General features: G+C 60.2%; 60 protein-coding genes, 2 tRNA genes and 1 pseudogene (2 of these 63 only partly in view). 18 read left to right on the top strand and 45 right to left on the bottom strand.

The annotated features are described in order from the left end of the window. The 5 genes in view from brxC to MED193_RS12220 are tightly spaced (at most 54 nt apart) and all read left to right on the top strand, a layout consistent with a single transcriptional unit that may run on beyond the window. A protein-coding gene (brxC, locus tag MED193_RS12240) for a BREX system P-loop protein BrxC (protein ID WP_009810044.1) crosses the window boundary here: on the top strand, window positions 1-3,144 show its 3' portion. The gene continues 375 nt to the left of window position 1, outside the view; only the last 3,144 of its 3,519 coding nucleotides appear in the window; the start codon falls outside the window, past its left edge; the stop codon is at window positions 3,142-3,144. Then, on the top strand, window positions 3,144-6,629 hold the full coding sequence (gene pglX / locus MED193_RS12235) for a BREX-1 system adenine-specific DNA-methyltransferase PglX (protein ID WP_009810043.1): 3,486 nt from the start codon (window positions 3,144-3,146) through the stop codon (window positions 6,627-6,629). Before brxC ends, pglX begins: the two co-directional genes overlap by 1 nt. Next, a complete protein-coding gene (gene pglZ, locus MED193_RS12230) occupies window positions 6,629-9,130 on the top strand; it encodes a BREX-1 system phosphatase PglZ type A (RefSeq protein ID WP_009810042.1) in 2,502 nt (833 codons plus the stop codon). Before pglX ends, pglZ begins: the two co-directional genes overlap by 1 nt. Window positions 9,131-9,141: 11 nt before the next feature. Beyond that, on the top strand, window positions 9,142-11,250 hold the full coding sequence (brxL, locus tag MED193_RS12225) for a BREX system Lon protease-like protein BrxL (RefSeq protein WP_009810041.1): 2,109 nt from the start codon (window positions 9,142-9,144) through the stop codon (window positions 11,248-11,250). A 54-nt stretch (window positions 11,251-11,304) separates the two neighbouring features. Further along, the gene (locus MED193_RS12220) at window positions 11,305-12,258 is read left to right on the top strand and encodes a COG2958 family protein (protein ID WP_009810040.1); all 954 of its coding nucleotides are present in this window, start codon (window positions 11,305-11,307) and stop codon (window positions 12,256-12,258) included. Here MED193_RS12220 and MED193_RS12215 read toward each other — a convergent pair. From MED193_RS12215 to MED193_RS12165, 10 genes are all read right to left on the bottom strand, one after another. Next, entirely contained in the window at window positions 12,255-12,551 is a 297-nt protein-coding gene (locus MED193_RS12215) for a hypothetical protein (RefSeq protein ID WP_009810039.1), read from the bottom strand. The two genes, MED193_RS12220 and MED193_RS12215, sit on opposite strands and share 4 nt — an antisense overlap. A 177-nt stretch (window positions 12,552-12,728) precedes the next feature. Further along, window positions 12,729-13,235 (bottom strand): hypothetical protein, encoded by a 507-nt coding sequence (locus MED193_RS12210; protein WP_009810038.1) that lies wholly within the window; start codon window positions 13,233-13,235, stop codon window positions 12,729-12,731. 3 nt (window positions 13,236-13,238) lie between these two features. After that, window positions 13,239-13,670 (bottom strand): hypothetical protein, encoded by a 432-nt coding sequence (locus MED193_RS12205; RefSeq protein ID WP_009810037.1) that lies wholly within the window; start codon window positions 13,668-13,670, stop codon window positions 13,239-13,241. Beyond that, window positions 13,671-14,432, bottom strand: a complete 762-nt coding sequence (locus MED193_RS12200; RefSeq protein ID WP_009810036.1) for a hypothetical protein — start codon at window positions 14,430-14,432, stop codon at window positions 13,671-13,673. Between the two features lie 158 nt (window positions 14,433-14,590). Continuing rightward, the gene (locus tag MED193_RS12195; RefSeq protein WP_009810035.1) at window positions 14,591-15,850 is read right to left on the bottom strand and encodes a head decoration protein; all 1,260 of its coding nucleotides are present in this window, start codon (window positions 15,848-15,850) and stop codon (window positions 14,591-14,593) included. Beyond that, window positions 15,850-16,077: a hypothetical protein gene (locus MED193_RS12190; RefSeq protein WP_009810034.1), complete on the bottom strand. Its 228-nt coding sequence runs from the start codon at window positions 16,075-16,077 to the stop codon at window positions 15,850-15,852. The genes MED193_RS12195 and MED193_RS12190 overlap by 1 nt, the downstream gene beginning before the upstream one ends. A 1-nt stretch (window position 16,078) precedes the next feature. Further along, window positions 16,079-16,423 (bottom strand): hypothetical protein, encoded by a 345-nt coding sequence (locus MED193_RS12185; protein WP_009810033.1) that lies wholly within the window; start codon window positions 16,421-16,423, stop codon window positions 16,079-16,081. Between the two features lie 126 nt (window positions 16,424-16,549). Further along, window positions 16,550-16,804: a hypothetical protein gene (locus MED193_RS12175; RefSeq protein WP_009810032.1), complete on the bottom strand. Its 255-nt coding sequence runs from the start codon at window positions 16,802-16,804 to the stop codon at window positions 16,550-16,552. Then, a complete protein-coding gene (locus MED193_RS22310; protein WP_050757589.1) occupies window positions 16,801-17,445 on the bottom strand; it encodes a TIGR02594 family protein in 645 nt (214 codons plus the stop codon). Before MED193_RS22310 ends, MED193_RS12175 begins: the two co-directional genes overlap by 4 nt. A gap of 77 nt (window positions 17,446-17,522) precedes the next feature. After that, a complete protein-coding gene (locus MED193_RS12165) occupies window positions 17,523-17,834 on the bottom strand; it encodes a phage holin family protein (protein ID WP_039966858.1) in 312 nt (103 codons plus the stop codon). 119 nt (window positions 17,835-17,953) lie between these two features. Between MED193_RS12165 and MED193_RS12160 the strand changes: the two genes are divergently transcribed. Then, entirely contained in the window at window positions 17,954-18,199 is a 246-nt protein-coding gene (locus MED193_RS12160; protein WP_009810029.1) for a type II toxin-antitoxin system Phd/YefM family antitoxin, read from the top strand. After that, window positions 18,189-18,482: a type II toxin-antitoxin system RelE/ParE family toxin gene (locus tag MED193_RS12155; RefSeq protein WP_009810028.1), complete on the top strand. Its 294-nt coding sequence runs from the start codon at window positions 18,189-18,191 to the stop codon at window positions 18,480-18,482. The genes MED193_RS12160 and MED193_RS12155 overlap by 11 nt, the downstream gene beginning before the upstream one ends. On the opposite strand, the gene MED193_RS12150 is transcribed toward MED193_RS12155, so the two are convergent. From MED193_RS12150 to MED193_RS12125, 6 genes are read right to left on the bottom strand one after another with little or no spacing between them, the layout of a single operon-like run. Then, complete coding sequence (locus tag MED193_RS12150; protein WP_009810027.1) at window positions 18,476-18,706, bottom strand: hypothetical protein; 231 nt, start codon at window positions 18,704-18,706, stop codon at window positions 18,476-18,478. The two genes, MED193_RS12155 and MED193_RS12150, sit on opposite strands and share 7 nt — an antisense overlap. Then, the gene (locus MED193_RS12145; protein ID WP_009810026.1) at window positions 18,706-21,363 is read right to left on the bottom strand and encodes a phage tail protein; all 2,658 of its coding nucleotides are present in this window, start codon (window positions 21,361-21,363) and stop codon (window positions 18,706-18,708) included. The genes MED193_RS12150 and MED193_RS12145 overlap by 1 nt, the downstream gene beginning before the upstream one ends. Before the next feature lie 3 nt (window positions 21,364-21,366). Continuing rightward, complete coding sequence (locus MED193_RS12140) at window positions 21,367-21,771, bottom strand: hypothetical protein (RefSeq protein ID WP_039966857.1); 405 nt, start codon at window positions 21,769-21,771, stop codon at window positions 21,367-21,369. Next, complete coding sequence (locus tag MED193_RS12135) at window positions 21,771-22,331, bottom strand: hypothetical protein (RefSeq protein ID WP_009810024.1); 561 nt, start codon at window positions 22,329-22,331, stop codon at window positions 21,771-21,773. Before MED193_RS12135 ends, MED193_RS12140 begins: the two co-directional genes overlap by 1 nt. Next, entirely contained in the window at window positions 22,331-22,924 is a 594-nt protein-coding gene (locus MED193_RS12130) for a hypothetical protein (RefSeq protein WP_009810023.1), read from the bottom strand. Before MED193_RS12130 ends, MED193_RS12135 begins: the two co-directional genes overlap by 1 nt. After that, on the bottom strand, window positions 22,921-25,332 hold the full coding sequence (locus MED193_RS12125; protein ID WP_009810022.1) for a phage tail tape measure C-terminal domain-containing protein: 2,412 nt from the start codon (window positions 25,330-25,332) through the stop codon (window positions 22,921-22,923). Before MED193_RS12125 ends, MED193_RS12130 begins: the two co-directional genes overlap by 4 nt. A gap of 47 nt (window positions 25,333-25,379) precedes the next feature. Between MED193_RS12125 and MED193_RS23340 the strand changes: the two genes are divergently transcribed. Together MED193_RS23340 and MED193_RS12115 are read left to right on the top strand one after the other, a co-directional pair. Then, a complete protein-coding gene (locus tag MED193_RS23340; protein ID WP_009810021.1) occupies window positions 25,380-25,661 on the top strand; it encodes a type II toxin-antitoxin system RelE/ParE family toxin in 282 nt (93 codons plus the stop codon). Window positions 25,662-25,671: 10 nt separating this feature from the next. Beyond that, a complete protein-coding gene (locus MED193_RS12115; protein ID WP_009810020.1) occupies window positions 25,672-25,962 on the top strand; it encodes a HigA family addiction module antitoxin in 291 nt (96 codons plus the stop codon). On the opposite strand, the gene MED193_RS12110 is transcribed toward MED193_RS12115, so the two are convergent. From MED193_RS12110 to MED193_RS12100, 3 genes are all read right to left on the bottom strand, one after another. Continuing rightward, window positions 25,933-26,190 carry a hypothetical protein gene (locus MED193_RS12110; protein ID WP_254655454.1) on the bottom strand — a complete coding sequence of 86 codons (258 nt, stop codon included), beginning with the start codon at window positions 26,188-26,190 and terminating at the stop codon, window positions 25,933-25,935. The two genes, MED193_RS12115 and MED193_RS12110, sit on opposite strands and share 30 nt — an antisense overlap. A gap of 83 nt (window positions 26,191-26,273) precedes the next feature. Beyond that, a complete protein-coding gene (locus MED193_RS12105) occupies window positions 26,274-26,648 on the bottom strand; it encodes a hypothetical protein (protein ID WP_009810018.1) in 375 nt (124 codons plus the stop codon). A gap of 195 nt (window positions 26,649-26,843) precedes the next feature. Beyond that, entirely contained in the window at window positions 26,844-27,785 is a 942-nt protein-coding gene (locus MED193_RS12100) for a phage tail tube protein (protein ID WP_039966154.1), read from the bottom strand. Between the two features lie 145 nt (window positions 27,786-27,930). Between MED193_RS12100 and MED193_RS12095 the strand changes: the two genes are divergently transcribed. After that, window positions 27,931-28,152: a hypothetical protein gene (locus MED193_RS12095; protein ID WP_009810016.1), complete on the top strand. Its 222-nt coding sequence runs from the start codon at window positions 27,931-27,933 to the stop codon at window positions 28,150-28,152. A 4-nt stretch (window positions 28,153-28,156) separates the two neighbouring features. Here MED193_RS12095 and MED193_RS12090 read toward each other — a convergent pair whose 3' ends face one another. Then, window positions 28,157-28,579, bottom strand: coding sequence for a hypothetical protein (locus MED193_RS12090; RefSeq protein ID WP_009810015.1), 423 nt, complete (start codon window positions 28,577-28,579; stop codon window positions 28,157-28,159). 42 nt (window positions 28,580-28,621) lie between these two features. On the opposite strand from MED193_RS12090, the gene MED193_RS12085 reads away from it, so the two are divergent. Next, a tRNA-Ile gene (locus MED193_RS12085) sits at window positions 28,622-28,698 on the top strand. A gap of 2 nt (window positions 28,699-28,700) precedes the next feature. Continuing rightward, window positions 28,701-28,787: transfer RNA gene (locus tag MED193_RS12080), tRNA-Leu, on the top strand. 9 nt (window positions 28,788-28,796) lie between these two features. Here the strand turns inward: MED193_RS12080 and MED193_RS12075 are convergent. From MED193_RS12075 to MED193_RS12020, 12 genes are all read right to left on the bottom strand, one after another. Next, on the bottom strand, window positions 28,797-29,216 hold the full coding sequence (locus MED193_RS12075; protein WP_009810014.1) for a hypothetical protein: 420 nt from the start codon (window positions 29,214-29,216) through the stop codon (window positions 28,797-28,799). A gap of 248 nt (window positions 29,217-29,464) precedes the next feature. After that, window positions 29,465-30,109 carry a DUF6441 family protein gene (locus tag MED193_RS12070; protein WP_009810013.1) on the bottom strand — a complete coding sequence of 215 codons (645 nt, stop codon included), beginning with the start codon at window positions 30,107-30,109 and terminating at the stop codon, window positions 29,465-29,467. After that, window positions 30,106-30,417 (bottom strand): hypothetical protein, encoded by a 312-nt coding sequence (locus MED193_RS12065; protein ID WP_009810012.1) that lies wholly within the window; start codon window positions 30,415-30,417, stop codon window positions 30,106-30,108. The genes MED193_RS12070 and MED193_RS12065 overlap by 4 nt, the downstream gene beginning before the upstream one ends. 11 nt (window positions 30,418-30,428) lie before the next feature. Further along, complete coding sequence (locus tag MED193_RS12060) at window positions 30,429-31,451, bottom strand: major capsid protein (protein WP_009810011.1); 1,023 nt, start codon at window positions 31,449-31,451, stop codon at window positions 30,429-30,431. Between the two features lie 68 nt (window positions 31,452-31,519). Further along, entirely contained in the window at window positions 31,520-31,900 is a 381-nt protein-coding gene (locus MED193_RS12055; protein ID WP_039966152.1) for a head decoration protein, read from the bottom strand. 87 nt (window positions 31,901-31,987) lie between these two features. Then, window positions 31,988-33,406: a S49 family peptidase gene (locus tag MED193_RS12050; protein WP_009810009.1), complete on the bottom strand. Its 1,419-nt coding sequence runs from the start codon at window positions 33,404-33,406 to the stop codon at window positions 31,988-31,990. Continuing rightward, window positions 33,406-34,917 (bottom strand): phage portal protein, encoded by a 1,512-nt coding sequence (locus tag MED193_RS12045; RefSeq protein ID WP_009810008.1) that lies wholly within the window; start codon window positions 34,915-34,917, stop codon window positions 33,406-33,408. Before MED193_RS12045 ends, MED193_RS12050 begins: the two co-directional genes overlap by 1 nt. Beyond that, window positions 34,917-35,126 (bottom strand): phage head-tail joining protein, encoded by a 210-nt coding sequence (locus tag MED193_RS12040; RefSeq protein WP_009810007.1) that lies wholly within the window; start codon window positions 35,124-35,126, stop codon window positions 34,917-34,919. The genes MED193_RS12045 and MED193_RS12040 overlap by 1 nt, the downstream gene beginning before the upstream one ends. 2 nt (window positions 35,127-35,128) lie before the next feature. Beyond that, window positions 35,129-37,114 carry a phage terminase large subunit family protein gene (locus tag MED193_RS12035; RefSeq protein WP_009810006.1) on the bottom strand — a complete coding sequence of 662 codons (1,986 nt, stop codon included), beginning with the start codon at window positions 37,112-37,114 and terminating at the stop codon, window positions 35,129-35,131. A gap of 49 nt (window positions 37,115-37,163) precedes the next feature. Beyond that, window positions 37,164-37,565: a type II toxin-antitoxin system VapC family toxin gene (locus MED193_RS12030; protein ID WP_009810005.1), complete on the bottom strand. Its 402-nt coding sequence runs from the start codon at window positions 37,563-37,565 to the stop codon at window positions 37,164-37,166. Then, window positions 37,565-37,807 carry a type II toxin-antitoxin system Phd/YefM family antitoxin gene (locus MED193_RS12025; RefSeq protein WP_009810004.1) on the bottom strand — a complete coding sequence of 81 codons (243 nt, stop codon included), beginning with the start codon at window positions 37,805-37,807 and terminating at the stop codon, window positions 37,565-37,567. Before MED193_RS12025 ends, MED193_RS12030 begins: the two co-directional genes overlap by 1 nt. 64 nt (window positions 37,808-37,871) lie before the next feature. Next, on the bottom strand, window positions 37,872-38,432 hold the full coding sequence (locus tag MED193_RS12020; RefSeq protein WP_009810003.1) for a hypothetical protein: 561 nt from the start codon (window positions 38,430-38,432) through the stop codon (window positions 37,872-37,874). 120 nt (window positions 38,433-38,552) lie between these two features. Between MED193_RS12020 and MED193_RS12015 the strand changes: the two genes are divergently transcribed. Genes MED193_RS12015 through MED193_RS12005 form a run of 3 tightly spaced genes read left to right on the top strand, consistent with a single transcriptional unit; the run spans window position 38,553 to window position 39,861 of the window. Next, the gene (locus MED193_RS12015) at window positions 38,553-38,771 is read left to right on the top strand and encodes a hypothetical protein (RefSeq protein WP_009810002.1); all 219 of its coding nucleotides are present in this window, start codon (window positions 38,553-38,555) and stop codon (window positions 38,769-38,771) included. Window positions 38,772-38,785: 14 nt separating this feature from the next. Next, window positions 38,786-39,253, top strand: coding sequence for a hypothetical protein (locus MED193_RS12010; RefSeq protein WP_254655453.1), 468 nt, complete (start codon window positions 38,786-38,788; stop codon window positions 39,251-39,253). 35 nt (window positions 39,254-39,288) lie between these two features. Further along, on the top strand, window positions 39,289-39,861 hold the full coding sequence (locus MED193_RS12005) for a DUF3489 domain-containing protein (RefSeq protein WP_009810000.1): 573 nt from the start codon (window positions 39,289-39,291) through the stop codon (window positions 39,859-39,861). A 215-nt stretch (window positions 39,862-40,076) separates the two neighbouring features. Here MED193_RS12005 and MED193_RS12000 read toward each other — a convergent pair whose 3' ends face one another. Next, on the bottom strand, window positions 40,077-41,339 hold the full coding sequence (locus MED193_RS12000) for a site-specific DNA-methyltransferase (protein ID WP_009809999.1): 1,263 nt from the start codon (window positions 41,337-41,339) through the stop codon (window positions 40,077-40,079). A gap of 291 nt (window positions 41,340-41,630) precedes the next feature. Between MED193_RS12000 and MED193_RS11995 the strand changes: the two are divergent. Continuing rightward, window positions 41,631-42,017, top strand: a pseudogene (locus tag MED193_RS11995) (LexA family protein); the annotation flags it as partial. A gap of 4 nt (window positions 42,018-42,021) precedes the next feature. Next, the gene (locus MED193_RS11990; protein WP_009809997.1) at window positions 42,022-43,323 is read left to right on the top strand and encodes a Y-family DNA polymerase; all 1,302 of its coding nucleotides are present in this window, start codon (window positions 42,022-42,024) and stop codon (window positions 43,321-43,323) included. A 235-nt stretch (window positions 43,324-43,558) separates the two neighbouring features. On the opposite strand, the gene MED193_RS11985 is transcribed toward MED193_RS11990, so the two are convergent. The 10 genes from MED193_RS11985 to MED193_RS11935 form a co-directional block, all read right to left on the bottom strand. Beyond that, entirely contained in the window at window positions 43,559-43,948 is a 390-nt protein-coding gene (locus MED193_RS11985) for a type II toxin-antitoxin system HigA family antitoxin (protein WP_009809996.1), read from the bottom strand. A 19-nt stretch (window positions 43,949-43,967) separates the two neighbouring features. Further along, window positions 43,968-44,267: a type II toxin-antitoxin system HigB family toxin gene (locus MED193_RS11980; protein WP_009809995.1), complete on the bottom strand. Its 300-nt coding sequence runs from the start codon at window positions 44,265-44,267 to the stop codon at window positions 43,968-43,970. Between the two features lie 133 nt (window positions 44,268-44,400). Next, window positions 44,401-45,666 carry a Y-family DNA polymerase gene (locus MED193_RS11975; RefSeq protein ID WP_009809994.1) on the bottom strand — a complete coding sequence of 422 codons (1,266 nt, stop codon included), beginning with the start codon at window positions 45,664-45,666 and terminating at the stop codon, window positions 44,401-44,403. Beyond that, window positions 45,666-46,100, bottom strand: a complete 435-nt coding sequence (locus tag MED193_RS11970; RefSeq protein ID WP_009809993.1) for a LexA family transcriptional regulator — start codon at window positions 46,098-46,100, stop codon at window positions 45,666-45,668. Before MED193_RS11970 ends, MED193_RS11975 begins: the two co-directional genes overlap by 1 nt. 139 nt (window positions 46,101-46,239) lie before the next feature. Continuing rightward, window positions 46,240-46,623 carry a dihydroneopterin aldolase gene (locus tag MED193_RS11965; RefSeq protein WP_009809992.1) on the bottom strand — a complete coding sequence of 128 codons (384 nt, stop codon included), beginning with the start codon at window positions 46,621-46,623 and terminating at the stop codon, window positions 46,240-46,242. Between the two features lie 76 nt (window positions 46,624-46,699). Next, window positions 46,700-47,329, bottom strand: coding sequence for a hypothetical protein (locus MED193_RS11960; protein WP_050757636.1), 630 nt, complete (start codon window positions 47,327-47,329; stop codon window positions 46,700-46,702). Window positions 47,330-47,418: 89 nt separating this feature from the next. Next, a complete protein-coding gene (locus MED193_RS11955; protein WP_009809990.1) occupies window positions 47,419-48,534 on the bottom strand; it encodes a helix-turn-helix domain-containing protein in 1,116 nt (371 codons plus the stop codon). Then, window positions 48,531-48,926, bottom strand: a complete 396-nt coding sequence (locus tag MED193_RS11950) for a VRR-NUC domain-containing protein (RefSeq protein WP_009809989.1) — start codon at window positions 48,924-48,926, stop codon at window positions 48,531-48,533. The genes MED193_RS11955 and MED193_RS11950 overlap by 4 nt, the downstream gene beginning before the upstream one ends. Then, window positions 48,923-49,192 (bottom strand): hypothetical protein, encoded by a 270-nt coding sequence (locus tag MED193_RS11945; RefSeq protein WP_009809988.1) that lies wholly within the window; start codon window positions 49,190-49,192, stop codon window positions 48,923-48,925. Before MED193_RS11945 ends, MED193_RS11950 begins: the two co-directional genes overlap by 4 nt. Window positions 49,193-49,691: 499 nt before the next feature. Beyond that, window positions 49,692-50,678: a YafY family protein gene (locus MED193_RS11935; protein ID WP_009809986.1), complete on the bottom strand. Its 987-nt coding sequence runs from the start codon at window positions 50,676-50,678 to the stop codon at window positions 49,692-49,694. 260 nt (window positions 50,679-50,938) lie between these two features. Between MED193_RS11935 and MED193_RS11930 the strand changes: the two genes are divergently transcribed. Then, a complete protein-coding gene (locus tag MED193_RS11930; protein ID WP_009809985.1) occupies window positions 50,939-51,547 on the top strand; it encodes a hypothetical protein in 609 nt (202 codons plus the stop codon). Window positions 51,548-51,552: 5 nt separating this feature from the next. On the opposite strand, the gene MED193_RS11925 is transcribed toward MED193_RS11930, so the two are convergent. Both MED193_RS11925 and MED193_RS11920 read right to left on the bottom strand, forming a co-directional pair. Continuing rightward, window positions 51,553-52,812, bottom strand: a complete 1,260-nt coding sequence (locus MED193_RS11925; protein ID WP_009809984.1) for a site-specific integrase — start codon at window positions 52,810-52,812, stop codon at window positions 51,553-51,555. A gap of 543 nt (window positions 52,813-53,355) precedes the next feature. Next, on the bottom strand, window positions 53,356-53,956 hold the final stretch of the coding sequence (locus MED193_RS11920) for an NAD(P)/FAD-dependent oxidoreductase (protein WP_009809983.1). Its footprint extends 629 nt past the window's final position; the window shows 601 of its 1,230 coding nt (coding positions 630-1,230); its start codon lies beyond the right edge, outside the window; its stop codon occupies window positions 53,356-53,358.

Below are 53,956 nucleotides of genomic sequence, written 5' to 3'. Positions count from 1 at the left end.
ATCGACCAGAAGGCTGACGTCATCTCGAAGACCGATGTGGATGCGCTGCTTTCCGTGTTCCAGAAGGTCTTTGACGAGGCCTGCGGCTACTACGGCAAGCTGCCCCATATCGCGCAGTTTGAGCGCGACCTCGATGATCGCGGCCAGCTGGCAGCGTTTAAGGACGCCTATGCTGCTGCCGCAGGCAAGCCTTGGGAGCGCGGCCGCGAACAGGCAGCGCTCGAGCGCAAAAACATCGCCACCGCCTTCGCATCCGTGACAGGCGGCGACCCAGCAGATGCGGCGGACATTTTGGGACAGTACCGCGCCGACACCCGCGTTTCGATTGAGGACTTCGCCAACAAGGTGAAGGCTTGGATCGACAAGCAGGCGCCGAAGTTCCGACTGAACTTCTTCGTGGACGAGGTAGGCCAGTACATCGCTGAAAACGTCAAGCTGATGACGAACCTGCAGACGATCGCCGAAAGCCTGAACACGAAGTGTAAAGGCCAGGCCTGGGTCATCGTGACCTCGCAGCAGGACATGGAAGCCATCATCGGGGACGGGAAGGCGTTTCAGTCGCAAGACTTCTCGAAGATCATGGCGCGCTTCGGTGTGAAGATGCCCCTGAACTCGGCTGATGTGGCCGAAGTCATCCAGCGCCGCCTTCTGTCGAAGACCGACGAAGGCCAGGTGCGACTTGGCAACCTGCACGATCGTGAAGAGAACAACCTCAAGACCCTGTTTGATTTCACGGACGGGTCGATCAAGCTGAAGAACTTTGATGGGCGTGCCCATTTCGTCTCGAGCTACCCGTTCCCGCCTTATCAATACATGCTGTTCCAGATGGCGATCACGTCGCTCTCGCAGCACAACGCCTTTGAGGGAAAGCACAGCTCGGTCGGTGAGCGCTCGATGTTGGGCGTGTTCCAAGAGGTCGCCAAGAAGATGGCAGACCAACCAGTAGGCGGCCTCGCCACCTTTGATCTCATGTTCGAGGGCATCCGCACGGCCCTCAAATCCGCCGTCCAGCAGTCGATCCAGATTGCCGAGAAGGAAATCCAGGACATCGACCCCTTCGCGGTTCGTGTGCTGAAGGCGCTCTTCCTCGTGAAATATGTCAAGGAGTTCAAGCCGACGGTTCGCAACATCAGCGTGCTGCTGCTCTCCGAGTTCGACACCGATCAGGTCAAGCAGCGGCGCAAGATCGAGGAGGCGCTGTCTTTCCTCGAGCGCAACACGCTTATTCAGCGCAACGGCGAGGTCTATGAGTTCCTGACGAACGAAGAGAAGGACGTCGAAGCGGAAATCAAGGCCCTGGATGTCGACCCCTCAGAGCTTTCCAAGGAAATGGAGACGCTGGCGTTCGATACAATCCTGCGTCACCGCAAGATCAAGCATCTGACCACTGGCAATGAATACAGCTTTAGCCGCAAGCTCGACGATCACCTGCTGGGCCGGGAGTACGAGCTTTCCATCAACGTGATCAGTCCGTTCAATGATGATGTTGCATCACCCGAAGCGGTGCGCATGCGGAACATGAGCCGGGAAGAATTGGCGGTCGTGCTGCAACCCGATGTGCGGTTCATCCGCGACCTGACGCTCTTCAAGCAGACCGACAAGTTCATCCGCCAAGCCCGTGCGGGTTCCCAGCAGCCAGGCCGTGATCGCATCGTGGCCGAGAAGGGGGATCAAAACAGCCGTCGCTACAAGGACCTCGAACTGCGCCTACGCAAGCTGATGGCAGAGACGCGGATGTTTGTGCGGGGCGATGAGCTCGATATCGGGGGCGAGGAGCCCCAGGACCGGATCGTGAAAGGCTTCCAGGGCCTTGTCGACAAGGTCTATGTCAACCTGCCGATGCTGCGAGGCGTAACCTATGCCGAAGCCGACATCCTGAAAGCGGCAACGCCCGAGAGTGGGCTCTTCGGCAACAATGGCGAGGGGCTTACTGAGGCCGAGCAGGATGTGCTGAACTACGTCCAGTCGCAGGCCCGCAACGGCGTGAAGGTCTCGGTGAAATATCTCACCGAACGCTTTGGTGGCAAACCCTACGGTTGGCCGACAACAGCTATTCTGTGCCTCGCGGCCAGTCTCTCGGGCAAAGGCAAGCTGGAAGCCCGCTCGGACGGCACCGTGCTTGAGCGCGCAGAACTCGCCAAGGCGCTGAACAACAGCCATGCCCTGGCCAATATCTTGCTCACCCCACAGACCGAATTTACTTCGGCTCAGATCCGGAAGGCGAAAGAGCTCTACAAGGAGCTGTTTGACCTTCCCTCAGATGGCACTGACGCGCGGACGATCGGCGCGGAATGGCTGGAGAGCACGCGCACGCTCTCTGAAGACCTGGGCAAAATGCTGGCGCAGAAAGCGCAGTACCCGTTTGTGGTGGCGCTCGAGCCATTGGCGACAAAGATTGCTGCAATGGTGGGGAAGCCCGCGACTTGGTACATCACCGAGCCCGCGGCGCAGGAAGATGACCTTCTCGACGCCAAGGAAGAAGTCCTCGACAAAATCCGCAGCTTCATGGGCGGTTCCCAGCGCGAAATCTATGACGATGCGCGCGAATTTCTACGTGATCAGGAAGCCAATATTTCCTACGTGGATGCGGCGGCTGGCGAAGCACTGGCCCGCGCTTTGGCTGATCCTGCTTGCTACAAGGGCACCGCCATTCAGGCGCTTAAATCCGATCTCTATGGGCTGAAAGACCGTGTGGAGTTGACGGTGCTTGAGGAGCGCAAAGCCGTCATCGCGGCGGTCGAGGATTGCGCAGCCAAGGTCACGCAGACGCCAGAGTTCCAGGCGCTTTCTGCAGATGATCAAGCGCACATCAAACGCAACATCGATAGCCACAAATCTGGGCTCGATAGCGTCAAGATGATCCCGATCCTGCGCGATCGGGCGAATGGAGCGAAGCTCGACCTGTTGCCACGCATTTTGGCGGAGGTTGAGCGACTGAACCGACCGGTTGTCGATCCAAAACTCGTCCCGCCCGGGCCGCCACAGCCGGAGCCACCGCAGACCACTTACGTTAACGCCTCAGAAATCAAGGTGGGTTTCGCCAAGCCCTACCTGACTGAAGAGGCTGACGTCGAACAATACGTCGAAGAAATGAAAAAGACCCTGCTGGAGCAGATCCGCGCGGGCAAGAAGGTGATTGTCTGATGGACACGAACGCGCTGAAGAAGTTTGCCCAATCCGCCCGTAATCTGTTGATCGAACAGGTCCGCTCCAAGCTTGATCTTTTGCTTGATCCGGCCTCGCCTGCGCGGCGGGAGCATCCGCAGGCAATGAAGGAGCTCGACGCCGCGATCGCGCGGGATGGTAAGGCGCAGTTGATCGAGCAGGTGGCTTATACCTGGTTCAACCGCTTCACCGCGCTGCGCTTCATGGATGCCAATGGCTACACGACTGTTGGGGTTGTATCCCCAGCGGAAGGGCAGACACGGCCCGAGATATTGGCTGAGGCGATGGCGGGGAACCTGCCCGAGGACGCGCCGGGGAGCATCGCGGCGCTTCTCGATGGCCGCACCCCGTCTTCTGATCCGCAGGCCGAGGCCTACCGCCTGCTGTTGGTACATGCCTGCAATCAGTGGCACGGGCCGATGCCGTTCCTGTTCGAGGAGCTGGATGACTACACCGAACTCCTGATGCCCGAGGATATGCTGTCGCAATCCTCGATCCTTGCCGAGCTGCGCAAGGTCATGACCGAAGACGCCTGTCAGGACGTCGAGATCATCGGCTGGCTCTACCAGTTCTACATCTCGGAGAAGAAGGATCAGGTCTTCGCGGGGCTCAAGAAGAACCAGAAAATCACGGCCGAGAACATCCCGGCCGCGACGCAGCTCTTCACCCCGCACTGGATCGTCCGCTACCTGGTGGAGAACTCGCTGGGGCGGCTGTGGCTGCTGAACCGGCCGGGCTCAAAACTGGCCGAGCGGATGGACTACTACATCGCGCCGGAAGAACCCGAGATGGATTTCCTGAAGATCGCCAAGCCCGAGGAGATCAAGGTCTGCGATCCGGCATGCGGGTCGGGCCACATGCTGACCTATGCCTTCGACCTGCTCTACGCCATCTACGAGGAAGAGGGCTATGACGCGACAGAGATCCCCGCGCTGATCCTGACGCACAACCTGACTGGGACGGAGATTGACGACCGCGCTGGGGCGCTGGCAGCGTTTGCGTTGGCGATGAAAGCCGCTGAAAAGCTTGGTCGCCGCCGTTTCCTGCGGATGGAGACGAAGCCCGATATCTGCGTTCTGAAGAAAGTCAGCTTCGAGCCAGCAGAACTCCAAGACATAGAAGCCATGGTTGGACGCAGCCTGTTCACGGCAGATTTGCGGGCAACCCTTACCCAGTTTGAGCAAGCCAAGAACTTTGGTTCTCTCATCATCCCGAAACTAAAAGACCCTCAGGAATGCCTGCGAGTGGTTGAGGAACAGGATCTTGGTGGCGACATGTTCCGTGCCAAGTTGCGGGAACGGTTGCTGACAGTCCTTCGGATGTCTGAGGCACTCTCCTCCAAATATCATGTTGTAGTGGCGAACCCGCCTTACATGGGCGGAAAAGGGATGAACGGGCCTCTTGGGGACTACGCCAAGAAGGAATATCCCGACAGCAAGTCAGATATGTTTGCTGCATTCATTGAGAGAGGTTTCGATTTTATCCAGCGCAATGGATACTCTGCGATGGTCACGATGCAATCATGGATGTTTCTTTCTTCCTACGAGAAACTCCGCATCAAACTTAATGAGCAAAGCCATATCGTGAACATGGCCCATATGGGCAACATGGTTATGGGGATTGCTTTTGGCACGAGCGCTACGGTTTGGAAGCAAGGGCAAAACACCTCCCAGCCAGGCAACTTTTTCTATGTAGACTACGAAGACTTATCTGAGGAAAAAATCCCTGTCACTTTCCCTCCTCAAAACGAGCGAAACTCAAAACAACGAGATCGTGGCTGGTTCTATCGGGCCTCTGCAAATGATTTTGAGAAAATTCAAGGGATTCCAATTGCTTATTGGGCCTCCGCCCGCGTGCGAAATGTCTTTGCCAAAAATAAAAATATCAGCGAAGGTTTTGATGCACGCCAAGGGATGGCCACTGGTGATAATGATCGCTTCATTAGAATTTGGTCTGAAGTATCTATAGGCAATTTTGAAGAATTTTCAGGTTCAATGGAATCTGCATTTCAGTCAGGAAGCCGTTGGTTTCCTTACAATAAAGGTGGAGACTATAGGAAGTGGTATGGCAATAGAATATTTGCCATAAACTTCAATAGAGCGGATTTTGAGGTGCTGGCTAAGATGGGCAATCATTGCCCATCACGTCAATTTTATTTTAGAGAAGCGATTAGTTGGTCAAGAATTGGCAGCTCATTAAATTCTTATCGATACTATGATCGAGGATTTCTGTTTGATCAGGCGGGGCATTCAATTTTTCATGAGGATGGGAGCGCGCTTGAGAATATTTGCTTAATGCTGAACAGTAAGATGTTTTCCGCCGTTGCAAAAATCGTAAATCCAACACTTAATCTTGAAGTGGGAAATATTGGTCGTTTTCCAGACCTATCAAATACAGCCAAGCAAAACCGCCATATTTTCAAAGATCTGATTGCGCTCTCTCGGTCAGACTGGGACGCCTACGAAACTTCTTGGAATTTCACCTCGCTCCCGTTGCTTTCGTCTGATCATCGCGGCGAGACGCTGGCGGACAGCTACGCCACGCTAAGCGCCCATTGGCAGTCCATGACGGACGAGATGCAGCGGCTGGAGGAAGAGAACAACCGCATCTTCATCGACGCCTACGGTCTGCAAGACGAGCTGACCCCCGAGGTGCCACTGAATGAGATCACCCTCACCTGCAACCCCGCCTATCGCTATGGCATCAAGAATGATGACGCGGCCAACGAGACCCGCCTGCGCGCCGACACCATGGCCGAGTTCCTCTCCTACGCCGTGGGCTGCATGTTCGGCCGCTACAGCATCGATACCCCCGGGCTGATCCTTGCCAACCAAGGCGAGACACTGGCCGACTACCTCGCCCGCGTGCCGGAACCGACGTTCATGCTGGACGAAGACAACGTCATCCCCGTGCTCGACGCCGACTGGTTCGCCGACGACATTACCGACCGCTTCCGCCTGTTCCTGCGCACCACCTTCGGCGAGGCGCATTTCCGCGAGAACCTGCGCTATATCGAGGACGCGCTTGGCAAGGACATCCGTAAGTATTTCACCAAGGATTTCTACGCCGATCACGTGAAGCGGTATAAAAAGCGCCCGATCTACTGGATGTTCTCCAGCCCCAAGGGGACGTTCAATGCGCTGATCTACATGCACCGCTACCGGCCCGACACCGTCTCGGTCCTGCTGAACGACTACCTGCGCGAGTTCATCAGCAAGCTTGAAGGTGAACGTGGGCGGCTGGAAAAGCTGTCCGATGATCCGAGCGCCAGCCAGGGCCAGCGCACAAAGGCGTTGAAAGACATGGCGGTCATCGCCAAGCAGATCGACGAGCTGAACGAATGGGAACGCGATGTCGTCTTCCCGCTGGCGCAGGCCAAGATCGAGATTGACCTCGATGATGGGGTAAAGGCGAACTATCCGAAATTCGGCGCTGCGTTGAAAAAGATCGTTGGGGTGAGCTGATGACGGATCGGATCACCGCCAGCCTGGAACGGCTCTTTGACGAGCATCGCATCGTCTTCTGGTATGACGACGCGCGCGATATGCGGGGGGAGTTCGATGCGGTTGATCTGGCTGGGGTGACCAAAGTGGAGGTCGCCAACAACCAGTTCGGCCTAAAGCACCGGATGCTGCGGCAGGAGCCGACCGCGAAGTTCTTGGTGTTCCATGACGGGCCAGAGCCCGGGAATGCGGCAAACTGGCTGCTGGACCTGCAACTGGCAACGGCGGTGTTCAAGGCGGATCAAGCTGGCATATGGCTGGGTGAGCTGGGCCTGCCGCCACAGTTCGAAAGCGTCGTGCGTGATCACATGGAGTTTTATCGCTCCAAAGCGCGTGTGGCTGAGCTGAAACGGCTTTTGCATGCGGCAGATACCCAGTCGCAGGTTCGACTGCGCATGCTGGCCGTGTGTGCTGGCGCCGAGGGTGGGCTTGATACAGTGGTCGAGGCGCTCCTGAGCGAATTAGCAGAGGGCCGCGACGATGCGATGCGGCTCATCGAGCGATCTGGACTGACTGAGGTGTTCTGGAAGCAGGTTGGCAATGCCTATGACTATCAGCCGGACCAGCCCGATCTTGAAGACTTCGCGATCGCGCTCTTCCAGTCGGCCTACCTGCGGGCGCTGGGCGAAGATGGAAAGTTGAACGCCGAGGCTCTCTTGGTCTTCCGGCGTTGGAAGAACAACCGCCATTGGGAAGAGGCGTTCGAGACGCTGGCTGCGCGCTATCAGGGCTTGCTGAAGATCCCAGAAGACTTGTCCAAGCGCGACTTCCGTGCGGTCATGGCCGTCGACCATTTCGAGGAAATCGACCGACACATCATTCGGCAGTTGGTGCATGCTATGTCGACGCAGACGGTCAGCGCGTCTGAGGTCCTGAAATGGGTGCGCGAGCGCCGGCAGAGCCATTGGTATGGCTCCTATACGGACATCTATCAGGCGATCGGCTTCGCCACCGAATTCCAGCAGGCTCTAGCAGAGGCCAATCTCGGGATGACGAGCCCTGCCGAGGGGGTGAAGCGGTATGTCAGCAGCTGGTACAAGCTCGACCAGCTCTATCGCAAATTCATCTACCACATGCAGCGCAGTGGCCATGCCTCGCTGCTTTCGGAACTCTACGAGGCGGTGGAGAACCGATACACCAATAGCTTCCTGTTGAAGCTGAATGACGCCTGGCAGGATCAGGTTGCCGGACTGACCGATTGGACAATCCCAGGTTACGCACGCCAGAGCGCCTTCTATATCGAACAGGCCGCAGAGTTCCGCCGTCGCGATCAGAAGGTCGTGGTCATAATTTCGGACGCACTGCGCTTCGAGGTGGCCGAGGAATGCCTACGCCGGATCCGAGCACTGAACCGATTTGATGCGGAACTGAAGCCCATGATCAGCGCGCTACCCAGCTATACACAGCTCGGGATGGCGGCACTTTTGCCGAACAGGGAGCTGTCTTTCGCTTCTGATGGCAGCGGCGCGATCTTGACGTGCGGCGAAAGCACACAAGGCCTTGCCGCGCGCGAGAAGCACTTGGCAACAGGACGTGTAGGCGACCGCGCCAAGGCTCTATCCGCACGCGATGTGCTCGATATGCGGGTCGATGAGGGCAAAGAGCTCTTCCGCGACAATGACGTGGTCTACATCTATCACAACCTGATCGATGCGATTGGCGATAAGCTGCAAACCGAGGATCAGCTGCCCAAGGCCGCCGAGGATGCGATCGAGGAACTGACCAAGCTCGTTCGGAAGCTGACATCGGCAAACTTCTCGAACATCCTGATCACGGCAGATCATGGCTTCCTCTATCAGCACCGAGCGCTGGATGAGAGCGACTTCGCGGTTGCTGATCCTAAGGGCGATGAAATCCTGCTGCGCAATCGCCGCTTCGTCATCGGTCGTGGCCTCGAAGAAGCTGCGGGCGTGAAGAAATTCACCTCGGCCGAGCTCGGTCTTGCGGGCGACCTCGATGTCCTGATCCCGAACTCGATAAACCGCCTGCGCGTCAAAGGGGCGGGCAGCCGCTTTGTCCATGGCGGTGCGTCGCTGCAGGAAATCGTTATCCCTGTCATACGTGTTGGAAAGCAGCGCGAGGCGGATGTGAACCAGGTTGAGGTGCAGATCATCGTATCTGGCCGCAGCCAAATCACTTCTGGGCAGACGGCGGTGATCTTCTACCAAGCGCAACCGGTTTCCGAGAAGATGCAGGCGCGCGAGCTGGTCGCGGGTATCTATGCCGCCGATGACACGCTGATTTCAGACGAGCATGTCCTGCAGTTTGATTTCACCTCTGAGAACGCCCGTGAGCGCGAAATGCCCCGGAAGTTCCTGCTGTCGCGTGAGGCGGACAAATTCAATAACCAAGATGTATTCCTGAAACTGCGCGAGCGGGTTGGTAAGACCAGTCACTATCAGGACTACACAAGCCATCGCTTCCAGTTGAAACGTGGCATCACAACCGATTTTGACTTTTGAGGAGCGGGCCCATGAGTGATCTCGACGCCAGGATCAATGAACATTTCGCGGGCTTTGTCGTGCGCAAGGACCTGGTGAAGGCGGTCAAGGGCAACGCGATCGTTCCGACCTATGTGCTCGAGTATCTCCTCGGCCAGTATTGCGCCACAGACGACGAGGCGTCGATCGCGACCGGCATCGAGACTGTCAAAGAAATACTGCGCAAGCATTATGTCCACCGCAGCGAAGCGGGGCTAATCCAGTCAACGATCAAGGAAAAGGGCGGCTACAAGGTCATCGACCAGATCAGCGTGTCATTGAACGAGAAGACCGATAGCTACGAAGCGACCTTCGACAACCTCGGCATCAAGAAGGTTGCGGTCGACAGCGGCACGATCAAAGCGCACCCAAAGCTGCTGGTGACGGGCGTCTGGTGCATTGCGGATGTGCAATACGAGTTCTCGGAAGATGCGCGCATCTCGCCGTGGATCCTCGAGACCATCAAGCCCATCCAGATCGCCAAGGTCGACTATGAGGGCTACCGCGAGGCGCGGGGCAGCTTCAATACTGACGATTGGATTGACCTCCTGATGCAGAGCATCGGGTTCAACCCGGAGGCCTTTGGGCGTCGGGCGAAGCTCTTGCAGCTGATGCGACTGATCCCGTTCGTTGAACGCAATTACAACATCATCGAGCTGGGGCCCAAAGGGACCGGTAAGTCGCACATCTACTCGGAGTTCTCGCCACACGGTCAGCTGATCTCAGGTGGCGAGGTGACGATCCCGAAGCTCTTTGTGAACAACTCGAACGGCCGCATTGGCCTTGTCGGCTATTGGGATGTCGTGGCCTTTGATGAATTCGCCGGTCGGGAAAAGACAGCGAACAAGGCGCTGGTCGACATCATGAAAAACTATATGGCCAACAAGACCTTCTCCCGGGGGGTGAACCCGATGGGGGCCGAGGCCAGTTTCGCGTTTGTGGGCAACACCGACCACAACGTGCCCTTCATGCTGAAAAACAGCGACCTCTTTGAGGCCCTGCCGCCGCAGTTCCATGACTCGGCCTTCATCGATCGTCTCCATGCCTATCTGCCCGGCTGGGAAATCGACGTGATCCGCGGCGAGATGTTCACCAAGGGATATGGCTTCATAGTCGACTACCTCGCCGAGATCCTGCGCCACCTGCGCCAGGAGGATTTCTCGCACCGGCCGGACCAGCATTTCAAGATCAGCGAGAAGATTTCGACGCGGGATCGGGATGCCATCTACAAGACGATGTCGGGCCTTCTGAAGCTGATCTTCCCGAATGGCGGCGAGACAGCAGAGGATGTCGAGGAGTTACTGCGCCTAGCCATGGAGAGCCGCAAGCGGGTCAAGGATCAACTAGCCCGCATCGACAGCACCTATCCCGAGGTTGATTTTCACTACCTTGGCACGGACGGGACCAAGCGCCGTGTGACCACGGTAGAGGAGGAAGAATACCCGCAGTTCTATCATCTCAAGCCTGCGCTGGATCCCAAGGAGCAGGAACAGTCAGAGACGTCAGCTGGTGCTGGTGAGCCCACATCTGCCGGTAACGAAGGGGCATCGACGTCAGGGTCCGCTTCGGAGGCTGCGCGCCCTGTCAAGGCAGAGGCGAAGCCCATTCTCGAAGAAGGCCATCATGTCTTCACAGAGGATCGCAAGGGTATCAGCTACGATCTGCTCTTCGGTCCTTACATTGAAGGCGCATCAAAGATTATCGTGACAGACCCCTATGTCCGATACTTCTATCAAATCCGAAACATGATGGAATTCGTTGAAATGGTAATTCGGCGGAAATCGCCCGAGGACCAGGTCAGCGTTCATCTCGTGACAGGGCCGGATGATGGCAATGTCGGCAAGCAACGAGAATTGCTGGACTCGATCGTGGACGCCTGTGTCGGCTCGGGCGTCGAATTCACTTGGGCCTTCGACGGCACAGGAACAGCGCATGCGCGTGATATCGTAACCGATACTGGCTGGAAGATCGTGCTGGATCGTGGCCTCGATATTTTCCAGGCGCCGATCAAGAAGGACGGGTTTTCGCTCAGTGATCGGTTGCAGGAGCACCGTTTAATCAAGGGCTTCTACGTGACCTATTTAAGTGATGAGAAAGGTTAGATTGACCAGCTTAATGGATCGCGTAACGCAACTTGAAGATGGGGATCGAAACAAATGGCACTGAATTTGGTGAAAACCGTTGTGGACTTTTTGGAAACTCGTCCGGAAGAGAAATTCACCGCGCGAGAAATAGCGCATTGGATTTTTGAAAATTACCCTGAGGAATGCCAAGCAAAGAAAGACAATTCGAAAGCAACGGTGAACCCACTTGATACGGATTCTGCCGTCATACAGCAGATTTCGGCGGAAATCGGGGCCAGCCGTCCACGGTTGACCAAAACATCTTCTGGCATCAAAACAACTGAAGGTCGGCCGCGCCGGTATTACTTTACGCGTAACACAGACACAGAGGAGCTTAAGCAAGCCGAGGATGGCGGGCCAGCTATGAAAGCTTCGACCGAAACGCGCTCCCTGACTGAACACGATCTATACCCTAAGCTCTCAAAATTTCTGCTGTCCGAGCTGAACGTCTACAGCGCTCGCATCGACGAAAGGCGCTCGCGCAATACCCGAGGGGCAGGGGGCAATCGTTGGCTTTACCCAGATATTGTTGGCATGGAGGATTTGAGCGCTGATTGGGATCGAGAGATCAAAGATTGTGTCAGACAATATGCAGATAAGAAAACGAAGCTTTGGTCTTTTGAAGTCAAGCTTTTGGTGAACCGGTCGAATGTGCGCGAAGTGTTTTTCCAAGCTGTAAGCAATTCGTCGTGGGCGAATTTCGGCTATCTCGTCGCAAGTGAAATCTCAGGTTATGATACGCTCAAAGAATTGCGGATGCTGTCGAGTCTACATGGGATTGGATTCATCAAATTAGACGCAGAAGACATCATCGAAAGCCAGATCATTATACCAGCCAGGGAGCGCGGCGAGGTTGACTGGGACGCTGCCAATCGCCTGACGCAGGAAAACAGAGACTTTCGTGACTATGTTGTACGTGTGCGGCAGTTTTACCAAACTGGTGAAATGCGCCCGCGGGATTGGGACGCTTTTGAAGAAGAAACTTAATTAGCTTCCAAGGTGCCGATTATTTTGACCTTAGCGTCACTAGCTACAACCCGCCCGAACCATTGTATCTGGTTGAGGATATCGCGGCGCTCAATTGTAAGCGTGCCCTCGCCAATCCCGTGATCTTGCAGGCACGTGAAGTCGCTCAAGTCGAAGATGGCAGTGCGGGCACGACAGACCGCTGTGGCCTTCATGCAGCGCTCAAAGATATCAAGGTAAAGCGGCAGTACGTCTGCATAGCAGCCTTCAAAAGTGACATCTTCAATCTTTGGAATTGCATAGGCTTTTCTCACCGGTTTTGTCCTTCTTGTGGTGAATATGTGAAGCGACTAACGCTCTGTCTGAAAAGGATATCAAGCTCTCTCGGTGAAGCGGGTGGAGATCAGCAGCTTCGAAACGAGCGTTTGGGGCTCTGTGGCGCAGACGTTTCGCTGTCAATTGGATGCGCTGACGATGAGTCTGGGCAATCCCTAAGAGACATCCCTCACAAACACGCGTTTCCCGTCTGGCCCTTTGAGCGCCACCTCCACCATCCCCGGCAGCGCCGCGGCCCAATCCTCCATCTCCTTTGAGGGAAGCGTATGCGAGAGCGTATGCGTTACCGCCGGGTGACTGCGCCGTGAGGCTTCAGTGAGCGCGAAGGTCGCGCCCCCGCCCCAATAGTCCGGAATGAGATAGACGAAGTGAGAGCAGCCGACTTTGCCCAGATCGTAGCCCTCACGCGCCAGAAGCACCTTGATCGGAATCCATTCCGGCCCGGAGATAAAGTGGTGGCAAAGGCCAAGGCAGGTCACGCCGACCAGCTGGTCGCCATCCCAGGCCAAAGCAGCCGTATCGCCCCGCTTAGCGTAGGCCTCTAGCATGGGCATCGCGTCGATCGGCTCACGTCCGGTTTTAACCCGAACATCCGCCACAATCTGCGAAAGCCGCTCAAAGTGCTGGGCTGCCTCGGCGAGTTTTACCTGTTCGTATCGCATGGGTCAGACCTCGATTGATTGTGCAAGAAGGAACAGCTGGTCGATATCGCCCTCCGTGAGCGCGGCACCATCCGGCCAGCTGAGATAGGGCGCCAGCGCATTGAGAAGCGGGCTATTGCGCTCAAAGGAGATCGCCTCACGCCAGGCCAACTGGCTCATGGCGTCCAGGCCGGTCATGAGCGTCTCCACCTGATCGAGAAGCCCCATCTGCAAAAGCGCAGCTTTGGCCTGCAGACGGCTGACCGCCATCGCAGGCTCAGCGGGCGGTGTCACGTCCAGCGCCGGATCAAACGGTGCCACGGCCCCAAACTCCCCTGCCTCGGCACGCGCGAACAAATCAGACGGCCCGTCGCGATCGACGATGCGCAGCGCGCCATCCTCCAACTCAAAACGGATCACGCTTTGATCCGCGGTCATGTATTGCGGGTTTTGCATTTAGTCGTTCTCCACAGGCGCATAGACACCGGGGATCAGGTTCTCCCCGCCGGTTTGGAAACGCACATTCTGAATGCGGGCATAGCTCGTGTAGCAGACCGACTCTTTGCCCCACCCAGAGCAAGAACGCACCGCAGAATATTGAACTTTCACGCGGTCGGCTGGAACCACATCGATATCGAGTGTTGTCGCAGTCCAGGCCGTGCCGCCTTTTGTCCAACTGCCCAAAACAGTCTCAACGCCGCCACGAAGGCGCGTCACGCGGAACAACGCCTGAGGGCTACTATGGCTCGCAGCGCGGTCAAATGTGACACGTATCGTTCCGGATTGCGCAAAGTCGAACGAGTGGCGCGTGGCATAACCACTGTAATGATTTGTATTTTGCGCATAAGCATCGACCCGACTGCGGATGGTATCGCCAGCGCTGAGCTCTTCACTGGCCCCACCCAATGCCGCAATGGCCTGCGCCACGCGCTCGGGCGTCATCAGCTTGCTGCTGGCGGTGCCAGCCTCCGCCTCCGCCTGGCTCGCGATATCTGCTGCCAGCGTGCGATCAGCCGCAAGCGAGCCACCCCCAGTCAGCCCCGTGCCGGCCGAGATCAGTCGGCCGGAATTCACGATCTCGACAATGGCCTCCGTGCCATCGTCGCGCTTAAGGAACAGCCGACCGTCATAGGTATTGACGGCCAACTCCCCAAGCTCGAGCTGCGCGGTCGTGGGCACTTTGCCCGCAACCGCGGAGCGCTTCATCTTCACAGCCATATGGCCTGCCTCCTTTTTGCCTATCTAAAGCGGTCTGCCAAAGCCTTGAGACCTCAGCTTCTGGCAGACCGCAGCGCACCCTATGACTGTGGTGCGCGCCTCGCCTTTCTCTTGATGCTCAAGACAAAGGCGCGACGCCTTAGACGAGGTCAGCGGGATCAGAACGTCCCGCCATCCAGCGCGATGCCGGAGATCGAGCCGCCGGTGATTGCGACATTGTTCGCGGCCTGCGTGGCCATAGAGCCAAGCCCCAGGTTGGAGCGCGCTGTCGCCGCATTTGTCAGATCCGAGAGGTTGGAGGTTTTCTCCAACTTTCCGGCAAGGCCATTGGTCACCGTGGTGGCAAAATCCGGATCATCCCCGAGTGCTGCCGCCAGCTCATTGAGCGTATCCATCGCCCCAGGGGCCGCATCGATCAGCGCCGCAATCGCCGCGGAGACAAACGCCGTGGTGGCGATCTGGGTGTTGCTGGTGCCCCCGGCGGCCGTCGGCGCCGTCGGCGTGCCGGTGAACGTCGGCGAGACTTTCGGTGCCTTGGCATCCAGCGCAGACTGCAGACCGGTCACCTGGCTGATCGGATGGTTATGCGCAGACGGCGGGAAGGTCGCCGGCTTGCCGGTCACCCCAGTCCAGGCCACCGCATCGGCCAGCTCGGCTGCGTCGACCTTGCCGTCATTGTCCGAGTCGTAGGTCGCTTTCAGCATGTCACCGGCGCCAAAGCTCGCGATCGCCGACTGCACAAAGGCGGTGGTGGCGATTTGCGTGGTATTGGTGCCCCCCGCCGCCGTCGGCGCCGCCGGCGTGCCGGTAAAGCTCGGCGAGGCCAGTGGCGCCTTGCCATTGAGCGCCGTCTGCAGGCCAGAGACATCGGAAATGGCATGGCCATGCGCCGCCGCTGCGAACGCGGTGCTGCTCATGAGCGCCGCCGTGCCGAGGCCCAGAGCCGTGTGTTGCGCGGCCACATCGGCCGCCTTCAGAAGAGTGCGCCCCGCCGAGGTGCTGTCGCTGATCTCGGCTGCCGTGTGGTCATGGCTCACAGCTGCCTTGCCATCAAGCGCGCCCTGCAGCCCGGTGACATCCGCGATGGCATGGCTATGGCTGGTGTTCGCCTTGCCGCCCAGAAGCGTATCGAGCTGCGACTTGCGCACCAGGTCCGAGCCGGCCGCGGCATCCTGGGACGCGGTCGGCACCAGGCTAAAGGTTTTCTTGCCAGCGATGGTCTGCGTGCCGGTCTTGGCGACAAACCCGCCCGACCCGGCGATCGCCACGATCGACGTGGCATTGCCGCCGCCATCGTCGCCCTTGCCGATATAGAGCGTATCATCGACCTCGTTGTGGGCGACCTCGCCCGACTTGAGCGCAGCCGGCGCGCCGGCATTGCCCGACACCCGGCGCTTAAGCTGAATCGTGTTCGCCATTAGAAGAACCCTCCATTAATAGGCGTGTCTGTTGGTAGAATGGTCACACCAGGATCGCCCTGGTCACCTTTTGGCCCTTGCGGCCCGGTCTCCCCGTCAGGCCCAGGCAGACCCCGCACCCGCACCGCCACAGGACCCGAGGCAAGCCCCACCCGAATGGGCAGATCCTCAGACACCGTGACGCGGATCGGCACCCGAGCGCCGACCACCTCGATCTTGTCCCCCATGCTACAGCCCTCGCGTGACCGGGCTCATCACCGGAATCTCGAGCGCAAAGCCCAAGTGCCGATCCGGATCCGTGTCCGTGCGCACCACATCGACCACGACCGATCCCACCGCCATGCCGGCGGTATCCGCCGCTGCGATCTGCAGATCCAGCGCGCTATCCGAGACCCGCTCCAGCCCACCGTTGGCACTGGTGAGCGTGGCCAGGATCTCCGTATCCCCCAGCTTTGCCCGCACATGGCCAGTGAACGCCGCCCCTTCCGGAAACAGTGCTCCAGCCGCCTCTAGCCGAAGCCGGTAGGCATAGCCGATCATGATCGCCGGCCCCTCGTAGATTTGTGTCGTCATGGTTGCCACCCGCAGATTTTTGCGCCGGTTTCATTGTGGACCAAGATCTGGCGCTGCGTGCCCGGCGTCAGCTGATCGGCGCGCGACGGCCGGATGGGCTCAGCCCAATCACAACCCGTCCCGACCTTAATCCCGCATCCAGCGAGAGAGCCGGCGAGCCACGCCAGCATCATCATCCGCACCCACATCGCGCCGCACCTCCGCTGCTTGTTTCATTGTTCGGATCCGCGCCTCGGCGCGCTTGACCGCAAACCGCGCGATCCCGGCCGCGCGGCCATGACGCCAGATCGCAAACACCGCCGCCAAAACAGCGAGCACGATCAAGGCGACATAGAGCAGACGGCGCTGGGTCCCGCCCAAGGCCATCCCGAACAGGCTCATCCGAGCCCCGCCAAGATTTTGCGGATCCGCCGCCGCGCAATCCACATGGCCGAGACCAGCACCACGCCCACCACCGCAAGCGCCACGACCTGCGCGGTGCCGTCGAGCGAGCGCAGCGCTTCAAGCCCGGCCACAACAGACGTCGCGGCCTGAACCCCCGCCGCGCGCACCGTGGTGCTCTCGGTCACGCCCGCGCGCCGCTTGGGCAGCGCCGCCGGCTCAACCGCCCGGCGCACCGCGACCACGCGCGACTTCGGGTAGGCGGTGACATTCACCTGGTTTCCCTGATTGCCGCCCAGGAGGTAGACATTGCCTCCGGCCGAGCCCTCGTAGAAGGCCACATGGCCCTGCCACGGCTGTCCACGCGACAAGATCACCACGTCGCCGCGCCGCGCCTGATCGAGCGGCACAGACGTGCCCCAGCTCTCATAGCTGCGCGCCAGGAGCGAGCCCGTGCCCTGCACACCGCAACGCGCCAGCACTGCACCGACGAAGGCCGCGCACCACGGCACCTCATCATTGGTCTGCGGCACGCCCGCGTCGCGGTAATAGGCCAGAACCCGAGGATTATGCCCCTCGGCCCATTCCCAAACACCCTCGTCCGCCTTCGCGGTCTCATAGATCAGATCGCCAATCCGCATGGCTGCCTCCTGCAATAAAAAGCCGCCCAAAAGGACGGCGCGTCGGTCAATGTGTCGTGTGATCGTGGCTGTTTTGGCTATTTCTTGCGGCCGAGCCACGCGCCGAGCAACGCCTCCGCGCCGCGCGGCCCCAGATAGGCCAGCGTGGCGACAAACCCGGTCGAGACCGGCTGGCCAAGCCCCATATAGCTCGCCGCCGCCTCACCGATCAGCGCCATGCCCACCGCCACCGGGATCTCCCACAAAAGCTCCTTGCCAAAGAAACGGCGCTTGCCCAGCTTCACCTCGCCAGAGTGATACATCAGCCGCCCCGTAAAAGCCCCGATCAGCGTCGTCACCGCCCCGCCAAACAGCCGGTCCATCATTTCAATAAAACTGGGATCTTGCATGTTTGGGCCTTTTCGGTGGAGCGCAATATCAAGGCGTGGGCTTGACATGACTCAGATTGGTGCCATTTAAGGAGCGATATTCAGTATTGTTTTGCACGCAGATTTACAGGAGCCCCGCCATGCAACGTGTCGAAGCCAATGTCGCCGTGAGCGTCTCTGACCTCAAAAAAAGCCCCACCAGCGTGCTGGAGCAAGCCAATGGGGAATCCATCGCCGTGCTCAACCACAACCGCGTGATGGCTTATATGGTGCCCGCTGAGCAATATGAGGCGATGATGGAACGCCTGGACGACCTCGCCCTGATCGATCTCGTGAACGCGCGGTCTGCTGAGACCCCGGTCAAGGTGACGCTGGATGAGCTATGAGCTGCAGTTCTTGCCGTCAGCCTTGAGGGAATGGCGCAAACTCGGAGCGTCCGTACAGAGACAGTTCAAGAAGAAGCTCACAGAACGCCTGTCACACCCCCATGTCCCAGCCGATCGCCTGCACGGGTTGGAACAGCACTACAAGATCAAACTGCGCAGCGCCGGTTATCGTCTTGTCTACTCAGTGCAGGACACCAGCATCACCGTGACCGTCGTTGCGGTCGGCAAACGTGAACGGGGACAGGTTTACAAGGCAGCCCAAAAGCGCAGCTCCCCTCAGTAGGTCCCGCCATCGAGGAACTCCTCCCAGGCATCATCCGTGGAATTGCGGATCTTCAAGACAGGCACCGCCGCACCGGTATCCAGCCACAGCATGCCCGGCCGGGTGTGAACCGGCGCCGTCGCCCCGGCATTGCACGATTGCAGCGCCGCCAAGACCTCGTTGATGCGCTGGCGCACCGCAAGACCGGCATCGTTTTCAATCACGTAACTGGACGTCTGGGCCATTAAGCCACCTCGTCTGCATGGAGCCGGAGGCGCGCGACCACCGGCGTATAGGCGGCATCCGCCGTTCTGAGCCAGGCGCGCGCCTGCACCGCCCGCGCCTCGATCTCGCTATTGTCGATCCGGCCCCAATCAGACCAGACCGGAGAGCCTGACGGGTCGTCATCGGTTTCACGCACCTCAACCACCACATCCGTCTCCGCGCCCTCAGCCCCATCGAAGTCCGCCCAGCTGTCGATGGGCTCCAGGCGAGCATCAATCAGGTCCGCCAGCGCCAGGACCGCGACCCGGATCTCGCTGCGCAGCCGGATCCGACGCACCGCGCCAAAATCCATGCCAGCCCCGAACTCATAGAGGCCTTCCGGCTCCGGCACATAAGGCACGCCTGAGCCGTCCACCGCCGTCACCAGGCGCAAGCTTGTGCCGTCGACCACCAGATCCGTCTTGGAGCCTGGAAACGTGCCATCGGCCTGCAGGCTTTCGACCGGCGCAAAGGCAATCGCCTGCGCCCCCTTGGTCGCGACCGCCGTCACCGGCCCGAGGCGTCCGCCGCTGTCCTCGGCGCGGATGAGGTATGTGCCGGGTTTGAGCGGCACCACCGCAATCGCCTCCGAGCCCGCGACCCGGTCCATCGAATAGCTGTTCGCCCAGGTCGCCGGCGTCTCGCCGCTGTGGCGAATAACAATGTTCCCCGCAACCCGCACATCCGGATCCGCGGCCCGCGTCCATTTGAGGATCGCCAAGCCGCCCGCCGTCTGCAGCGTCACATTCTCCAGCGCCACCGGCGGTGCCGTTAGCCCGAGGATCTCCGCAGACCCGACCCGCCAATCCGACGGCACACCCAAAACAGAGACCGCCTGCACCCGCACCTCCCACTGGCCCGGTTTCGCATCGCGGATCTCCAGCGCCGTGCTTCTTTGCCGCCCATAATCGACCCACTCTCCACCGTCCCGACGCGCCTCGATCTGGTAGCTTTCGACAAACGCCGAAGGCGCCGGCACCCACGACGCGGTGATCAAGACCTTTGCACCGCCACCATCGCGCGTGATGTAGAGCTCCTCGGAGAGCTCCGGCGCACCCGGCACTGCAGTGAATGCCGAGGATGGCAATGTGGTGCGCGGCGCAGCCGCGTAGATCTGCTCCTCAGAGGCATCCCAATCATAGACCAGCGGCGAGGTTTCTCGCAGAATGAGCTCCGGCACCAGCATGACACCATCACCGACCACACTCAGGTCCAGCTGCGCCGATTGCACCTCAAACGGTTTGCCCGCAAAGCCCCAGCGCGCGTAGTCCACCTCCACCGTGTCGCCGGCCGCCGCCTTCCAAGCGCTGAGCTTGCCCGACCACTTCACCACCTGCTGGCGGCGTTGCCGCTCCAGCTCGATCTTGGCGATACGTTGCGCGGTCGAAGATGAGATGGTGAATGGCAGAGAGATATCGCGCCAAATCTTCTCGCCGCCGTCCTCGGCCACATAGACCTCAGAGGAATAGGCCGGGAAGTCATCCGGCTGCCAGTCATTCTCCGGGCTGATAAACTGGCCGCGCACCCCGTTGAAGTTGGACGCCCGGCTTTGCCGCGTGGTCAGCGCCAAGCCGCCCTCGCGGATATCATCCACCCCGAGCGCCACATCCGGCACCCGGTAAGCGCCGGCATGGATGCGCCAAGCCCCGCCTTGCCAGATGCAACGCCCGGCCATCGCGGTCAGCATGGCCTCGATGAGCGTCTGCGGCGTTTGATCAAGCACCACAACGCCGTTGCAGGTATAGCGCAGCTCGGTGCCGGCCTCCGCCTCGCCCTCGCGCAAGGCCAGCGTCACCGGCTCATCGCAGATATTGGCCGCCTCGATCAGAGACGCGGTCTCGATCCCATCCTCTGCGCCGATCTCGGCCCCAAGCCCAAAAACAGCATGGCTCATGTAATCCGCTACGCAGAGCGCAGCGGTCTCGGTGTAGCCCCGCTCGCCCGTGCGCGGATCAAGAATGTCGTCCTTACCCTCGACATCGACAGAGATGCTCGGGATTCCGCCAGGAAACGCCTTGGCGCTATGTGTCAGGCGCAGATGGATCGCGGCACAGCCGTCCAGGCGATGATCTGGCCCCCAATGTTCGGAGACCTCCTCGCTCAGCTCTGCGAACGGCTCCTGCGGCAAGGCCTCATACCACGGCGGCCCATAGGCGACAGGCGGATCAATAGGCGTCTCTTCCTCAAGCACAAACGCGCTCTGGTCCGAAAGGCCCAGCCGCTTCTCGATCTGCACCTTGCCCTCCCAGCGATCCAGCGCCGTGCCACTCTCATCGATCGCCATCTCGCCATCGAAGTAGACCGCGCCAATCGACTTCACACGGTGCGTGGCCAGCACGATCACCAAATGCAGATACTTGTTGTCATCACCGGCTTCGTGGATGAACACGATCGTGCCGCCTTTGCGCACCCGGCCATAGACCATCTCGCGCGGCCGCACCGGCTCACGCACGCTCACCGTGCGCGGCCCAAGCGACGGCGTGCCCATCAAGGCTGCCGACGCCCCCGACAATAGCATCGAGACCCCGAACTGCGCCGCAAAGCCGATCAGGCCGCCCGCGGCCATCGCCGCGGCAAAACCGCCGGCTGCGATCGAGGCACCCCCGACCGCAATCGCACCAATCGCCACCTGTGGCATGTCTCAGATCCTCCAGGCCAGATGGCACGCAGACAGCGGCAGAAAGGTCAGCCCCTCTGGACCCACAAATGCCGCACGCGCGCCGATGCAGATGCCAAACGCCGGATCCGCACCGCCCAAAACCATATCCCCCCGCTGCGCCAAAAGCGGTGTGGCGAGCGGATCCCCCAAAAGCGCGCGGACGCCCTCCTCAAGCAAGTCCCAGCCGAGCCGGCGCATCACGCGGTGCGAGCCAAGCGCCGTCCGATAGCGGCCGCGCCATAGTGCTGCGTGATCCGCGCCACCACTCAGATCCCGCACCACATCAAAGGCCCAGGTCGCACAATCATGGCTACCCCAGGCAAAGGGAAGATCCCGCGCGGCCTCGACCGCCTGCGCAAGCCGGGTTTCCCAATTCGAAACGCGCATCACCCGCGCCCCCACTTGATCTCTTTGTCTTGAATGGTCGTGACAAACTCGAAGCCACGATCACCCGGCGCCAGCACCTGCTGACTTTCATGCGTGTAGCGCCAATTGCGCGCCGCCCCGAGATCAATCAGCCGGTTCTCATAGGAGATGGTCACCGTGCAGGTATCCCCGCCATCCACCACCTCCGGCACATCGAGCCTCCCGGTGAAGGCGCGCACCGGATCCGCGATGATTTCACCGGCCTCCGTCAACAGCCCAAGCCACACCCGGCCCGGCTTGCCTTGGCGCGCCTCATCGATGGCCAATGCCACCAGCTCCAGCGGCACACCCGAGAGCGACACCGTGGTGCCATTCGCCACCACCTGCTGCGTTTCCTCGATCGGCCCAATGCCAAGCAAGCTGCCAGCCCCAAGCCACGTCTCGCCATTCCAGGCAACCTCGCCAACGCCGGTCCAAAGCCGCACCCAACCGGTCGCGAACTCGCCCTCAAAAAGCAAAACCAGACGCAGCTCGCCCGCCTCAAGTGCCGCGCCGACCGCTGCCGTGAACTCACGCGACATCAAAGCGCCTCCCGAGCCGTGACAGAGAAGCGGAAACTGTCAGCCCGGCTGATCCGCGTCGGCACCGGCTGCGTCAAACGCAGCGCCCCGCCGGGCGCGGCAACCTCAACCGGGCTCATGTCAACCGGCGACTGGCGCAGGCGCGGCGTGAAAGTCAAAACCGCAACCCCACTGGCATCGGCCACCACGTCCTCGGTGACCATATGCAGCCGCATATCCTGGCCCGTTCCGAGTGAGAAGAAGTCCCCTGCCTCAAGCGCCAGAGCCTCCGCGTCCCAGCCCGAGGTGACAAGCGTGTTGCCCGACTGCCCGACGCCCGCCACCGCAATATCCATCGCGGCAAGATCAGGACGCGCCGCCGAAGGATCGCGTAAGGTGAACCAGCCCCGCACGCCGCCAAGCTCTGTGAAGAAGGCCGACAGTCGCCGGCCATTTCGCCCCTTGGTGAGCGCCACATCAAACGTGACCTCCCACCATTCACCGCCCCAGTCCTGGATCTGCTGGCTGCCGGTAAACGGCGAGGTCTGCGCCGAGACCGCCGTCGCCAAGCGCCGCTCGATCGATTCCACCAGCGTCAAAGGAAGCTCGCTCATACCGCATACCCCCGCTGCCGGCGATCACTCACACTCTGGATCGCAACCCGCTTGATCTCCGGCAAAGCCGCGCGGAGTTTTTGATCGATCTGCTCGGCCACGCCCATCTGCGCCCCGCGCGCATCGATCGCGATCGACACGCCAGCGCTCAAAGCACCCCCCGGTGCATAAGACGCCGCCTCGCGACGATTGAGCACCCGCTCCCCGCGTTGCAGGATTGTCGGCACCTCATCCGGCCGCAGCCCGGCCCAGGAGCCAACCGGCCCCACGGTGCCGCCACCATGCATGCGCGGCGCCCCGGCAAACACCGCCGTCGGCACCCGCCGCGACATGCCAGAGATCCCGACCATGCCCCCATTATGCGAGACTGCCACAGGCGCAGACCCACCTCCGAACACGCCCGAAAGCGCATTTGCGATCGGACCCAATACCGCGTTCTTGAACGCCAGCACGGCCAGATCCGCGAGGATCGAACGCACCAGGCTCTTGAAGTCCAGCTTGCCCGTCTCCACGAAGCTGCGGAACGCAGATTCAGCGCCGCTGAACGCGCCGGTCAGCGTCTCCCCCAGCCCCTTGCCCCAATCCATCGCCGTCGCGGCGTAGTCCTTCAGGCTCTGGCCCACAGCCTGGAAGCCAGAGAGCGCCTCCTTGGTGTCCTTCGCCGCGCCGCCCGCCTTGGTCAGAGCCGCGGTGACCTTGTCGGCCGAGGCCGCCGCCTCATCGAGCGCCGCCGCGCCCTCATCGCCCGCCCCGGTCATGGCGTCTTTGAGCGCCTGCCAGGCGGTGATCGGACCCGACGCGGCGGTGCTCAGCATGCGCGCCGCCTCCCGGTAGCCCGACGCCCGGATGCGCGCATCCTCGGCCATGCCGTCGAACATCTGCGGCGCCTCAAACGGCACATCCGAAAAGGCTTTCTCGTAAGCCTCCCGCGCGGCCTCGCCCAAATTGGTGGCCTCGGGCACCGTGGCTTTCCACTCCGACAGATCCGGCGCCTCGATGGCCCACTCTGGCCGCCGGCCGCCCAAGGTCAGCAGCGCGTTCACGCCTTCGGTCAGGCCTTCGAGCCCGGTCTCCATCGCCGCCACAAGCCCATTGATGGCCAGCGCACCGATCCGGCTAAACACGCCAGGCAACGCCTCCCAAATGGCCTGCACCGCGAGGAACCCTCCTTCGAAGGTGTTGACCGTGCCATTGGCCCAATCCGTCGCGCCATCGACCGCAGACTGGAACCCATCGAGGATCACCGCCTGCGCATCAGCCCAGGACGCCTCAACACCGGCCCAAGCCGACTGAGCCGAAAGCGAGACCTTCGTCCAGACCTCTGAGGCCAAATCCGTCAGCAAGCGCATCGCCTCGCCAAAGCCACCCGCGCCGCTTGCCAGCTTGGTGAACCAATAGACCAACTCACCAGCCCCAACGACCAGCGCGCCGATACCAGTGCGAATGAGCGCACCCTTCAAGACCACGAGCGTCGTCGCAAGACCGCGCACCGACAGCGCCGCCGCGGCCATGCCGGCCACCCATTTTCCTGCAAGGAACCCGGCAAAGGTGCCAGCATAGATCAAGATCCGGTCGAGGTTGCCGATCAGCCCTTTGATTGCCTGCCCCAGAGGCCCGGTCACACTGGCCGCGGCCGCAACCCCATCGGCCAGTCGCTCAAGCGCCGGCGCGGCCGCCACCGCAATCTGATTTGCAACCCCGCGACCAATCAGGCCCAGCCGCGACAGCGCATCATTGGTCCGCTCGATGTGGTCCGCATCGCTGTCCGACACGATCGCACCGAAGTCCTGCAGATCCTTGGTGGCCTGGCGCAGCGTGGCGCTATCAAGCCGCTGGAACGCCACAAAGCCCCGATCACCGAACAACTGCGAGAACAGCGCCGCCTGCTCGGACGCATCCGCATTCTCGCGAATGGCATTGGTCACCGTCTCGATCCGCTTGTCGAGCGGCATCCGCAACAGCTCCTCGGCGTTGAGGTTCAATCGCTCGATCGCCTTGGCCGCCGGCCCGCTGCCGTCGGAGGCAAACAAAGACAAGCGCCGCGTCAGACGTGCCGAGCCCGCCTCAAGATCCGCCATCTTGGAACCAGACAGCTCGGCCGCGCGCTCAAGCACCTGCACGCTGGCCACCGTGGTGTCGAGCGACTGCGCCAGCTTGGCCTGCGCATCGATGGTCTGTAGCCCATTGCGCACCATCGCCACGCCGGCCGCCGCAACCGCCGCCGTTGCAGCCGCAGCCACAACCCGCGCCCGACGCGCAAAAGCCGCCATGCGCTTGTTGGCCGCGTCCATCTCGCGCGACAAGCGCTGCATGCCCTTAGCGCCAGACTTGCCGACCCCCTCAAGATCGCCGCGCACCTGCCGCCCGCCAGAGGCCACAAGCCGCACGGAGACTTGTTTTGTTGCCATTACACGCGTCTCCTTGAATTGTGTATCGCGTCGTGATACATGACGGCATGATCATCAGCACACGTGGAAAGCTCGCTGCGGGCGCAATACAGGATCGCTACGGCAAAAGGTTCCCGTCTGATCTGATCAAGCGGACCCGGGCCATGCTCTCGGCATTGGACGCTGCGGTCGTTCTTGAGGATTTGCGGTTTCCACCGGGCAACCATCTGGAAGCCTTGAGCGGAAACCGCGCTGGACAACATTCGGTGCGCCTCAACGGACAATGGCGCATCTGTTTTATCTGGACCGATCAGGGGCCTGCAGAGGTCGAGATCATAGACTATCATTAGGAGGCAAGACATGAGTTTGATGACCAACCCATCCCATCCCGGCGACGTCTTGGCTGAGCTTTATCTGGCTCCGCTCGAGATGAGCGCGATTACGCTGGCGTCGCGCCTCAACGTGCCCCGCACCCGTATTGAACGGCTGATCAAAGGGGATAATGCCCTTACGGTTGATACCGCCATGCGCCTCGCACGGTTTTTCTCGACAACGCCGGAATACTGGATGAACCTCCAGCGCGCTTGGGATCTTGCCCGGGCGCGTGAGTGCATTGACGTCTCAGGGATTAAACCCCTCGAGGCTGCCTGAGCCAATCTGCTCGTTCACTTTGCGCACCATCACCGCCTCAATCGCCGGCAACAGCTCCGCAATCACCCGCGGTGCAACCCCGAGCGCCGCACCCAACTGCAAGGCTGCACTCATATCCCAGCCGGTGACCGCGCCACCACTGGCGCCGGCCACCAGCCGCACCTGCCCCCCAAGCCGCTGCACAAGGTCCCAAACCTGCCAGCCCTCGAGCGTCTGCGGCGCATTCACCACAGACGGGCAATCTGCGCAGACCCCGGAACAACCTGCGCAATACTCACCGCCCCCGCCGAACTCCCAGTCGGCGAGAGCGGTCAGCCGTTTTTTTCCGCATCCAGCAACATCGCGCCGGCGACATAGCGCGTCTGGAAGGCCTCAAAGAGAGGCCAGATATCCAAAAGCGCATCGAGACCTTCCGGCGTCAGAGCGATCGGCTCACCCGCCTCATCGCCAACGCCCTCCCAGTCCTTTACCACGAGCCGCGCAAGCGCCTTTGCCACGACAACAGCGACAGCTTCATCCTGCACCACATCCTCGTCATCCTGCGCCGGAGCACCGGCCAAGGCGCGCACCGCCGGATCACTGCGCGCGGCCAGCATCATCGCACTGGACAAAGGCTCCACGAATAGACGCACGCCATGGCCCAGATCGAGCCAGCTTGGCTCGCTCTTTAAAGAGAGTTTCAACATTTTCAGTGTGTCCCAAAAAAAGCGCCGCTCACGAGGAAGGGAGCGGCGCGTGGAGATAAGACTTGTTACTGGGGGTAACATCTCCTAGGTGCGACCGTTGGGCTGGCCGCGTGGCTTGAACCGAGCAGCGGTTCACCTAAGAGCATGCCCCCAGCAACAGCTCAGCGCAACATATCGAAAGATTGCCTTTGTGGATCAATAGGATTCCACATCGTTTACCAGAGTGACGGTCGCCATGCGGCCCTCGCTGGCGTCCTTCGCGGCCTGCCAGTCGAACGTTGCCTGAATGCCCTGCGGCCCGTTGATCTCCACACGCGGAACCGGAAGGTAGACCGAATGCACCGTCACCGTCAGGCTTTCGCCGGTGGGCAGCGCATACGAGAACTCCAGCTCGCAGGCCTGACCAGTGATCGCCTGGTTAACCAGCGTCTGATCCGAGAAGCGCACGGCCACGTTGCCGGTGAGCGCGGCCACAGAAGGATCGGCCCCGTCGATCTTGCCATCTGCCCGGATCGTCTCGATGCGATCAAGGTTGTTCGCATAGCTGATATCAGCCGAAACGATATTGCCGATCGCAACCCCGTTGCGCTTCACAGACCCGTTAAAATGCCCAAACCGTTGCAGCGTCAGCTCCGCAGGCGTGCCAGCCTGGCTGGTGGTGGCGATTTCCTCGCCCTGCGCCACAAGGCTCGCCGTCGCGGTCAACAGCCCCGAACGCGCCATCTGCCAGCTCAAGGAATCCACCTTGCAGCCCGCATAAATCGCATAGCGCGGCACCTCGGGCATGGCCGTCTCGATCGAGAAGCTCGGAAGGTCCCAGCTCCCCGAGCGGAACTCGTGGGAATAAGGCGCTTCCGTCCCCGTGGTGATCGGCGCACCAAAGGCACCCTTCAGCCAAAAGCCGAAAGCCTCAGCATCGATCGGGATAACCACGTCGCCATCCGCCGTGACCGCGTCCTTCTGCGGCGCAAGCGGATCCCGGCCATAGCCCAGAAGCTCCGACTCTTGCAGAGGCTGCTCCGCCCCCAGCGTGGTGGATGCGAACGGCATCCGCGCAAAACCGCTCGCCGGCGGCGTGCCATATGTCGTCTCAAACGCCAGCGCCATCTGCGACCGCGCCCCTTGGGCTCGTCCCATTGGTTCTCTCCTTGAAGATGATTATGTTTAAGATCGCCATTCATTGGCCGTCTGTGTTTCGTTAGGCTGAACAGATTGGTTGGTTATCTAAGTAGGTTTGAGCCAAGCATCGGCGCCCCAGTGGGAAAGAGGAGTACAGCCGCCAATGAGCGATGACCCAATTGCAGCGTTTCTGTTTCTCGCCATTGCTGGACTCGCTTTCTACCTGGTGATTTGGTTTTACATCCTGCTTCCGGCCGATATGGCCACAAAGCGGGGCAGAAGCGCATTTGGGTGGGTGCTTCTTAGCCTGCTGTTTTCTCCGGTATTGGCCTGTCTGTTGCTTTTGTTGCTGGGGGCCGATCCAAATAAACGCAGTAAACAGTAGTCCTTCAGGCAAGCGGATCGCTGGTCCAATAGTGCAACATCACCGGGATCACCGCCGCCTTCAGGCTGGCCGCGCCCTCCACAGGCAGATCCACCGGCTCAGGCGCCGAAGGCTCCACCCAATCACAAAGACCGCCCAATGTGCGATCCGCCGCCAAGACCACGCCCAAAGACGCGATCAATTCATCAAACATCTTGTCCCGATCGCCCGTACCCTGCACCACGACCTCGACCTCCGCCCTATGCTCGTAGTGATAGGCAAGCGGCGACATGGTCACCTCCGGCTCGCCAGGATCACCGTCACGCATGATCAACAAACCGTTCGCAGGTACGCGCTCGGGCAGCACCTCGCCACGCAGAGCGGTGGCAGGCAATGCTGAGAGCCGCGCGTGCAACGCGGTGAGGATGGTTTCTCGGATTGTGGGCATCGCTTGTGCTCCGCGGCAGAATACGCCAAATACCCATCCAGTGGGTCTGTAGCTCAATTGGTTAGAGCATAGCGCTCATAACGCTTTGGTTGCGGGTTCAAGTCCTGCCGGACCTACCAAAGCCCCCTTGGTGGAATGGTAGACACACGAGACTTAAAATCTCCTGGCCAAATTGGCCGTGCCAGTTCGAGTCTGGCAGGGGGCACCAGACACGCGGTCAAGCAACCGGATGAGAGAGCACCAATATAGAGCGACCATCTTGGATTTGTTCATGCACTTGGCTGCGCATCACATCCCTTGCAAAGATGCGATCGCGTTGATCCACGAGGTAAGCCAAGCTCTGTGACATTTCATGCAGCTTGCCTTCCAGGCGATCTGCTCGGGCCTCAGCGCGACCAAGATAAACGCGATTTTCCCTAAGGCGCTCCTCGAGCGAGGTCCGTTCGCGTTTCAGGATATCAATTGCAATATGCAACTCCAGTTCACGCTCTTTGGCGCGATCCAAGGCCTTACGGCAATGTTCCGCCTCATCCATGCTAGAGCTATGACGGCTCTCAAACAGGCGTACCAAGCGAATTGCAGACTGCAGCGGTACTGTTGTCTCACCTAATGGGATATCCCAAGATTTTGCCAACATCCGGATCAAGCTTTCCGGACGATCTACTTCTGACGCAAAGTCACTTAGCGATATCAAGCTCGACACGTTTTTGCCTTTCGATTGGTGCAGACAAGTCAGGAAGCCCCGCTTATTTGTCTAGAAGATTGCGCGCCTCCCTTGCCATATGGGTATGGAGCGCGAGGCAGATTTACACAGCCAAGATCCAGAGTGAACAGGTTCCAACTTCAGGTGTCTATAAAACATCACGATGACCTTGTCAGCGAGTACTATCCAATCCGACCCACACGCCACTCAACCCATTTCTCAACAATCAGGCTCGGGATCCGACCCGCCACGGCCCGCGCCGGCTTGTCCAGATTGAGCCGCTTTTTGAGCTTTACCTGCGGCACCAGAACGAAGATCGGAGCCGTGACCTGATTGCGGCCCGTCTTGGCGCGCGATTGCGCCGCGGTGCCCGCCTTCGAGATCCGCGCCTTGTCCGCTACCAAAAGCCCAGGCTTGCCCTTGCGATAGACAAAACGCAGCTTCATGCCCGTCTTGCGCTCCCAGGCCAGCGGCGTGATCTTGCGCCCCCTCATCCCGCGCCCGGCGGCCGGCAATGGGATCGCTAGCCAAAACCCATTCGGAGACCGGATCAGTGGCCCGGAGTCATGGGCACCGATGATGTGCGGCGCCTTGGACCAGACCAGGCCGGCCGCGTTCAGGCTGGTGTCACCCTTTGGGTAAACTTGCGAGCGAATGCTATTTCCCAGCCGGCGGCCCAGACCCGCGCCCGTGATCTGGCCGCGCCATTTGAGCTTAAGGCCCTGCGAGGCGGTCGACATGGCAGCCGTCACCGCCCGCTCGCCCGCCTTCACCTCAGCGGCCATCATCTTGGCAATGTCCGGGCTGATCTTCACATCCAGCTTCATGCCGGCACCAACTCAAGCGTCCAGATGAGGCGTTCCCGATCGCGCTGGGGCTCGCCTTGAATGAGGAAGGTGTCTTCCTCGATCAGGATCTGCTCATCGGGGCGGGGGGCAGGGATATCTCTCGCTCGAACATCAATTCTTGTGGTTTCCGAGAGTAGCCGCGCTGCCCCAAACGAGGTCATCTCGTCCGGGCGGCGCAGGATCCCCCGGGTGCGCGTGAACTGTCCCTCACTGTCCCGGTGCCAAAGCTCGATCGAGAGGTTCGGATCCGTAAACAGCACCCCGAGCGCGTCTGCAAAGGCAGTCATCCGCCGCAGCCTTAGTTCGAGCTGTGCAGGCGGATCGCGAGACGCGGCCGCTTGTTGACCGGCAGGATCGAGCTCTCGGTCATCAGATCAATCCAGCGGCCTTTGGCGTCAATCATTTGGCGTGCATAGAGTGGTAGACCGACGGTGTTGGCGGTCTCCAAGAGGTTGGCCGGCCCGCCATAGGTGGTGAAGGTATCAAAGGTGCCAAGAGGGAAGGCGATGCCTTCGCCCGCCGGGATCAGACGCTCAGAGGTCCCGTTTGAGAGGGTGACCGAGCCGTTATATTCCTCAAAGAGAATACCCGCGAAGGGGAAGGCGCGGCGCATGTCATCCCGCAGTGGCTGGCCGCCAGTGGCCGAGTAGAACTTGTAGGCGTCCTCAGTCTTGGAGTGGCTGATCAGCTTGTCGAAGAACTCCGAGCTGACCAACGCATGCGCGGTGGTCATGGTCTCGCCCAGAAGATTGTCCTCGATGCCGCGCAAGACGGTGCGCACCTTGCCTTGGATATTGGTGCCGGCGGTGCCAAATACGAAGTCGACCGAGATTTTTTCCAGCCCGAACTCGGTGAAGTAATTATATAGGGTGGTGCCCGCGCCGTCTTTGACGATGCCGCGCAGAGCATTCATCTCCATATATTCGCGGGTCTGGGCGTGCTTGCGCCGCATGAGCGTCAGCTTGCGGTTCATCGTCTCGACCAGCGTATCGGCGGCGTCTGAGGCGCCCAGCGCCGGCATGCCTTGGATATCGGCAGGCAAGATCACGTCGTCATGCGGGATCCAGGGCAGGGCAAAGCTGCGCATCTCGCGGGTCTCGCGATTTCCAACCGTGGCCGGTGCGCCAAGCGGGACCGAGGGCAGAAGGCTCAACACACCTTCGCGCTGTTCAATCACGATGGAGCGTTGTGTGACCCCTTCAAAGCGAAAGAGGCCAATCTGACCGAGGCGGGTGTAGAGATTGGGCAGGATATTGATGGCCTGCGTCATCTCGGCGAGCGAATAGCCGCCCGCGTCAAACGGGTTGCGGGTGAGGGTCATGGGGGAACTCCGGGGAATGAGGGGGGTAACGCGTGCGAGCACGGTGGGGGAATGAGCGATCCGCCAGATCAGGCGGTCTCGCGGGGGATGATACCCAGCTCGGCCAGCTGGCCGAGTTTGGTGGTGATCTTGGCGGCGTCATCGACGCTGCCATCATAGGTAAGAGCGGCGCGCGAGACGATTGCCGGCCCACGGGCCACAACGATACCCACCGCATCGGCCAGCGTGGCATCTACAGCGTAAAGCAGCACGGCCGCGGCAGTTTGTGCGCCATCGGTGCCGCCCGATGTGGCGAACTTGTACTTGTCACTGGCGGTGATGCGCCCGAGGACGGCACCAACCGGGTAGGCATGTCCGGCAAGCAGGGTCACGGTTTCGCGGATATAGTTGGGGTTCAGCTCATATTTGAGGACATCGCCCATAGTGGACGGTTGGGTCAGGACAGACATGGGTCATCTCCAGAACATAGGTCAAAAGAAAGCCCCCACCGCATGCGCGATGGGGGCCAAGGTGGGTGCGAAGAGTCGAGGGTAGTCTTAGATCTTCGCACCTGAGGCAGACCGTTTGGCAGCCGCCACAATCGGGCTTTCTACGGATTTGGGCAGGACAGGTGAGGGTGGGGCGGCGACAATGTCGCGTGCGTCGGCCGCAGCGCTGGCTTGATCAAGAACCAACCGACGCAGGGCTTCGGGGCTGGTCCCCTCGCGCAGGGCTTTCGCAGCGTCGATCGCGATGCCGAGGCGTCCGGCCTGCGCTGCGATCTCGGTGATCTCCGCCGCTTCCTGGCGCAGTTGCGCTGACACCTCTGCAAGATTGCTCTGCTGCGCCGCGATCGGCGCGGTCAAAGGCGCTGCAGCAGCAGGCACTGATGCGTCCTGCTGCATGTCGCGGTCCTCTTCCAGTGCATCGGGGTGTTCGTCCTGGCTCGCCTGCACGGTGTCTTCGGTGTCAGGGATTTCAGGACTTGTCTCTGCGGCATCTGTATTGGCGCTCATGGCGGCCTCCTTTGGTTGGGGATGAGTGGCGCGGGGCAGTCGCGCGGTGGAAGAGGGGATAGACAGGCTGTCTCTGAAGCGAGCAAAGCCCCGGGTGAGATCGACAACTTCATCGGCCAAGCCTGCGGCGACTGCGTCGGACCCGCGATAGGTTGTAGCTTCGGTCGCCAGGGCGGCGTCTTGGCTGAGTAGACCGCTTCGGCCGGCGGCGACGGTCTCTGCGAAGAGAAAGCGCAACACGTCTATCTCACGTTGGATGTCGTCCCGCACGCTCTCGGGGAGCGGCTCATAGGGATTGCCATCGACCTTGTGCTGGCCGGAATGAATCATAGTCACGCGCACCCCGTCCTGATCCAGTTGTCCGCTGAGATCGGCATGCATCACAACGACGCCGATACTGCCGACAGTGCCGGTGCGGGGCAGGAGGATCCGGTCGGCCTGTGAGGCCAAGGCATAGCCGGCTGAGAATGCGTGTTCGGCAATGAAGGCCCAGACAGGCTTATCTCGACGCAGGGCCCGGACCTGGTCCGCCAAGTCAAAGACGCCGGCCACTTCCCCGCCAAAGCTGTCGATCTCGAGCGCCACCGCCCGCACCGACGCATCGCGCGCGGCCGCCTCAATCTGTGCCGCGATCCCCTCATAGCTGGTCTGGCCCGAGGACTGCCCGATCCAGCCTCCGCGATGGATGAGAACGCCAGAGATCTCGATGACGGCGATGCCGTCCACGATTGGGTACGGCGCATCGCCATGTTGCTGAAGGCTTTCGGTCAGGCGACCAGCCAGGATGCCGGCACGGGCAGGCAGGGTGGCGGTGCCAGCTGCAGCGTCGTCGCCGTCCACCATCTCAACCTGCCGCCCTAGAATGCGTGGCCCAAGCCCCGATAGAAACGCCATCGCCTTGGTGGGTTCAACGAGCAGCGGAGTGTTGAAGGCGCGTGCGGCAATGCGGGCATGGAGCATCAGGGTTGGTCCTCGTCTGTTCGTGGTCGATCTTCCGCGTCATCTGTGCTGTCGGTGTCGCCACGCGATACAGGGTCCGGATCCTCGGTGGTGCTTGGCAGCGCCTGCACCCCTTGTGCTGGAGACCCGGGGCGACGGAAATCCAGCCCCAACGCGCGCTCGCGCGACCTCTCTGCGGCGATTTCGCGATCGACCTGTTCAGCATCATAGCCGCGCTCGGCAATCGCCTGCGTGCGGGATTTCAGCCCCGCTTCGATCTGGGCGATTTCAGCATTGGCGTCTTTGAGCGGGTCGACCCAGTCCCATTTCGTGGGCAGCCAATCGGCCGCGAGCATGCGTGGGCGGTCCGCTTCGTAGCCGGGCAGGGTCAGCGCACCCGATAGTACCGCGAGATCCAGCCAGCGCGCATAGACCAGTCGACAGAGCTGATAGACCATCACTGAGTGCTGCCAGGCCGAGACGCGCCGGCGGAATTCGATCAGGGCGAGGCGTGAGTTCGAGAAGTTCCCCTTCACCATGTCATTGGTGAGATAGGGGTAGGGGATACCCAAGGCCGCAGCGATCTGCAGCAGCGTGCGGTACTGGAATGGCTCATAAGTGGCGCCGCTGTCTGCGGGCTGGCCGACGGTGACATCCTCGCCTGGATCCAGCCGTACAATCTGACCCGGGCTGATCTCGACGCCAGCGGGCATCTCCTCATCGTCCAGGGGCGCAAGCGGGTTCTCCGGGGCAGGGGAAGTCACGAACATCGCATACATCGCCGCGACCTTTTTGCGGTCGAGCTCGGCGTCGTCATACTGGTCCAGCAAGAACAGCTTTACGATCGCGGGGGTCAGTTTTGAAACACCCCGCAATTGACCACCTTCCACCGGGTCGATCACATGAATGATCTCCGAGGCCGGCACTCGGGTGGTTTCTCCAGACAGTCCAGGATCGGTGCTGTCACCCGGGTGACGGCGCAGGAAGTGATAGGCCACACGCCGCCCGATCCGGTCGAACTCGATGCCCTGGCGGATCGCGTTACCATTCCTTGCCACGCCTGTTTCATGCAGCGGCAGCATTTCTGAAGGCAGCATCTGCAGTTGCAGCGGCACGGTGAGGCCGTCTTCTGCCCTCCGTGGGCGAACCCGGAAAAACACTTCTCCCGCAATGAACACCTCACGCGCCGCACGGCGCTGCAACCCGTAAAAATCGGTCAGCCCTTCGGCATCTGCCTCATCGGTCCATGTCAGCCAAAGACGTTGTAATTCTTCCTTTTGGGAAGCGTTCACGATCTTCGAGATCGGCTTGATCCCATCGCCCACAGTATTGGCGGCCCAGCTCTCAACAGCATTCACGGCATAACCATTGTTGCGCACCAGCCAGCGCGCGCGGGCGGTAATATCGGGCCCTGCCGCCGCAATCAGCGCATTGACATGGGCACGCGTCGCTTGGAAGCCGCGCAGGCGCCTGTGATGCTGACCTGCATCAAACCCGCCAATGAAAGCGCCAATGCGCTGTCGCCAGTTCATCACAGATCCTTCACCGCATGCGGGCGTAGAACGCGCCCGGTGCCACGGTCCAACCTTGCAATGCGTCGCTCTGCATCACTGATCGCAGCCGCCAGTTCAGCGTCGGTGCCATAGGTGACGGTTTTCCCGTCATAGCTCACAGACCGCGTGCCGCTGTAGCGCGCGCTTAGAAGTGCGCTATGACGGAGTTTTAGCTCGTCGAGGGTCATCGTCACTCCATGTATCTGGGCGTGCTGATCTTCCAGCCTCGCCGCCGGGGCGTTGCGATCCGCCCGGCTTGGGGCTCTGTCGGTTTCTCGGGCTCGATAGTTTGCGAGGGGGCGGCCGTCTCCACGCCCGCCTGTTTCTCCAACTGTCGCCACATCTTCTCGTCAAAACGATCAGCGCCAAGAATCCACGCGGCGGCGCGGGCATAGACCCGTGTGTCCAGCGCCTCATTGCGCTCACGCAGCTTTTGCCACTCTTGGCGGGCAAACCCGCGCTTGTTGCGGATCGTGACCAGCTGTTCGGCCACCAGCTGTTTGAGCCATTCGCTGTCTATCCAGTCGGGGAGATGGATCATACCTGCCGGTATCGGCGCGTCTGGCTCGGACGGTCGCTCGAGCCGCAGATACCGATAGGTCTCTGCTTTGAATGTGGCGGTGGCCACCGTCCAAAGCCGCGCTCCGCGCTTGAGCTTGCGCCCATTCACCGTGGCATCGACGAAGGTTGGGCCCGACACAGGCGTGGCGCGGTTGAAGCCTTCCAGACCTTTGACCGGCGCCACCTGCGAGATGCCCTGCGCCCGTGCCCAGGCATAAACAGCCGCTGTCTCATATCCGGTATCGATCGCGAGTTTCGCCAGTGGCATGACGGCACCGTTCTCATGCACCCAGGTGCGGCTGAGTAATTCGGTGAGCGCCTCCCAGCAGGTGGGGGCGCCGGGCCCACCTGGAATGACGATGTGATCCACAAGCCAGCTTTCCAAGCCACGGCCCCAAGCCCAGACATCCACCTCGATGCGGTCCTTCTGCACATCAACCCCGGCGGTGAGGAACAGGCCTCCCATTGGAATCTGTGATGGGAAGACCTCACGACGATCTGCAAGGCGCTGCCATTCCGGGGCATCGCCGCTTTCAACCCAGGTTTCGCCGAGGAGCGTGTTCCGCGCCGCGCGCAGCATTTCATCTGACCCTTGAGCGGCCAGCCACTCGCGGGCGATCTGCTCCCAGCTCTTCCAGCCGATCGGCGAATAAAGCGCTGAGAGGTGGAACCCGATCGCGTTTGGATCAGAACTGGTAGCAGTTGCGCGCCACTCACCCCGCTCAAGCATCTGTGTCTTATGGTGCTCAGCAATGGGTTGCTCGCATCCCTTGCAGGCATAGGCCGCAGTTTCCGGGTTGCCCTTGTTCCAGCGCAATCGCTCGAACTGCAGCCATTGCATGTGACCACAATGAGGACATGGCACGAAATACCGTCGCTGGTCACTGGCTTCGAACTCTCGCTCAATGCGTGAGAGACCGCGTATTGTGGGCGTCGACACCATGAACACCTTGCGCCGATGCGCGAAGGTGGTGGTGCGCGCTTCAGCCAGCGTCACAGGGTCACCCTCCTCGTCAGAGGAGGCCGGATAGGCATCCACCTCATCAAGAAAGATATAGCGCGCGGGCATGGAGCGCAGGCCGGTGGCCGAGTTCGCCCCGGTCAGCACCAGGATCCCACCTGGGAATTCCTTGGACAGCATCGAATTGCCAGCATCGCGCGACCGTGCTGGCTGCACACGTTCCTTAAGTGCAGGGCTATCTTCAATCAGCGGATCGATACGGCCCCGCGAAGTGCGCTTGGCCATCTCCACCGTGGGCAGCACGGCGAGCATCGGTCCTGGAGCGTGGTGGATGACAAAGCCTATCCAGTTGTTGCCCGCTTCCGTCGCTCCGACCTGGGCGGCCTTCATGAAGCTGATCCGCTGCGCGGGGTGGCCCGGGCTCAGCGCATCCATGATCTCGCGCAGGTATGGCGTGCGGGTCGTGCGGTATTGACCAGGTTCGGCTGAGGCCCGAGAGGACAGCTTGCGGTGCTTATCTGCCCACTCGGACACCGTCAGGTCCGGGTCAGGCCGCATGGCCCGGCGCCAGGCCCGCAGGATATCCTCAGCGCCGTCAAAGGCGAGGTCAAGGCCCCTGGTCAGGTCCACAGTTGGAGACGGATTGTCATTCATGCCCTGTTTCCCGTTTTCTTCGGGGGCGTTTCAGGGCTCTATTCTAAGGTTAAAATGGGTCTTCGATTTGCACGCCAGTTGGCTCAAAGTCACTCACATTGCCGGTAACGACTGTTGCGCCATGTACAAGCGCAGTGGCAGCAATCTGTAGATCTGCCCCATTGTGGCCAAGCCGCGCTGAAAGCTGTCCCCAAATCCGCGCATCATCTGCACCAAAAGAAAGGAGCCGATCCGCAAATAGAAGAGTGGTGCGGTCTATCCAGTATCGGAGATCCGTAGCAAAGCTAGGATTGCGACTTCCTTGTTGAGCGATCCCACGCTCGATTTCACCGATGGTAATCACGCTCAGAAACAGCTGGTCCTCAGGCTTGCTACGCAACCATTGTGCAACCTGCGGTGCTCGATTGGGCCGGCGAAGAGCTGAGAGCACATTTGTGTCGAGTACATACATTAGAAGTCGACGGGCCGGGGTTTAACTTGTGCACGCTCGATATCCTCCGCAGGGAATGCGAGCAAATGGTCAACAAACGACCCCCTAGAACGCTGCGCGTCAGCTAGTAGAGATCGGTATTCTGAGGTTGATAGGACCACAACAGCTGATTTTCCGCGTCGTGTCACTTCCTGGGGGATGCCGGCTAAAGCGGCATCGACGACTGTACTGAACTTGTTTTTGGCGTCCTGCAATGTCCACATGAGCTTGATCCTAGCTATCTATCTAGCTAGATATAGGTGTGAGGTGAAGTATTGTCAAATTTGCTCACTCCAATCCCACCCTGAGATCCGCTAGGGCGTCGAGCTGCTCTCGGACATGGGTTTCCAATACCCTCTGCAAGATCGCAGTCTCGATCGTCACCGCCTTGCCAGATGCCTTCTCCATATCTGCGGACAGTTGCGCGGCCATCAGCGCCGCGACACGTGTGGGCCAGGTGACCCAGGCATCGCGTTCCTGGCGAACGAGGCGAAACACCAGTGTTTCGGCGCGTGCACGATCCACCAGCACGCCCTTCTTCTTTTGGATCGACAGTTGGCGTTCCTGCGCCTGGTAAACGGTCAGGGCCGTGCGGGCTTTTAGGTAAGAGGTGCTATCGCCACTGCCTGAGACGCTGGGGCCATCGTTCCCACTGCTATTGGCTAACCCTCCCTGCGCGCGCATCTGCTGATCTGGATCTGTTGAGGCTTTCCGACGCACATCGGATGCGGCTGCATTGATTGAGCCATCGGCAAAGAGCACCAACCGCCCGGTCTTGCGGGCCTTCTGCACAGCCCCGCGGGAGATCCCAGCGTGCTCTGCATAGGCGCGTTCAGATAGACCCTCCATGACGCTTTATGTTGCCTCAACATATTGTAAATAAACAACTAAAAACGTCTATTTGAGTTGATTGTATTGCGGCGTCGAGCGATTCTTACATCACGCAAACAGCCTGATTGGAGCTACGCCATGACCGCCATCACCACTATCCGCATCGACCATAGCACGCTGCCGGAGCGTTTTGACCGCGCACGACCGGACGCCGTCGCGGAGGTCATCGAGGTAACGCTGCGCAAGGACGGCATAAACGCCGAGGCCAGTGACGTGATCTCGCATCTCAAGATCGAGCTGCCCACGGCTCAGCTGGTCGCCGCCGCGGCGGTTTTGGCTGAACTGCAAGTGATCTGATGGAGGGCAGAGCCATGAGGACACGCGCACAGATTGCGACCCTGACCCAACCCGCACCCCTCCCTAGAAAGGCTTCTGAGATGACCACGCCCGCCATTCTTCCCAGCCGCAATGAAGACGACGGCTTCTTCGGCAGCATGACGCGCTGCCCTGAACGAGACCGCCGCAGCGTTGAGGTCTGGACGCTCACCTCCCGCCTGGTCGCCGAGGCCATTGGCGCCGATAGCGAGGAGGACATGCGCGGCATCCGTGACTTTCTCGACAGCCGCTGGGGTCGGCACTTTGCCGATGATGTCGTCGGAGCCCTACAGGGCAGCACAGCGGACAGTGAGGTTGCCATAACCACCACAATCGCCAAATGGCAGGACTGGCGCATTAGCTCCAGAACTCAGCGTGAGGAGGGGATCCCCGTCGGGCTGCCTTACCTGACCGGCTGGGTGCAGCACTTCGCGGTTATGGCCGCGATGGAAGAGGTCGGCTGATCCCAAAATTGCACCCCACTCACACGGAGGCCAAAATGCCCAAGCTCACTGAGACCCAATCTATTATCCTCAACTGCGCGGCCTGCCGGGCCGGCAACTTGGCCATGCCCCTGCCCAAAGGCTTGGCTGGTGCTGCCGCCAAGATGACAGTGACCAAGATGATCGAGCGGGGATGGCTCGAAGAGGTCGAGGCCAACCTCTTTCGCAAAGAACCGCTCTGGCGCGAGGCCGGCGATGGTCACGGTACCACGCTGATTGCGACCGAAGCGGGGCTGGAGGCCATCGAGATAGAACCGATTGCAGCCAGCACGATCAGCAAGATCCGCAAGGCAACTACGCGGGCGCCGGAAGGCAATATCCCAACGGCGGATGCGGCGTCGTGTCAGAAGCTGGCGTCCATCCGACAGGGCACAAAACAGGCGATGCTGATTGAGATGCTCCAGCGCCCCGACGGCGCCTCCATCGCGGAAATCGTCGTCGCCACATCTTGGCAGCCACACACGGCCAGAGGGACGATCTCCGGCGCCCTTAAAAAAAAGCTGGGCCTGTCCATCACCTCCCATAAACACCCCGAGCGGGGGACTGTTTACAAGCTCGACACGGCTTGAGCGGATATCTCACCGCCATAGCTCGAATAGCCGGCGCAGCGTATAGCTCCGGATAAGCGAGATACCGGTGAATACAGAGCCGATTGCGAGGGTCTAACCGAGTCCGGCTTGAAGTCCAAACCATGAGAATATGATGGTCTGGGTGATGACGGCTAGCACATAGCCGACGATGACATTGGTGATCGCCTCAATGAGGGAGCGACGGCGCGATTGTATCAGGCCGCGATCCGCTTGGATTTAAGCACTGCGAATGTCTCACCGCTACCTGCCAACACGGCCTCTTCGCCTGTAAAGGCCTGCCAGCGCTCGATAGCCACATCGACATAAGCTGGGTTCAGCTCCACTCCATAACAAATACGTCCTGTCGTCTCTGCTGCGATCAGCGTGGTGCCGGATCCCATGAAGGGCTCATAGACAGCTTGGCCGGGGTTTGAGTTGTTGAGGATCGGGCGGCGCATGCAGTCTACTGGCTTCTGAGTGCCATGTACGGTCTCGGCATCCTGATCTTTGTTTGCAATCTGCCAGAGTGTCGTCTGTTTGCGATCCCCCGCCCAGTGACCTTTGCCCTTGGCGCGCACCGCATACCAGCAGGGCTCATGCTGCCAATGATAATCGCCGCGGCTCAGTACCAGCCGGTCCTTGGCCCAGATGATTTGGGAGCGTATGGCAAAGCCCGCGGCGGTCAGACTGTCTGCGACAGTCGCTGCATGCAGAGCGCCATGCCAGATATAGGCGACATCGCCAGGAAAAAGGGACCAAGCCTCGCGCCAGTCCGCGCGGTCGTCGTTCAGCACCTTGCCGGTGCGTTTGGTCTTGGCTGCCCCAGCTTGGTTGCGCCATGACGGATCATACTCCACGCCATAGGGGGGATCGGTCACCATGAGGAGCGGTTTGACGCTGCCCAGGAGGCGGCCCACGACATCGGCGCTGGTGCTGTCCCCGCAGACCAGACGATGTGAGCCCAGCTGCCAGAGATCTCCGGAAACTGATACCGGCGTCACCGGGGGCTCTGGGATATCATTCTCGCCTTCGGCAGCGCTGTCGCCGTCCAGCGCGTCAGGATCTTGAAGGAGGGCGTCTAGATCCTCGTCTGAGAACCCCAGCAGATCGAGGTCGAAGTCGTCGGCCAAGAGCCCCGCGATCTCATCGCGTAGGACAGCCTCGTCCCAGTCGCCGAGCTCGGTCAGCTTGTTGTCGGCAATACGGTAGGCGCGGCGCTCCGCGTCGTCGAGGTGGCCGAGCCGAATGACAGGCGCCTCAGTGAGGCCCAGCGCGCCGGCAGCCAATACACGCCCATGGCCCGCAATCAACTCACCGTCGTCTGCCACCAGACACGGGACGGTCCAGCCGAACTTCGCCATGCTCGCTGCGATCTTCGCCACCTGCGCCTCACCATGGATCTTAGCGTTCTTCGCATAAGGGCGCAGCTGTTCGATCGGCCAGAGTTCAATCTGGCGCGGCGCAAAGACAAGGTCCATGGGGTAGGGGGCTCACTGGCAAGGGCGATGCATGCCGAAGCTAAACCCCATACCATGGGGTCGTCAGCAATCGCGATGTCGGAAAAACAAAAGCGCCCGCAAGGGTTATCCTTTCGAGCGCAATTCTTCGATGATCAAGGGGTACGTCAAGGGGGCTAGAAATGTCAATTGGAAATTGCCTGCTCTGAGATTGACGAATCTGCTCCTACATGTTCACTTTATGTTCTTACTTCGAGTCTCAACGATCATCTCATCATGTACACGCCCTCTGACGATCCCTCGGTTTGTTTCCTTCCTGTGTTCAGCAGCAGGGTGCCCGCAGGCTTTCCAAGCCCTGCTGAGGATCATTTGGAGGGGAAGCTCGATCTCAATCAGCATCTGATCCGCCGGCCTGCGGCGACTTTTTTTGTGCGTGCGAGTGGGGAGTCGATGCGGGATGCTGGAATTTTTGATGGGGATATTCTGGTTATAGATCGTTCGATCACGCCTGTGGCTGGAGATGTGGTTATTGCGGTGTTGCATGGGGATCTGACGGTCAAAAGGTTGATGAAAGCTGGGCCGGAGGGCTGGGCTTTGCAGGCCGAGAATGCGGCCTTTCCCAATATCCCGGTCGATGAAGAGGGATGTGAGATTTGGGGTGTGGTGACCAACAGCATCCGACGTCATTGCCTGCGGTGATCAGATGCCGACCTTTGGTTTGGTGGATTGTAACAACTTCTATGCGTCTTGTGAGCGTGTGTTCCAGCCAGAGCTCATAGAGCGACCGCTGGTTGTGCTTTCAAATAATGATGGCTGCGTCGTGGCTCGCTCCCAAGAGGCGAAAGATCTCGGGATTCCTATGGGAGTGCCGCTGTTCAAAATCCGCAATTTGGTCAGAGATCATGGTGTCGAGGTGCGTTCGTCAAACTATGCGCTTTACGGGGATTTGTCAGAGCGCGTGATGAGCATTTTGGCGGACAGCGCGCCACGCAGCGAGGTCTACAGCATTGATGAATGTTTTTTGGATTTGCATCACCTCGCGGTCCCGAGCCTGACCGAGTGGTGTTTGGACTTGCGCCAGCAGGTGCGGGCTTGGACAGGTATCCCCGTCTCCATCGGTATTGGTCCCACGAAAACCTTGGCGAAGCTTGCGAACAAGTTGGCGAAATCCTCGCCCCGAACGGGTGGAGTTCTGGATTTGGTGCATCACCCGCAGTGGCGTGAGCCCGCGCTTCGGAAAGTTGCGGTTGGTGATGTCTGGGGCATTGGGCGCCGTTGGTCGCAGATGCTTGAGGCTCAGAACATTCACACGGCGCATGATCTCAGCCGCGCATCAGATGGTTGGGTTCGAAAACGCATGGGGATTGTCGGGTTGCGGACTGTCCATGAGTTGCGAGGGATTGCCTGCCATGATCTAGACACTCAGCCCGACCCAAAGCAAACGACCTGCTGCTCACGGAGTTTTGGGCGGGTGATCTCCGAGAAACAGGACCTGCGCTCTGCGGTCATCACGTTTGCTGAGCGAGCGGCCGGCAAAGTGCGCGCGGCAAATCAGGTTGCTGGTGCGCTACAGGTCTTTGTGTCGACGGATCGGTTCAACAAGGCGGCGCCACAATATGGCTCTGCAGCAACCGTGCGCTTTGCACTGCCGACAAGCGACGCGCTGCATATTGTGTGCGCTGCCTCGCGCGCGCTGGAGCGTGTCTGGAGAGGGGGATTTGCGTATCGCAAAGCTGGTGTGCTGCTTCTGGATCTGTCCTCTGCGCAGGACCAGCCCAGGACCTTGTTCGATCCACGCCCTGCACAAAAAGATCATCTCATGCAGGCCGTTGATGCGATTGATCGGCGTCATGGACGCGGCGCCATTGCACTGGGGCAGGCCCCCAAATCCCGTCCACCGGCTTGGGCAATGCGACAGGATATGTTGTCGGCACGGTTCACAACACGGTGGTCGGACTTGGTCACCGCACGCGCCAAACCTGATGGTCAGTCGATTGGGGAATAGTGGATTCCATCCTGGATTCCGATTGGCACAGGTGGATTCTTGACAGAAATAGTAAAATCCACCTTAGCGAGCGCTAGAGCGCGTTTAAGTAATTGTTATCACGTTATAAGTTCGAAGTCCGCATGACGGGTGGCCTCCAAGTGGATTCCCCGGTGAAAATCCAAGTCGCTAGAAAACTTGCGCGCTGAGCCCCCCCGTATACGCAAAGGGCTGCGGAGGAACCGTGGGAGGGGGGTCAGGCCCCCTCGCCGTTAGCCTCGAGATGATAAGGTGCGATCAGCGAGGCAGCAGGAATTTTCCAGCTGGTGTTGATCTTTTGGATCATTCGCAAGGTCAGCGGACGCTTGCGGTTGATAATCTCGGAGGCGCGCGGCTTGCCGCCAACAAGCTCTGCCAAATCGCTCTGCTTCTTCTTTTTGATGTCCATGAAGACTTTGAGCGTCTCGATCGGATCGAGCGCTTCGATGGGGTATTCACGGTTCTCATAGGCTTCGATGAGATCGGTCAGGATGTCGAAGCGATCGGCTTCTTCCGTTCCAGGCACCGGCGGTGTATCGAAATATTGCTCGATTTCCGCAAGCGCCCAATCCAGATCTTCATCGGTTCGAATGGCGCGGAGTTCCATTTGTTTCTTCCTGATTTACTTAGACTTTGGTTACGTCAATCTTGTCATATTCTGCGTGGGTCCCCACGAACTTGATCATCACACGGTAATACGGACCGTACACAACCCGGGCGACCAGACGAAACTTGTTGCCGCCAATGTCGAACACGATTCGGCTGTCACCGACGAAGTCTACCGATGCGCCGAACAAGTCCTTCACGTCCTGCGGGCGCTCCCACTGTGCCCGCTCGACCTCAGCGTACCAGAACTGCAGCGGGGCTTTAGCCGCCGCATGTTTGGCCCAGTACTCAACAAGGGTTCGTCTCGACAGTATCCGCATTTGACCTCAATGTGTTCCCCCATCGGGAACCCACCTCAATGTGTTACCAAAATGGGAACTTGTCAAGTATCATGTGCCAGCTCTTATGCCGGAGCCGCACCCTCGGTATTTTATGCGTCATCAAACTGCTCGCTCACCTCACGACGGGGAGATCCGAGATGCGCGTCGTGTAGCGAGGACTTCGGTGGTTTGCGCGCAGCTGCCACGTGCGCGCCGTGCCTTCACTAGCGAGCACCATCGTCTTTTTGCCAAAGCGGGCGTTCACGGCATCCAGCGCAGCCATAAGCGTGGGCGACTTTCGCGGCTCATCAAAGAGGGTTCTCGGCTGATCGTCCTGAGGCAGCAATTCATCCAACATGACCCCTGCTTTGGTAAAGGCGTAGTTTTGCGTGCAGTTTTTGGGCCAAGCCGCGATGGCACATTGTTTGGCTGCTGCAACCAGCTCAAAGGTATCAGAAGACATTGGCGTTAGGCGTGTCGAGCGTGAGCCAGCATACTGTGGTCGATCGGGCCGGTGCCGATTGGTGTGGAAGAAGACCGTAAGTGTTCCTGCCACCAACCCATGTTGCCGAAGCTTTTCGGCAGCGCGTGTCGCATGAGCGGTGATCGCCTGAAACAGTGTGTCGAAATCCGTCATCGGTGCTCCTGCTGAGCGGGTGACCGCCATGCCTTTACGCGGAGGCTCTACGTCATCAAAGGCGATGCACGGCTCACCTTGCAGCTCCAAAACTGTGCGTTCAAGAACGACAGTGCCCAGCGCGCGGGCTTGTCGGAGAGGCATGTCTCGTAACTGGGCTGCTGTGCTGATACCTATACCCTCAAGCTTTCGTGTTGTGCGCCGCCCAATGCCCCATATGTCGCCAACTGGCACCCGAGGTAGAAGCCAATCGGCTAATGCTGGATCAGTCATATCCAGAACCCCTTCAAAGATTGGGTTCTTTTTTGCGATGTCATTGGCGCATTTTGCGAGTGTTTTGGTCTGTGCAATTCCAACGCGTACGGGGATACCGATGCGACGTAGAACATCGCGGCGCATGTGCTTGGCGTGGGCTACTCGGTCTTGGAAGCCGCTGAAATCCAAAAAGCATTCGTCGATCGAATAGATTTCGACGTTCGGTGTGTAATCCTCGTAGACCTCGACCACGCGGCGGCTGATGTCGCCATAAAGCGTATAGTTGGATGAAAACACTTTGACGCCATGCGTTGCGATCTTGTCGCGGAGCAGGTGCAAAGGCTCGCCCATCTTGATGCCCAGCGCTTTGGCCTCATCACTACGGGCAACGGCGCAGCCATCGTTGTTTGACAGAACGATGACCGGCACGCCGTTCAGGCTCGGATCAAAAATCCGCTCGGCGCTCACATAGAAATTTGCGCTGTCGCTGATGGCTATGGCCCGCATTACGCCAGATCATAGCGCCGCACGACGCCCGCAATGACACCCCAGATTTCGCTGTCTTCTGTGAGCTCAATGTCGGGAAAGGCTTCTTGACTGTTGGCAGGTGACAGGAAGTATTTCCCATCCCTCTTTCGAAGTATCTTGGCGGTGACTGTACCGTCTACGACTGCCAGAACTGCCCGGCCGAGACGGCGTTTTCCGGCTCGATCAACAGCAATGATGTCGCCATCACGAATGCCAACATCCCATAGACAGTCGCCCTCAACACGCCACCAAAAAGTCGAGGTGGGATGCCGTACGACCCAGGCGATGGGATCAATCTCGTCCTCGAGGTCGTCCCCGGCCGGCGAGGGGAAGCCCGCGCTGACCAAGGGCAGATGGATGGGTACAGTTTGCCCAGATGCGACAATGGGCGCTTCTATCGGATAGACGGGCATGCACGATTCCCTCTTGTTCTGCCTTTGTTCTCATAAGTCGCGCATTTGGGTCTGTGACGTCAAGCGGTGATAGCGTCCGTAGATGGAGGTGTGTGTGGTTAGGCAGAATTAAGCGTGGTTGTTCGGATGAGCCTCTATGTCAGCGCAGGCCTTCAAGGTCATTGGCGTCCAGTCTGAGGCGTATGCCCAGAGTTCCGGTTCCGTCCTTCACGGGACGTTTGTGCAAGCCAATATCGAGACCAGTGATCTCTGGGTATGCAGCACATGCTTTTGCAATCCTGCTGACAAGCCATTCTTGCGTCTCGTAGTGGCCATCACCTGCCAAGTGATTAATTTCTTCAATCAACGGATCGTAATCAAAAACTTGGCTCATGTCGTCTTCTGACACGAACACTTTCTCCGGAGCGATCGACAAAGTCATATCTAGGACATGGGCTTCCGGAACCGTGTCGTTTTCGCCGTAAGTCCCGATGGCTGTTTGAAGCACCAAGTCTTTGAGTTCGATTGTGGCGGTGGCTGCCAATTGAATGCTCCTTGAGTTTTTAAGCCTGCTCCTGGCGCGAAACGGTCAGGCGAACAGTTGTTATTCTGATCATGCGTTAAGGTGATCGTAGGCGTGTTTGTTTCGGCTTCCAAGGCCGCTGTGCCGGCAGGGCTGCGGCTATTTGAACATCCCGCAGCATATTCCCCACTTGCAAGCCGTCCCGGATCCATTCCAGCGCCCGCCACCAGTCACCATACGCCCGCCTTGCCGCTTCAATCTGCTCCGGATGGAGCGAGTAAGTAACGGGACAGGCCCGAACCTCCACCGTCCGCCACTTCCCGCGGCTCAGCACGCGCTCGGTCCCAACCACCTCGGTCACCGCGCGATCGCCATACCGGTTGCGCTTCATGTCCACCGGCACACAGCGTGGCACTGCCCCTGGCATCCAGTCCGGCGTGAGCCCAGCGCGCGCGAGCTCGGCCACGCGTATTGCCATGCGCTTACCACCGAGATCATCAGGCATCCCGGCCACAGTGGCCGCGATCACCTCAGCATCCTCGTGGGTGTAATCGCCCATTTTGTACCGACCACCATCGATTTGGCAGCCCAGCGCCGCGCGCTGCATGAGCACGTATTCGAGGCCAAAGCCAAACCCCTGGCCGCGCTCTGGATCAGGCGGCTCGGGCAGCTCCAGCTGAGCGCATTCGGTGCGAAACGCCCATTCCAGCGCCTGCTGCACGGTCATCACGCGCTTTGGGCGTCCCTTGCGGGATTGGAGCCCCTCTTTGCGCGGTGAAGCGATTGGCTGTCCATGGAGTTTGCGATCAAACTTGCTCATAGCACACCCCGCATCCGCAGCTGGTCATGGGTCACCAGTCCGCGCTCCAGCATTGCTTGGCACATGGAAGTGCTGATCATGCTGGGTGGTAAGTATCCGTCGCCCTTTACCCGGTCTGCATAGAAGGCCGCGAGCTCATCGATGCTGGGGGCAGGCCCTGGAGTCCCCTTTCTCCGCCTCGCTTTGCCGTCCTGGCCCTTTGAGATATCCGAAACCGCTTTGGTCTGCGCCTTGCGCTGGGCGGCCCGCTGCATGATCCGATCCAGCGCCTTGGGCCCGTCGGGAGGCTCGGGATGCTCCTGCCGAGACGCCTCAGCCGCCTCGAGGATTTCAACCTCGATCAGCCCGAGATCATCAATCCATCGCCACACATGTTCTCGAGGCGGCCTGCCTTGCCACCAGCCGGGCAGGGGCCCGTCTGGATCGAAGCCCAGCGCCGTGAGCAGCTTTCCAAAAAAAACATCAAATGCAGTTTCGCGCGCTCGCGCGTCCTCCTCCTCCTTTACTGGTTTACTTAAAGGTTCCCTTACAGGGTTAGTGTCCCATTTTGAGACACGGGAATCGCCATTTTTGAGACACGGGTTTTGCCCAAAATGAGACACGGGCCCGTGTCCTGTTTTGGGACATGGCGTGGCAGGGACTGACAGTGTTTTACCCTCGTCGCCATAGGACGTTTCAGCGTCTTGCCCGTGTCCCAAATCAAGACACGGGGTTTTTGCGGTGTTTTGCGATTTGGAGGACGCGTCCTCAGGGCGGCGGGGCGGGGCTGTGTCACCTGCACCCGTAGCGGTGTTCCCATCAGGGGGTGCGCTTGACGGTCGGGCACCATTTCCATCGTCGAACTCGAACCCCAACAAATACCGTGTGGGCCGCTGCTGGCCGGTTTTAGTGTCGACGATGCGCACGCGCTTGATCAACCGGCGGGCCTCCAGCTCATCGAGATGGCGGTTCAATGTGGCGCGCCCGATTTCACAATCATGTGCGAGCCGCTCTTGCGTCGGAAAACACCCGAAGTCCGGGTTGAACCGGTCACACAGATGCCAAAGCACGATTTTGGTCGTGGGCTTCAGCCCGCGCTGCTGGATGGCCCAGTTTGTGGCGGCATGGCTCATGGGGCGATCCTCCCGGTTGGAGGGGCGACGCGCGTCGTAAAGCCATAATCGGCGAGGGCGCCCAGCGCATCATCAAGTGAACGCACCAGCGCCCAGCCAAAGCCCTGCGCCGTCACGGCGTCCCGAAACGCCTCCTGCGCTGGGCTGAGCCGCCCCTTGAGGGATTTCAGCTCGAGGAAGAGCGCCTTGCCCTCGCAGAGAATGATCAGATCGGCAAATCCGGGATGGACACCCATGCCAACGAGGATGGCTTGCCGCTTGGCCCCACGCGGGCCGGCTTCGGTGACCTCATTGGCGCAGTGATGGATGATGGCGCCCTTGGGGAGCGCAAAGCGCAGCGCGGTCACGACAGCGCGCTGCAGATCTGCTTCAGGTGTGCCGCGGCGTTTCATGAGCGGCCCTCCCGGTCTGGGGAGGGTGCAGGCAACCGACCAGGCGTCTTGGCATCTAGGATGACCAGCAGAATGCGCGCGTCTTCGCGCTCCTCGAAGGTCTCACCATGTTGCACCAGCACATTGCAGGCCAGCCGCACCAGATAATCAGAATGGTGCGCCACATCAGCGATCACCATGCGCGCCTCGCGCCGGCGTTCTTCGATCCAGTCCTGGCGGACGCGGTCCCGGGCGCTGGGCTTGCGGAAGGGCATGGGAATGCTCATCTGCGTGCCCCCCGGCACCCGCGAGTGACGCGTGTATTTTCCTGTTCAAGTAGCCAGGCCTCAACCGCGTCACGACGATAAAAGACCCGTCTCCCAATGCGCGTGCAGGGCGGGCCAATTTGGCGGGCTTCCCAGCGGCAGAGCGTGTCGCAGGTGAAGCCAAGCTCCACGGCCAGCTGCTGGCGTGTGTACATTTCCGACAACAAGGGCGCAGGGCGCGTCGGCGGTGAAATGTGCTGATCAGACATGGGTGTCTCCGTTTCAAAGCTGGCATGCGTCGCCAGCAGAGGCAGAGAAACATCCCGAACCGACCGGCCCCTAGGCAGTGACCGGCGGTCATACGGCGGCCTGAGTTCCGGCCAACAAAATCAGCGTTTTGGCGTGTTTCGCGCGCTTGGACCGGAAACCGGCGGTCATCACGACACCGATCCCGGATTTGAATTCCGGCCCGTTGTAGGAATCATGCGCACAACGCAGCACCAGGCCGGGAACAGCCAGTCTACGGCAGGGAAGGAAAGTCGCCGCGACGGTGCTCGGCAACAACCTTTGCAAGCCCGGCAGGCTCCAGAACGGTGACGCCATCGCCCCATTTGTAGAGATGCCAGGCCATTTCCAACCAGCCACTCGCGCTGAAGCGAACGATCATCCCACCGTCGTCAGTTTCCTCGACGCGCTGGTCCGGGTGGAACTCGAACTCGCGCGCAACTTTCGCAGCCTCCGGGCTGAAGCGCCACGCGACAGGTCCGAATTCCTCTTCGCTGTAATAGGACCCAAACGCCTTTGCCGCATGAGCCTGCAGATCAACCTCCGGGTCCTTTTGAAAAGGCTGATCGGTGACGGCGATGGCAGCAATGCGATCGAGGCGAAAGCTGCGCAGCCGGTCATCCTTGTTAGTGTCGCGGGCAATGAGATACTCGCGGATCCCAAACAATAATCCATAGGACTCAAGGCTGCGATCCGTGGCGACCGCATCCTCCTTGCCCTGATAGCTGACCGACAGTCGCATGCTGGTTTCCAGGGCTTCTTCGATCGCAGATAAAATGTCAGGGTTCAGGCGCGCACGAGGGCCAGGGCGGTAGGCATGGCCGCGCGCCTCCAGCACGGCCTTGGCATTGCGCTTGATGGCCCGCGCCTCTATCGGCGACATGCTGGCGAGCATGCGATCGCGGATGGATTCAAGATGGTGGACTTCGAGGGGCGACCCATGCTGGCGCGCGCGCAGGATGGCGGTTTCGAGAGAGGCCAGCTCTTTCTCGCGGATGCCTTGATACCGTATCAGTGGCTCATCGTGCAGTTTCCACCACCTGGTTCGATCCGGATCCTTGCGTTTTTCAACCGCAGGGAAAGCCTCCTCGAATAGGTGAATGAGGCGTTGTGCAGTCCGTGTGCGGAGCTTCAGCAGCCGCTGGATGTCATCCATGTTGATGCCGTTCTCCCTCGCGAGAGCCGCTTCAGCCAGGCGCAAAACATCGAGAACCTTTCTCATGTGCCAAATATTTTCCTCTCAACGTCAGAACTTGACGTTGAGCCTAGTGCATTCCCGGTCGGCAGGCCAATAATCGCGGACCCGAAGCCTCAGCGATTCTCTGAAGGAGAGTTGCAGGTCGTCACGTGCTGCGCGTGAGGTATCGGGTTCAGCTCCGGCGCTGAGGGTTTCCACCGGATGGTCATCCTGTCCATCGGTGATTGATCTCAGCACGAACGCGACGGGCAGGGCGCCCGCGCGATCGACAGAAGGAGCACCATATGTCTCTGCCACCCCGACCAATTTTTTCTCTCAACGAAGTCGCCGCGCGTTGGGGATGCTGCCCAACCGATGTTGCGGGCTGGGCGCTCACAGGCCAGTTGCAGATGATGACGGCGGTTGGCCCGCTTGTCTGCGGTACCGAGCCCGTGGCTGGTCTTGTGCAAATCAACGCCGCCGACATCATGGCGATGTTCCGACGCTATGCGCGCAGCGAAAAGTCCTGCACTGTGCGGCATATCCTGCCCGACGGAAGCACCATCTGGCGGTACGTTACGCATCCAACGCAGGGGCTGCGATTGCGCCGGGCGGACCTGCTGTTGAAGGCAGATGATGTGCTGGCTTTTGAAGAGGAATGCGATCTTCTCCGGCGAAAAGGTGGCCGCAAGGGCGGGGCCGGGGGCAGCGAGCCGCGCTACGACTGGGATGGCATGTTCGTGGAGATGGTGCGCATCATCAACGAGCAGGGGATCCCGCAAAAGCAGGCAGATTTCGTGTCCCTGATCATCGACTGGTTCCACAGCGAGTCCGAAACCGGTGATATTCCCGATGAGAGCACCATTCGGAAACGGGTCGCAGCGGTCTGGCGCCGTCTCACAGCGCTGGCGTGAGCCCGTCAGCTTGCAGCACGATCGGTCCTCGTATCGTGCACAAGGACGGGGCGCGGCCGAAAGGCCTGGGCCACAGCATCGACGCCAGCGCGCAAGGGCGAGTCCATGAAATGGGCGTAGCGCTGTGTGGTCGACATCTGCGAGTGGCCCAGCAGACGCCCGACCATCTCGAGCGAGGCGCCACCGCTGACCAAAAGCGACGCGAATGTGTGGCGCAGGTCGTGGATGCGCACATCGGGGATCTCCGCCTCGCGCTGCATGTTGCGCCAAAACCGGCGGATTTCCTTAACAGGCTGGCCCGGCGTGTCGCCGGGAAAGAGCCACGGCGAGCCCTTGGGCACGACCAATTTGCGCTGGCGCACGATCGTGGCCACGTCGGCGGAAATCGGGATGCGGTGGACCTTGCGTTGCTTGGTCGTGTCAGCGGGCTTGGCCCAGCTGCCATAGTCGAGGTTGAAATGTTCAAACCGCGCCGTGCGGACTTCCCCGACACGCGCGCCGGTCAGCATGCACATGCGGATGATCCCCGCCGCGCGCTGATCTTCTGCGTGGTCCAGTGCGGTGGCCAGCCTTGCCAACTCTTCATGGCTCAGGAAGCGTTCGCGGCTGTTCTCAATCCGCATGCGGAACCCAGCCGCAGGGTTGTCTTCGCGCCATTCCCAGCTGATGGCCAGATTGAACATCTTGCGCAGAAGTTGCCCGACCCGGTTGGCCCGGATCGGTGTAGGTTTCCAGCCTTGCAGCTTGCGGGCGCGGTTGTTGGGCTTGAGCTTTGAAGGGCGCGGCCGCCCCTCGGCGACCTTGTTCAGAAAGCGCTCGACGTCCTGCTTGGTGATCTCTGTCACCAGCCGGTTGCCCCATTCAGGTTCGACCATCTTCCGTAGCATTGAAATCTGGTCTGAGGCATTGCGCGGCGCGAGCCGGGGCAGGTGTTCCTCAATATAGCGATCGATCATGTCGCTGACCTTCGGGGCCTCTCGTTCGGTCTCGCGAACAGAGAGCGGGTCGATTCCCTCGTCGATTTGCCGCCTGATTTCCTTGGCACGTTCGCGGGCAGCTGTCGTGGTCCATTCGGGCCAGGCGCCGAGCTTGTAGCGCCGCTGCCGGCCGTTGATGCGGTAATCCAGCGTGAAAGCCTTATTGCCGGATTTGTAGACCCGGATGGAAAATCCGCGGATCTCGCTGTCGAAAACCTGGTAGTCACGACCCTCAGTGGATTCCAGGTTGCGTACTTCTTTTTCATTCAGTTTCAATCGGTTGCGCATGGGTTCCAGCCTCCTTCTAACCCTGACATGAGGCGTAGATTCGCGCCCGAATCAAGTTAGAGCACGTCAGTGCTGCCGGAATTTAGGAAGAACCCGGAACTCATAGGCACGGGATGAATTCCGGAATCCAGGTTGGCACTTGCGGGTGGTGCATTGGTGACCGCTGCCTGACGAAAGGTTCCTTCGCCTTACACAATACTGTTGCGAGAGGCAGCCATGCCGGACCTTTCCGCCGTTCGCGCCATCTATCAGCTGTCGCTGTTGAAGCACCACCGACGTGAAGGGCGGGAAGCGGTCGTTCGCTGCGTGCCGCACTAAGGCCCGCTATGCGGGACGTTTCCGGCATTCGTCGGATGCAACGCAATGGCCGCTACCGTCACGTTGCGATCGCGAATAAGGTTGAATCGGTGACAGACGGATGTCGACTTGGAACTCGGGACAAAGCCCGGCGGGCATCCAAATACTGACTGTGGGACTGTTTTGTCCAAGCTCGTTTTTCGGCGGACCACCATCCCACACGGTTAGCTGGTCCAAACATCCGTCTTAGAAGTTTTTCACTGCAGCGTAGGCCTTCTTGATCTCGGCCGTGTCGCCCGTCTCGAGCACCGTGCGCGCCGGCGTGATCCCCTCGGCGATCATGCGTCGCGAAAGCATGTGCTCGCCCGCGCTGTTGAGCGTTTCGCAGGCCACCAGCTGGCCTCCTGCCAAGTGATAGACCGACTTCACCTGCCCATCGTCGGATCGGGTCGCCAGGGTTTCGCCCCCTTCCCGGGCAAGACCGGCGATCTGGAGTTTCACGGCGCCGATGTCCGACCAGAACCACGGCAGGGCGGCATAGGGTTGTGGCGTGCCGGTCAGGGTCTGGGCCAGCGAACGGGCTTGGTCGGTCGCGTTCTGTACCGATTCCAGACGGGTGTGGCATCCGAGGTGAACCTGTGGAAACGACACGCAATCGCCGATCGCGAAGATATCGGGCGCGCTGGTTGCAAGGAACTCATCCACAACGATCCCGTTTTCTACGACAAGACCGGCATCGCGGGCGAGTTCGTCCATTGGCTCTGCCCCGACGCCAACCAACACAAGATCTGCCGCCAGCACCTCGTCGGACAGGCGAACGTCCGTGACCCGTCCGTTCTGCCCGTCG

This window comes from Roseobacter sp. MED193 (genome assembly GCF_000152965.1).
GTDB lineage: Bacteria > Pseudomonadota > Alphaproteobacteria > Rhodobacterales > Rhodobacteraceae > Pseudophaeobacter.
The sequence above is the reverse complement of the archived record's forward strand: the minus strand, read 5'-3'. Positions and strand labels throughout refer to the sequence as shown.

What these genes read in the sequence shown, in the direction of transcription:
- MED193_RS12050 (WP_009810009.1), bottom strand. Translation starts at nt 33,406, where the DNA reads ATGCTCCATGCCCGCATTGCCGCACGCGCCTTCAACACTCCGCTGCTC.
- MED193_RS12220 (WP_009810040.1), top strand. Translation starts at nt 11,305, where the DNA reads ATGGCACTGAATTTGGTGAAAACCGTTGTGGACTTTTTGGAAACTCGT.
- MED193_RS12100 (WP_039966154.1), bottom strand. Translation starts at nt 27,785, where the DNA reads ATGGGACGAGCCCAAGGGGCGCGGTCGCAGATGGCGCTGGCGTTTGAG.
- MED193_RS12020 (WP_009810003.1), bottom strand. Translation starts at nt 38,432, where the DNA reads ATGGAGGGTCTATCTGAACGCGCCTATGCAGAGCACGCTGGGATCTCC.
- MED193_RS11985 (WP_009809996.1), bottom strand. Translation starts at nt 43,948, where the DNA reads ATGGAACTCCGCGCCATTCGAACCGATGAAGATCTGGATTGGGCGCTT.
- MED193_RS11980 (WP_009809995.1), bottom strand. Translation starts at nt 44,267, where the DNA reads ATGCGGATACTGTCGAGACGAACCCTTGTTGAGTACTGGGCCAAACAT.
- MED193_RS12035 (WP_009810006.1), bottom strand. Translation starts at nt 37,114, where the DNA reads ATGAATGACAATCCGTCTCCAACTGTGGACCTGACCAGGGGCCTTGAC.
- MED193_RS22310 (WP_050757589.1), bottom strand. Translation starts at nt 17,445, where the DNA reads ATGCGGATTGGCGATCTGATCTATGAGACCGCGAAGGCGGACGAGGGT.
- MED193_RS12095 (WP_009810016.1), top strand. Translation starts at nt 27,931, where the DNA reads ATGAGCGATGACCCAATTGCAGCGTTTCTGTTTCTCGCCATTGCTGGA.
- MED193_RS11950 (WP_009809989.1), bottom strand. Translation starts at nt 48,926, where the DNA reads ATGAAACGCCGCGGCACACCTGAAGCAGATCTGCAGCGCGCTGTCGTG.
- MED193_RS12210 (WP_009810038.1), bottom strand. Translation starts at nt 13,235, where the DNA reads ATGCGATACGAACAGGTAAAACTCGCCGAGGCAGCCCAGCACTTTGAG.
- MED193_RS23340 (WP_009810021.1), top strand. Translation starts at nt 25,380, where the DNA reads ATGATCATCAGCACACGTGGAAAGCTCGCTGCGGGCGCAATACAGGAT.
- MED193_RS12130 (WP_009810023.1), bottom strand. Translation starts at nt 22,924, where the DNA reads ATGAGCGAGCTTCCTTTGACGCTGGTGGAATCGATCGAGCGGCGCTTG.
- MED193_RS12000 (WP_009809999.1), bottom strand. Translation starts at nt 41,339, where the DNA reads ATGGACCTTGTCTTTGCGCCGCGCCAGATTGAACTCTGGCCGATCGAA.
- pglZ (WP_009810042.1), top strand. Translation starts at nt 6,629, where the DNA reads ATGACGGATCGGATCACCGCCAGCCTGGAACGGCTCTTTGACGAGCAT.
- MED193_RS12045 (WP_009810008.1), bottom strand. Translation starts at nt 34,917, where the DNA reads ATGAACTGGCGACAGCGCATTGGCGCTTTCATTGGCGGGTTTGATGCA.
- MED193_RS12040 (WP_009810007.1), bottom strand. Translation starts at nt 35,126, where the DNA reads ATGACCCTCGACGAGCTAAAACTCCGTCATAGCGCACTTCTAAGCGCG.
- MED193_RS12175 (WP_009810032.1), bottom strand. Translation starts at nt 16,804, where the DNA reads ATGAGCCTGTTCGGGATGGCCTTGGGCGGGACCCAGCGCCGTCTGCTC.
- MED193_RS12145 (WP_009810026.1), bottom strand. Translation starts at nt 21,363, where the DNA reads ATGCCACAGGTGGCGATTGGTGCGATTGCGGTCGGGGGTGCCTCGATC.
- MED193_RS12055 (WP_039966152.1), bottom strand. Translation starts at nt 31,900, where the DNA reads ATGTCTGTCCTGACCCAACCGTCCACTATGGGCGATGTCCTCAAATAT.
- MED193_RS12070 (WP_009810013.1), bottom strand. Translation starts at nt 30,109, where the DNA reads ATGAAGCTGGATGTGAAGATCAGCCCGGACATTGCCAAGATGATGGCC.
- MED193_RS12135 (WP_009810024.1), bottom strand. Translation starts at nt 22,331, where the DNA reads ATGTCGCGTGAGTTCACGGCAGCGGTCGGCGCGGCACTTGAGGCGGGC.
- MED193_RS12125 (WP_009810022.1), bottom strand. Translation starts at nt 25,332, where the DNA reads ATGGCAACAAAACAAGTCTCCGTGCGGCTTGTGGCCTCTGGCGGGCGG.
- MED193_RS11945 (WP_009809988.1), bottom strand. Translation starts at nt 49,192, where the DNA reads ATGAGCATTCCCATGCCCTTCCGCAAGCCCAGCGCCCGGGACCGCGTC.
- MED193_RS11990 (WP_009809997.1), top strand. Translation starts at nt 42,022, where the DNA reads ATGCCGACCTTTGGTTTGGTGGATTGTAACAACTTCTATGCGTCTTGT.
- MED193_RS12160 (WP_009810029.1), top strand. Translation starts at nt 17,954, where the DNA reads ATGCAACGTGTCGAAGCCAATGTCGCCGTGAGCGTCTCTGACCTCAAA.
- MED193_RS12150 (WP_009810027.1), bottom strand. Translation starts at nt 18,706, where the DNA reads ATGGCCCAGACGTCCAGTTACGTGATTGAAAACGATGCCGGTCTTGCG.
- MED193_RS12140 (WP_039966857.1), bottom strand. Translation starts at nt 21,771, where the DNA reads ATGCGCGTTTCGAATTGGGAAACCCGGCTTGCGCAGGCGGTCGAGGCC.
- MED193_RS12015 (WP_009810002.1), top strand. Translation starts at nt 38,553, where the DNA reads ATGACCGCCATCACCACTATCCGCATCGACCATAGCACGCTGCCGGAG.
- MED193_RS12060 (WP_009810011.1), bottom strand. Translation starts at nt 31,451, where the DNA reads ATGACCCTCACCCGCAACCCGTTTGACGCGGGCGGCTATTCGCTCGCC.
- pglX (WP_009810043.1), top strand. Translation starts at nt 3,144, where the DNA reads ATGGACACGAACGCGCTGAAGAAGTTTGCCCAATCCGCCCGTAATCTG.
- MED193_RS12155 (WP_009810028.1), top strand. Translation starts at nt 18,189, where the DNA reads ATGAGCTATGAGCTGCAGTTCTTGCCGTCAGCCTTGAGGGAATGGCGC.
- MED193_RS11935 (WP_009809986.1), bottom strand. Translation starts at nt 50,678, where the DNA reads ATGAGAAAGGTTCTCGATGTTTTGCGCCTGGCTGAAGCGGCTCTCGCG.
- MED193_RS12105 (WP_009810018.1), bottom strand. Translation starts at nt 26,648, where the DNA reads ATGTTGAAACTCTCTTTAAAGAGCGAGCCAAGCTGGCTCGATCTGGGC.
- MED193_RS12030 (WP_009810005.1), bottom strand. Translation starts at nt 37,565, where the DNA reads ATGTATGTACTCGACACAAATGTGCTCTCAGCTCTTCGCCGGCCCAAT.
- MED193_RS11975 (WP_009809994.1), bottom strand. Translation starts at nt 45,666, where the DNA reads ATGCGGGCCATAGCCATCAGCGACAGCGCAAATTTCTATGTGAGCGCC.
- MED193_RS12010 (WP_254655453.1), top strand. Translation starts at nt 38,786, where the DNA reads ATGAGGACACGCGCACAGATTGCGACCCTGACCCAACCCGCACCCCTC.
- MED193_RS12195 (WP_009810035.1), bottom strand. Translation starts at nt 15,850, where the DNA reads ATGGCGAACACGATTCAGCTTAAGCGCCGGGTGTCGGGCAATGCCGGC.
- MED193_RS12190 (WP_009810034.1), bottom strand. Translation starts at nt 16,077, where the DNA reads ATGGGGGACAAGATCGAGGTGGTCGGCGCTCGGGTGCCGATCCGCGTC.
- MED193_RS12165 (WP_039966858.1), bottom strand. Translation starts at nt 17,834, where the DNA reads ATGCAAGATCCCAGTTTTATTGAAATGATGGACCGGCTGTTTGGCGGG.
- MED193_RS12065 (WP_009810012.1), bottom strand. Translation starts at nt 30,417, where the DNA reads ATGACTGCCTTTGCAGACGCGCTCGGGGTGCTGTTTACGGATCCGAAC.
- MED193_RS12200 (WP_009810036.1), bottom strand. Translation starts at nt 14,432, where the DNA reads ATGGCTGTGAAGATGAAGCGCTCCGCGGTTGCGGGCAAAGTGCCCACG.
- brxL (WP_009810041.1), top strand. Translation starts at nt 9,142, where the DNA reads ATGAGTGATCTCGACGCCAGGATCAATGAACATTTCGCGGGCTTTGTC.
- MED193_RS12005 (WP_009810000.1), top strand. Translation starts at nt 39,289, where the DNA reads ATGCCCAAGCTCACTGAGACCCAATCTATTATCCTCAACTGCGCGGCC.
- MED193_RS12205 (WP_009810037.1), bottom strand. Translation starts at nt 13,670, where the DNA reads ATGCAAAACCCGCAATACATGACCGCGGATCAAAGCGTGATCCGTTTT.
- MED193_RS11955 (WP_009809990.1), bottom strand. Translation starts at nt 48,534, where the DNA reads ATGAGCCATGCCGCCACAAACTGGGCCATCCAGCAGCGCGGGCTGAAG.
- MED193_RS11925 (WP_009809984.1), bottom strand. Translation starts at nt 52,812, where the DNA reads ATGCGCAACCGATTGAAACTGAATGAAAAAGAAGTACGCAACCTGGAA.
- MED193_RS12025 (WP_009810004.1), bottom strand. Translation starts at nt 37,807, where the DNA reads ATGTGGACATTGCAGGACGCCAAAAACAAGTTCAGTACAGTCGTCGAT.
- MED193_RS11970 (WP_009809993.1), bottom strand. Translation starts at nt 46,100, where the DNA reads ATGCCCGTCTATCCGATAGAAGCGCCCATTGTCGCATCTGGGCAAACT.
- MED193_RS11930 (WP_009809985.1), top strand. Translation starts at nt 50,939, where the DNA reads ATGTCTCTGCCACCCCGACCAATTTTTTCTCTCAACGAAGTCGCCGCG.
- MED193_RS11960 (WP_050757636.1), bottom strand. Translation starts at nt 47,329, where the DNA reads ATGACCGTGCAGCAGGCGCTGGAATGGGCGTTTCGCACCGAATGCGCT.
- MED193_RS12115 (WP_009810020.1), top strand. Translation starts at nt 25,672, where the DNA reads ATGAGTTTGATGACCAACCCATCCCATCCCGGCGACGTCTTGGCTGAG.
- MED193_RS12185 (WP_009810033.1), bottom strand. Translation starts at nt 16,423, where the DNA reads ATGACGACACAAATCTACGAGGGGCCGGCGATCATGATCGGCTATGCC.
- MED193_RS12090 (WP_009810015.1), bottom strand. Translation starts at nt 28,579, where the DNA reads ATGCCCACAATCCGAGAAACCATCCTCACCGCGTTGCACGCGCGGCTC.
- MED193_RS12075 (WP_009810014.1), bottom strand. Translation starts at nt 29,216, where the DNA reads ATGTTGGCAAAATCTTGGGATATCCCATTAGGTGAGACAACAGTACCG.